We start from the raw sequence: 57,671 nt of genomic DNA on the forward strand, positions 1-57,671 counted from the left end.
ACGATGACATTTCCCCTGGCCACCGCCCTGGCCGGGACCAGCAGATAGGGCGCCAGGCCGCCATCGATCGAGTAGCCCACCAGCTCCAGGTTGCTGCACAGCTGCTCGCGATCGGTCAGGCAGGCCCGGCAGGACCCGCAGGACACCACGATCGAGACGGTCGCCTGGCGTCCCACCTGCAACCCGGCTCCGGCGGCGGAGTCGACAACCCCTTCGCCCAGCGCCGCGATCCTGCCGGCCACCTCATGGCCCAGGGTGGCCCCCAGCCGCACCCCGCTGGTCTTCTCCCCGGAGATGATCCGCAGATCGGTACCGCAGATGGTGGTCGCCTCCACGGCCAGCAGCACCTCGCCGGGGCCCGGCACCGGCACCGGCTTGTCGGTCAGGGCGACATCGCCGGGGCTCTTCAGGGTCAGGGCGGGCATGGTCGAGGTCATGGGCTCATCCTCTCTCTTCGGATGGATCCGCTCAGCTGGATCCGGGTGCGAGAACCGTCAGTGGCCCCACGCAGTCACGAGAAATTCTCACGAAACTATGTGAAAAGGGTAGCTTCCACTGTGGGCGGATGGCATCATCGAGACAGATCACCGCTGATCGCCCTGCCAGCTCAGGCCCTCTCACACAGAAGTGGAGACGCAGACATGACTCGTGTCCTCAACGATCCCGACGACTTCCCCGGCCAGGCGGTGGCCGGACTGGCCAGCGCCTTCCCCCAGCACCTCAAGCCGGTCTTCGGGGGAGTGGCTCGGGCCACCGTCACCCGTCCGGGAAAGGTCGCCCTGGTGGTGGGCGGGGGATCGGGTCACTATCCGGCCTTCGCCGGCTGGGTGGGCCAGGGGTTCGCCGATGGCGCGGTCTGCGGCAACATCTTCTCCTCGCCCTCGGGCGCCCAGGCCTACTCGGTCTGCAAGGCCGCCGACCGCGGAGCCGGCGTCCTCATCGGATTCGGGAACTACGCCGGCGACGTGCTGCAGTTCGGCCAGGCCGCCGAGCGGCTCAAGAGTGAGGGGATCGAGGCCCGCTGCCTGCTGGTCACCGACGACATCGCCTCGGCCGGGCCCGAGGAGCTGGCCAAACGGCGCGGGATCGCCGGGGACCTGCCGACCTTCAAGGTGACCGGAGCCGCCTGCGAGGCGGGGATGAGCATCGATGAGGTCGAGGCGGTCTTCAACCGGGTCAACCACCGCACCCGCTCCTTCGGGGTGGCCTTCAAGGGCTGCACCCTGCCCGGCGCCGACCATCCGCTGTTCGAGGTCACCGACGGCCGGATGGGCGTCGGAATGGGCATCCACGGCGAACCCGGCATCCACGACGCCGATCTGGGCACCGCCGACGACCTGGCCAGGATGCTGGTCGACGGGCTGCTCGCCGACCGTCCTGACGAGGCCGGCAGCCGCGTCGTCCCGATCGTCAACGGCCTGGGGGACACGAAGTACGAGGAACTCTTCGTCATCTGGAACGACATCCGCCGACGTCTGGTCGAGGCAGGCCTGGAGATCGTGGACCCGCAGGTCGGCGAGTTCGTCACCAGCCTCGACATGGCCGGTCTCTCGCTGACCCTGCTGTGGCTCGACGAGGTGATCGAGCCGCTGTGGCTGGCTCCCTGCGACACCCCGGCCTATCGCCGAGGGGCGGTCTCCGAGGTCGAACTGGACACCGCCGAGCTGTCCCAGCAGGCCGAGGAGGTCACGGTCGCGACTGCTGGCAGCCCGGCATCCCAGGAGGTCGCCAACACCGTTGTCGGGGCCCTGGACCTGATCCGCTCGATCCTGATGTCCCGCCAGGAGGAGCTGGGACGTCTGGACTCCATCGCCGGAGACGGGGACCACGGGATCGGGATGACCCGCGGGTCCACCGCGGCCGTGGCGGCCGCTCGCGAGGTGGCCGCCGAGGGGGCCGGAGCGCTCACCACCCTGGCCGCTGCCGGGGCCGCCTGGTCCGAGCAGGCCGGTGGCACCTCCGGCGCTCTGTGGGGGGCCGCGCTGACGGCCTTCGGAACCGTGCTGGGAGACGATCAGGGCTGTCATCCGGGAACTGTCGTCGAGGCGGCGGCGGCCTCCCTGGACGCCGTCAAGCGGCTGGGCGGAGCTCAGCTGGGCGACAAGACCATGATCGACGCCATGGAGCCCTTCGTGGAGACCCTCAGGGCCACCGGAACCGATCTGCCCACCGCCTGGGGAGCCGCTGTGCTGGCCGCCGACCAGGGTGCCCGCTCCACCGCCGGTATCGTCGCCAGGCTCGGGCGCTCCCGGCCACTGGGGGAGAAGTCGCTGGGCACCCCGGATCCCGGAGCAATCTCATTCGTCGACGTCGTGCGCGCCGTCGGCAGCGTGATCGGCTGAGGTCGAGATGTCAGGACCGAACGGGATCTCGGCGAGGCGGTGAGGATGCCCACCAGGACGACGCCCTCACTCGGCGGTGACTGCGCCGACGGCAGTCTCCGAGCGAGTCGCGGTCACCGGCGGCTTGGCGCTCCAGGGGAAGACGATCCATCTGTCGACGGCCTTCCACTGGTAGTCGGGGTGCTCAACGGTGGTCGGCTTGGTGTAGAGCACCGCCGAGCGCACCTCGGCACCGGTGTCGCGCAGCAGCTCGAGGACCAGTTTGAGGGTTCGCCCGGAGTCGGCGACGTCGTCGACGACCAGGATCCGACGTCCCTTGATCGACGCCGTGTCGAGCATCGGTGCCAGCAGCACCGGATCCGGCAGGGTCTCGTTGACGTCGGTGTAGAACTCGACATTGACGGCGTCGGTCAGCTTGACCCCCAGGGAATAGGTCAGCGCCCCGCCCAGCAGCATGCCTCCTCGGGCGATCGAGATGAGGACCTCGGGCTGGAACCCGGAGTCGGCGATCTGCTGGGCGAGTTCCTCCTGAGCCTGCCCGAAGGTGGACCAGGTGAGCACCTCTTTCTCGGTCAGATCGGAGGAGTCGGCATGATAAGCGGTCATGGACACACACTACCGAGAACGGCGCCGCCGCCCGGGGACGCTCTCATCGTCTCCGGCATGACCACAGGAAGAGGCTAGGAAGATGCCGACAGTTCCCACCGACCCGCCTTCCAGGCGCGGTCAGGACGGTCCCCGCAGCAGGCAACTGGCGATCGCCGAGACGGTGATCCGCAATGGCTCGGTCAGCGTCGAGGAACTCGTCACCCTCACCGGGGTCTCGGCGATGACCATCTATCGCGATCTCACGGTGCTCGAGGACAGCGGGGTGCTCACCCACCATCGCGGCCAGGTGGTCGCGGTGGCCAGCGGTCTGCACGAGGCCGACGCCGACTTCCGACTGGAGCAGAGCTCCGCCGAGAAGCAGCAGGTGGCCGCCGAGGCGTCCACCCTGGTCACCAGCGGCTGCTCGCTGATGCTCGACGACTCCACCTCCGGGGTCTGGCTGCTGCGCTCGCTGGCCGACATCAGCAATGTCACGGTGGTGACGAACTCCCTGCTGGTGGCCAACGAGGTCACCAGCTGCCGGGGGGCCAAGTTGATGGTCACCGGCGGGGAGTACCAGGCCTGGGCGCACTCCCTGATGGGCCCCGCCGCGGTGCGCGCCATCAGATCGATGCATGCCGACCTGTGCTTCGTCTCGGCCTCGGGGATCTTCGAGATGGGCTGCTACCACCCCTACCAGGAGGTCGTCGAGGTGAAACGGGCCATGCTGGACGCCGCCGAGACCAAGGTGCTGCTGCTGGATCACACCAAGTTCAACCGGCGCGCGCTGTTCAAATTCGCCGATCTCCAGGAGTTCGACCACGTGGTGGTCGACTCCAAGACCTCCCCGGAGGTGCTGCGCCATCTCGAGGAGACCGGCGTCCAGGTGCGGGTGGCACAGCCATGACACCGAGTTCGCTGCCGGGGTTCCCCCCGACCACGGGCTCTCGTGGCTGTGAGCTTCCCACCAATCTCACACGAGTTATGGTGTTTTTGTCATGAACTGTGTTACTTTTGACGCTGTCAGCGCGACCCGCTCAGGCGGACCGCAGGACTCACCAGATTCTGGGGGGCGAGGGCAGTGAACAGCGTGCAGCCCGGCAGAACCGTTCCGAACGCAAGGAGGCTCGAAGGAGCGATGGGATTTCGAATCGTGGTGGCCGGGGACCCGGCCGGAGTGGATTACAAGGAGGCCATCAAGGCCGACCTGGAGGCCGATCCCCGAGTCGATGAGGTCATCGACGTCGGCATCACCCCCGGGGAGAAGACCCTGTACCCGCACATCGGCGTCGCGGGCGCCCGGGCGATTGCCGAGGGCAGGGGCGACCGGGGGATCTTCATCTGCGGCACCGGGATGGGAATGGCGATCTCGGCCAACAAGGTGCCGGGCATTCGCGCCTGCACCGCTCATGACAGTTTCTCGGTGGAGCGCCTCATCATGTCCAATGACGCCCAGGTGCTGTGCCTGGGCGAGCGCGTCATCGGTCTGGAGCTGGCCCGTCGACTGGCTCGCGAGTTCCTCGACTACACCTTCGATCCCAGCTCCCATTCCAAGGCCAATGTCGACCTGATCAGCGATTACGAGGCCCAGGCCACCGGGCAGATCCCCGGAGCCCCGCAGGCCTGCTGATCCATCCTGCCGGGACGCCGTCAGACTGCCGATGACTCGTCGGCCGGACGGCGCCCCCACCCTGACCGGGGCCGCGCACGTCGGCCCCAGCCTCGCGAGTCGCACCCTCCCGGGTGCGGCGCAAGGCAAGCTCCCGTCGCTGTGCTGGAACCCCTGGTTCTCAGCACACCTCGGGGTTGCGCCTCGGTATCCGTCCGACGGCGTCCAGAAGCATGCGGGACCAACCCGCCTGACACCACTAGGAACACTGATGTTCACAGCTTCGTTGGGAGTCTTCCTCTTCGGACTCCTCGCCGCGATCGCTGGCGGCGCTGTCGGCGCCGCCATCGGCGGTAACTACGCATTCGTGATGACCGGCTTCATGGTGCTGGCCTCGTGGGGCATCTTCGCCGCCACCGGCAGCACCTTCGGCTTCGACTTCCTGGCCTTCGGGCCCTTCTTCGGCCCCTATGTGGCCTTCGCCGGGGGCGTGGCCGCCGCGATCTATGCCCGGTACAAGGGCTACATGACAGATGGCAAGGATGTGAACTCGCCGTTGGCCGGCCTCGGCAAGCCCGACATTCTCTTCGTCGGCTCGCTCTTCGGCGTCTTCGGATACCTCGTTCAGATCGGCATCTCGAAGCTCCCCTGGTTCGGCACCCACACCGACTCGGTGGCCCTCACCGTGCTCATCTCCGGCCTGGCGGCCCGCTGGGTCTTCGGCGCCAAGGACCGGAAGCTGTTCGCCGGCTCCCTGCACAACCCCGAGCTGTTCCACGAGGACGCGACATCCTTCCCGGCCAAGATCAAGCCCGGCCCCAACGGCCGCTGGCTGGAGTGGCAGGAGAAGCCCTCCCAGCTGCTCACCATCGGTTCACTGTTCGGCATCTTCGCCGGAACCGCATCGCTGTTCCTGGCCGCCAATGTCGGCGCCTACCTCACCTCCAAGGGGTTCGCCAATCACCTGGCCGCCGCGAACGCCAACAGCTTCGCCTTCGGCGTCTCGGCGATCATCATCCTGTTCCTCATCACCAACCGGAACATGCCGGTCCAGCACCACGTCACCAATATCGCCGGGTTGGCCGCCGTTCAGTTCTTCCCACTGCTGATGGGCAGCACCTTCGCCGCCTACAAGTGGACCTACACCTCCAGCTGGGACTCCCACACCTGGATGATGGCCCTGGTGGCCCTGCTGATCGCAGCCGTCTTCGGCATCGTCGCTGCAGTCCTGGCCGAGCTCGCCGCCCGGCTCTGGTACGACCGAGGCACCAGCCACATCGACCCGCCGGCCGCCTCGATCTGGATCTCCAACACCATCGTGGTCAGCCTGGCCGCGCTGCTGTCCTGACCAGTCAGGCCCTCCCTCCCCATTCCCCACCAGCTGTCTGACCGCGGGTTGCCCCCGCCGACCAGGAGATCTCAATGCATGACATCGTGAGTGCCCCGACCGGGTTCCAGCAGGCCTATGTCTTCGACATGGACGGCACCATCTATCTCGGTGACCACCTGCTGCCCGGGGCCAAGCGGATGATTGAGGAACTGCGTCGGCGGGGGATCCCGGTCCGATTCCTGTCCAACAATCCCACCAAGGATCCCCGCCAGTACGTCGACAAGCTCGCCAGGCTCGGCCTGCCGACCGATGTCACAGATATCTCGAACACGGTGGTCACGACGACCAACTGGCTGAAGACCAACCATCCCGATGCGAAGGTCTTCGCGATCGCCGAGGAGCCGCTCAAGGCAAGTCTGCGGGACGCCGGGATCCAGCTCTCGGAGGACCCTTCCGAGATCGACATCGTGGTGGCCTCCTATGACCGCGGATTCGACTACCGCAAACTCCAGATCGCCTTCGACGCCATCTGGTTCCACAAACGGGCCATCCTGGTCCAGACCAACCCCGACCGGTTCTGCCCCTTCCCAGGAGGCCACGGCGAACCCGACTGTGCCGCCATCACGGCCGCCATCGAGGCCTGTACCGGCACCACCTGCCAGGTGAACTTCGGCAAGCCCTCCCCGGTGATGCTCACCGCGGCGCTGGCCGGACTCGACGTCGCGGTGGAGCACTGCGTGATGGTCGGGGACCGTCTTCAGACCGACATCCAGATGGCCCTGGACACCGGCATGGGCTCTGCCTGTGTGCTCACCGGCGAGGCCACCGCGGACGACATCAGGGCGCTTGACGAGGCCCACCGACCGACCTGGGTTCTCGATCGGATCGACAAGCTCATCCCGGCCTCGGTCTGGGCCGAGCTCGGATGGACCGAGAACGACCAGTGAGCTCGGTCGCGTCCCCATCGATTTCTCAACGCAACAGTGCAGTTCCGAGGCGCCCACTGGAGGGCGCCCACTCGAAGGAGAGACTCAATGATTGACAACGGACCTTACGTCCTGGGTATCGACTACGGCACGGAGTCGTGTCGGGTCGCCATCTTCGACCTCGCCGGTCGGCCGCTGACCTTCGCCGCCACCCCCTACAAGACGAACTTCCCGCACCCCGGCTGGGCCGAGCAGGATCCCGACGAGTGGTGGAAGGCCCTGCAGGCCAGCGCCCACCGGGCCATCTCGAATGCCGGGATCTCCCCGTCGGCGATCGCCGGTATCTCCTACGACGCGACCACCTTCACGATGGTCACGCTGGACTCCAAGGGGGAGTCGATCCGCCCCGCGATCATGTGGATGGACAACCGCGCCACCACCCAGGCCGCCCGCGCCGAGCAGTCCGACTCGGTGGCCCGCCTGATGAACAACGGCGGCAAGGGGGCCGCCCCGGCCGAGAACTTCCCGTTCAAGGCCGCCTGGCTCAAGGAGCACGAGCCCGAGAACTACGCCAGGGCGGCGCACATCGTCGATGCCGCCGACTGGGTGACCTACAAGCTCACCGGCGAGTGGACCGCCAACATCAACACCCACTCGATCCGCTCCTACTACAACCGCGCCCAGGGCGGCTGGCCGGTGGACTTCTACGAGGCCGTCGGGTGCGGCGACCTGTTCGAGAAGGTCCCCGACCGGGTGGTCAACCTCGGCGAGCAGATCGGCACGCTGGGAACCATCCCCGCGCAGCTGCTGGGCCTGCGCCCGGGAATCCCGGTGGCCCAGGGGCCCGGCGACGCCTGGGCCGGCCAGATCGGTCTGGGCGTGCTCAGCCCGGGCGACTTCGCCCTCATCACCGGTTCCTCCCACGTGCTCAGTGGCCAGAGCGACCATGAGATCCACGGTGAGGGATTCTGGGGCTCCTACACCGACGCGGTGGTGCCGGGGCAGTTCACCGTCGAGGGTTCGGGAGTGTCCACCGGATCGGTGCTGAAGTGGTTCAAGGACAACTTCGCCTCCGACGTGGTCTCGGCCGCTGAGAAGGTCGGCCTCAACCCCTACGACGTGCTCAACGCGCAGTCCCGCGACATCCCGATCGGCTCCGACGGGCTGATCATCAACGAGTACTTCCAGGGCAACCGCACCCCCTACACCGACTCCAAGGCGCGCGGCATCATGTGGGGGCTCTCACTGGCCCACACCCCGGCGCACGTCTACCACGCCATCCAGGAGGCGGTCTGCTACGGCATCGGCCACTCCGTCAAGGCCTTCAAGGCCGCCGGGGTGAGCGTCGACAAGATGGTGGCCTGCGGCGGCTCCACCAAGAGCCGCGACTGGATGCAGATGCACTCCGACGTCACCGGCGTGCCGATCGCGCTCACCGAGGTCGGCGATGCCGTCGTGCTGGGAACCTGCATGATCGCCGCCGTCGGGGCCGGGCTGTACAAGGACCTGCCGGAGGCCGGGGCCAATATGGTCCACGAGATCGACGTCATCGAGCCGGACCCGCAGCGTCACGAGGAGTACCAGTTCTACCTGGACAAGTACATGCGGTCCTTCCCGTTGATGCAGTCGTTGATCCATGAGCTGGTCGACCACGAGGCCGACAAGCACTGATCCAGGCCGCACCCCGGGGTCCGTCGCGCAGACGGGCCCCGGGGGATGGCAGCACTCACACATTTCCACGAGAGGAAAGTCATGTCCGAACTCATTGAGAGGGCCCTCGCCGACTCCGACGACACCGATGTGGTGGTCATGGGGCACGGAGTCCTCGACCAGACGGGGCCGGTCTTCAGGAAGCTCTTCGGTGATGCCAAGGGCATCGTGATCGCCGACGGGAACACCTGGGCGGTGGCCGGCGAGGCCGTCACCGCCTCCCTTCGCCAGGCCGGCGTCGAACTGGTGGAACCCCTGGTCTTCCCGGCGCGACCCACCGTCTACGCCTCCTACGAGAACGTCGAGAAGGTCCGCGACCACCTCGCCGCGCTCGACGGCGTGATCGCCTGCTCGATCGGCTCGGGCACCCTCAATGACCTCACGAAGCGGGCCTCCGACGAGATCGGTCGACGCTACATGAACGTCTGCACCGCCGCGTCGATGGACGGTTACGCAGCCTTCGGCGCCTCGATCACCGAGAACGGCTTCAAGCACACCATGAGCTGCCGGGCCCCCCAGGCCCTCATCGCCGATCTTCCGACGATGGCCGGCGCGCCGCAGCGCTGCACCGCCACCGGTCTGGGCGATCTCATCGAGAAGGTGCCGGCCGGTGCCGACTGGATCATCGCCGACGAACTGGGCATTGAGCCGATCGACAAGGAGGTCTGGGAGCTGGTCCAGGGGCCGCTGCCCCAGGCCATCTCCGATCCGAAGGGGCTGGCCGATGGCAAGCCCGAGGCCCTCGAGGGTCTGGTCGAGGGTCTGGTGATGTCGGGGCTGTCGATGCAGAAGTACCGCATCAGCTCGCGCCCGGCCTCCGGGGCCGGCCATCAGTTCTCCCACGTCTGGGAGATGGAGAAGCTGGGGATGGACCAGGAACCTCCGCTGACCCACGGCATGAAGGTGGGTCTGGGCACCATCTCGGTGCTCGCCCTGTGGGCCGAGATCCTCAAGCTCGACTTCGGCTCCTTCGACATCGATGCGGCGGTCGCCACGTGGCCGAACGCCGAGGAGATGGAGGCCAAGGTCCGGCGCAACTTCACCGGCGAGATGGTCGAGCCCGCCGTCAAGCAGACGATGGACAAGTACCTCACCCCCGAGCAGCTGCGTCAGCGGCTGGAACTGGTCGAGCAGAAGTGGTCGTCGATCCAGCAGCGCTGCGCCGAGCAGGTGATGCCCGCCGAGCAGGTGGAGGAGATCCTCAAGGAGGTCGGTGGCGTCTACCACCCCAGCCAGATCGGCCTCACCGAGAAGCGCTTCCACGAGACCTACACCCGCTGCCAGATGATCCGCTCCCGCTACACCCTGCTGGACTTCCTGCTGGAGACCGGCGTCCTGCAGGATGAGGTGGACAAGCTCTTCGTGGGCGAGGGCTTCTGGGCCAAGCGGCCCTGGAAGAACTGACCAGCTGCACCCGGCGCCGGCCGGCCCCAGCGGTCGGCCGGCAGTGACCGGTTCGTGCGGCGCCCCACATCCCACTGTCCTGAACCCACACCCCACATCCCCTACACAGAGGTAGGAAGCCATGTCAGACAAGTACATCATCGGACTCGACTACGGCACCCTGTCCGGCCGCGCACTGGTGGTGAGGGTCAGCGACGGTGCCGAGATGGGCACCGACGTCCACGAGTACCCGCACGCCGTGATGGATCGCACCCTGGACGCCGCCGATGGGCAGAAGCTGCCCCCCGATTTCGCCCTGCAGGACCCGGGCGACTACCTCGAGACCCTCGAGCACATCATCCCCGGCGCGCTGCGCGACTCCGAGGTGGACCCGAACGATGTCATCGGCATCGGGCTGGACTTCACCTCGGCCACCGTGCTGGCCTGCAGATCGGACGGCACCCCGGTCTGCGAGCTCGAGGAGTTCGCCAACGAGCCGCACGCCTGGGTGAAGCTGTGGAAGCACCACGGCGCCCAGGACCAGGCCGATCGGATCGTCAAGCTGGCCCAGGTGCGCCGCGAACCCTGGCTGGCCCGCTACGGCGGGATCCTGTCGGCGGAGATGCTGATGCCCAAGGTGCTGGAGACCCTGGAATGGGCACCGAAGGTCTACGCCGCCACCGACGTCTTCGTCGACGCACTGGACTGGATGACCTGGAAGCTCACCGGCACCCTCAGCTTCGCCGCCGGGGACTCCGGCTACAAGCGGATGTTCCAGGATGGCAAGTACCCGTCCAAGGAGTTCCTGCGCAACCTCAACCCGGACTTCGAGGACGTCTTCGAGTCCAAGATGGACGCCCCGGTGCTGCCGCTGGGAGCCAGGGTCGGCGGCCTGACCGCCGACTGGGCCGCCCGGCTCGGACTGCCCGAGGGGATCGCGGTGGCCTCGGGCAATATCGACGCCCACGTGACCGCAGCCGCGGTCAATGCCGTCGAGGACGGCCAGATGACCGCCATCATGGGTACCTCGGCCTGTTATGTGGTGCCCGGGCCCGAGCTCAAGGAGGTCCCCGGCATGTTCGGGGTGGTCGATGGCGGGATCGTCGACGGCTCCTGGGGATTCGAGGCCGGCCAGACCGCGGTCGGCGACATCTTCGCCTGGTTCATCGACAACTGCGTGCCCTACTCCTACTTCGAGCAGGCCGCCCGGCGCGGCATCAGCGTGCACGACCTGCTCACCGAGCGCTGTCGCGACCAGGAGGTCGGTGCCCACGGCCTGATCGGACTGGACTGGCACAACGGCAACCGCTCGGTGCTCGCCGATGCCAATCTGTCGGGAGTGCTGATCGGCCAGACGCTGACCACCACCCCCGAGGACCAGTACCGGGCGCTGCTGGAGTCCACCGCCTTCGGCGCCCGGGAGATCATCGAGTCCTTCCGCAACGCAGGGGTGGCCATCAATGAGCTGGTGGTCGCCGGCGGGCTCACCAAGAACGGCTTCCTCATGCAGCTGCTGTGCGACATCTGCCGGGTGCCCCTGTCGCTGGGTCTGACCACCCAGCCGGGAGCCCGCGGATCGGCGGTCTTCGCAGCAGTGGCGGCCGGCGTCTACCCCGATGTCAAGGCCGCCTCGGCGGCCATGGGGGCCAAGGAGGAGGGGGTCTACCAGGTCGATGAGGACCGTGCCGGCCAGTACGACCAGCTCTACGCCGAGTACGAGATGCTGCACGACTACTTCGGGCGCGGCGCCAACCCGGTGATGCACCGCCTCAAGGAGATCCGTCGCAAGGCACACATCCGTGCCGAGAAGAAGCGCGGCCCGCTGCTGCGCCGGGAGGGGGATCACTCCGAGGATGCCTACATCAATGGCTGAGTCGACGGTGCGCGGGTCCTCGACCATCCAGCTGGACCGACTGCCGCAGACCCTGCGGGCGCAGATCCAGCAGGTGCGCCAGGAGGTGGCCCGGCTGCACGGTGAGCTGACCCGCTGGAATCTGGTGGTGTGGACCGCCGGCAATGTCTCCCAGCGGATCCGCTGCGCCGAGGAGATCGGTACCGACCTGCTGGTGATCAAGCCCTCCGGGGTGCTCTACGAGTTGCTCAGGCCCGAGAACATGGTGGTCTGTGATCTGTCGGGTCGCAAGATCGACGACGGGACCGACGTCTCGCTCGGTCCCTCCTCCGACGTCTTCGCCCACGCCTACGTCTATCAGCAGATGCCTGAGGTGGGCGGGGTGGTGCACACCCACTCGACCTATGCCACCGCCTGGGCGGCCCGGCGTCAGCCGATCCCCTGTGTGCTCACCATGATGGCCGACGAGTTCGGCGGCGAGATCCCGGTCGGGCCGCTGGCGGTGATCGGGGACGAGTCGATCGGCCGGGGAATCGTCGAGACCCTGCGGGGATCCCGGTCGCGCGCGGTGCTGATGGCCAACCACGGGCCCTTCACCATCGGGACCGACGCCACGGCGGCGGTCAAGACCGCAGCGATGTGCGAGGAGGTGGCCCAGACCGTCTACGTATCTGCACAGATGGGTGACCCTGTGGCCATTCCTCGGCAGACCGTTGATCATCTGTACGCTCGCTATCAGAACGATTACGGGCAACACGAATCGAGACCAGCCGGTAGCGCCGGCTGAACAACACCACGCGCCCCGGTCCGGTCGCAGACCGGGCCGGGGCCGACCACGAGAGGACTTCACAAGTGGCACAGCTTGAATGGACGCAGACGGACAAGAGGGCAGTGGACACGGCGCGGGTGCTGGCCGCCGACGCCGTGGAGAAGGTCGGCAACGGTCACCCCGGCACCGCGATCTCACTCGCACCGCTGGCCTACCTGCTCTACCACAAGGTGCTCAACATCGATCCGAGCGACGAGAAGTGGCTGGGACGCGACCGATTCGTGTTGTCGGCCGGGCACTCCTCGCTGACCCAGTACACCCAGCTCTACCTGGCCGGCCTGGGCCTGAATCTGGGCGACCTGGAGTCGCTGCGCACCTGGGGGTCCCTGACTCCCGGGCACCCCGAGTACGGTCACACCAAGTTCGTCGAGGTGACCACCGGACCGCTGGGTTCCGGCGTCTCCAATGCGGTCGGAATGGCGATGGCGGCCCGCCGCGAGCGCGGCCTGTTCGACCCCGACGCCCCGGCCGGGACCAGCCCCTTCGACCACTACGTCTATGCCATCGCAGGCGACGGCTGTCTGCAGGAGGGAGTCTCCTCGGAGGCCTCCTCACTGGCCGGCACCCAGGAGCTGGGCAACCTCATCCTGTTCTACGACGACAACCGGATCACCATCGAGGGTGACACCAATATCGCCTTCACCGAGGACGTCTGCGCCCGCTACCAGGCCTACGGCTGGCACGTCCAGACCGTCGACTTCACCCATGGCGGTACCCACTACTCCGAGGACGTCCAGGCCCTGGCCGATGCCATCGAGGCCGCCAAGGCGGTCACCGACAAGCCCTCCTTCATCAAGGTGACCACCGTGATCGGCTGGCCGCTGCCGAACCTGCAGGGTTCGGAGTCGGTGCACGGCTCCAAGCTGGGTGCCGCCGAGATCACCGCTCTGAAGAAGGAGCTCGGCTTCGAGGACACCCCCTTCGCCATCGACGAGAGCCTGGTGGGGGCCACCCGCAAGGCCTTCGCCGAGCGCAACGGCGCCACCCGGGCCGCCTGGGACGAGGCCTTCGCGGCCTGGCAGCAGGCCAACCCGGAGCGCGCCGAGCTGCTGGAGAGGGTGCGCGCCCGCAAGCTGCCCGCCGACCTGGAGGTGCCGACCTTCGAGGCCGGCAAGATGAGCACCCGGAAGGCCTCCGGTGCGGTGCTCACCGCACTGGGACCCCAGCTTCCCGAGCTGTGGGGCGGTTCGGCGGACCTGGCCGGGTCGAACAACACCACCATGAAGGGGGCCGACTCCTTCCTGCCCGATGACCGGGTGGTCGATGAGTACCCCGGCGGTCCCTACGGGCGCACCCTGCACTTCGGCATCCGCGAGCATGCGATGGGCGGGATCATCAACGGCATCACCCTGTCGGGTCTGACCCGAGCCTACGGTGGCACCTTCTTCGTGTTCTCCGACTACATGCGCCCGGCCGTGCGGCTGGCCGCCCTGATGGCCATTCCGAGCATCTTCGTGTGGACCCACGACTCGGTGGGTGTCGGCGAGGACGGCCCCACCCACCAGCCCATCGAGCACCTGGCCGCCTGCCGGGCGATCCCCGGACTGGACGTCGTGCGGCCCGCGGACGCCAACGAGACGGCGGTGGCCTGGAAGACCATCCTGGAGCACACCGACCGGCCCGCCGGGCTGGTCCTGTCGCGCCAGGACCTGCCGACCGTCGACCGCAGCGTCTACGCCTCGGCCGACGGGGCCGCCCGGGGGGCCTACGTGCTCTCGGAGGCCAGCGCCGACCCGCAGCTGATCCTCATCGCCACCGGCTCGGAGGTCGGTGTGGCCCTGGATGCCCAGAAGAAGCTGGAGGCTGACGGTACCCCCACCCGGGTGGTCTCGATGCCGTGTCAGGAGTGGTTCGACGCACAGGACCAGGAGTACCGCGAGTCGGTGCTGCCGTCCGCTGTGAGCGCCCGGGTCTCGGTGGAGGCCGGGATCTCGATGGGCTGGGCCAAGTACGTCGGCTGCGCAGGCGACTCGGTCTCCATCGAGCACTTCGGCGCCTCGGCGGCCGGTTCCAAGTGCTTCGAGGAGTTCGGCATCACCGGCGACCACGTCGTCGAGGTCGCTCAGGCCGTGCTGGCGAGGTGATCTGAGACCGGTCCGGTGGGACCGGCGCGAGGAGGGCCCGGTCGGATCACCCCGACCGGGCCCTCCTGCTGCCTGGAAGGTCTCCTGCGAGGTGGGCCATCGCGGAGCGGTCGGCGCCGGTCGTGGTCCGGCTGGGGTGTTCCGCCGCCGTCCCGCCGGATCCGGGGCTGGATCGCACGAGGATGCTGCACTAAGGTAATTACCAAGAGTAATTACTGGAGGTAGTCGATGGGTGTGCCGTCCGCGAGCCAGGGGTCCGAGCTGGTCGAACTGGCCAATGATCTTCGGCTGGCCTGCCAGATCATCTCGCGGCGGGTGCGATTCGAGTCGACCAGCGGCATCCCGCCGCACCAGATCAGTGTGCTCTTCGCGGTGCGTCGAGGCGCTCAGACGCCGACCACCCTGGCCGAGCGCGAACGGGTCTCCACGCCGGCCATGACGCGAACCCTCAATTCCCTGGAGGCCGAGGGGCTGGTGAGCCGCAGCCGCAACGCGGAGGACTCCCGGTCGGTCCTGATCACCCTGACCGGGCGTGGCCAGGCCGTCATCGACGGCGTCTACGCCAGTCGGGACACCTGGATGGTGAGGCACCTGGAAGGGCTGAGCGGCGAGGATCTGGAGGCTCTGAGACGGGCCACCGGCGTCCTGTCACGAATCGGTCAGGCATGAGTCGACAGCCCCGGAGTGAATCAGGCCCCAGCAGTCAGGTCGGGCGTACCTTCGCCTCCTTCGCGGTGGCCAACTACACCCGCTACTTCATCGGCTCGATGGTCTCCAACATGGGCCTGTGGATGGGCCGCACCGCCCAGGACTGGATGGTGCTCACCCAGCTCACCGACCACTCCTCGACGGCACTGGGATATGTCACCGCCCTGCAGTTCCTGCCGATCGCGCTGTTCGCCCCCGTGATGGGGGCGATCGCCGATCGCTGGCCCAAGTACAACCTGCTCTACATCAGCCAGAGCCTGCTGGCCGCCAACGCACTGGTGCTGTGGATCCTGGACGCCGCCGGCGTCATCCAGCTGTGGCACGTGATGGCGATCGCCTTCTTCCAGGGAGTGATCAGCGCGCTGGACAACCCGGTGCGGCAGGCCTTCGTTCCCGAGATGGTGCCGATGAGGCTGGTACCCAATGCCATCGGCCTGAACTCCACCCAGTTCAATGCCGCCCGGCTGCTGGGCCCGGGCATCGGTGGCCTGCTGATCGCCGCGGTCGGGGTGCCGGCCTGCCTGCTCATCAATGCACTGAGCTTCGCCGCGGTGATCGGATCGCTGGTGATGATGGACCGTCGTCGGCTCACCCCCTCTCCACCGCGCCGCGGCAAGGGTGCGGTGCGCGAGGGAATCCGCTACGTCCGTGGCCGTCCCGACATCCTGGTTCCGATGGTGATCGTCTTCATGCTCGGCACCTTCGGGATGAACTTCCAGATCACCAACGCCCTGATGGCCACCAAGGTCTTCGGCAAGGGGGCGGGGGAGTACGGCCTGCTCGGGTCCATCATGGCGGTCGGGACGCTGGCCGCCGCCCTGCTGGCTGCCCGCCGATCCCACCCCCGGTTGCGTACCCTCATCATCCCGCTGCTCGGGTTCGCGATCCTCACCGCCGTGCTCGGCACCGCGCGAAGCTACCTGATCTATGCCATCACCCTGGTGCCGGTCGGGCTGTGCGCACTGACGGTGATGATCAGCGCGAACGCCACCGTCCAGATGGCCTCCGATCCCGAGGTCCGCGGCAGGGTGATGGCCCTCTACATGGCGATCTTCATGGGTGGCACGCCGATCGGGGCGCCGATCATCGGCTGGATCGGCGACGCCTGGGGGCCGCGCTGGACACTGCTGATCGGCTCGATCGCCACCGCGGCCACCGCGATCGGGGTGTTGGCCTTCATCAGGTTCCACGACGGGATGAGGGCTGTGCTGCAACGCGGCTGGCCACCGCGGGTGGCGCTCGTGCACCGGCAGGACTGATCGCCGGGACGGGCTCTCGGCCGGCGATCACCGAGGAACCGGTCGGGCCGGCGGTGCCGGGGAACCGGGCGCCCCGACCTCTGTGGTCGCATTTGCATGCCTGGACGGATGTGCAGGCAGATCCGACCCCGCAGAGATCCCTTGATGTCGAGAGACTTAGGATCATGGACATGAGGATTGGAATTCCGCGGGAGTCTCTCGCGGGTGAGAACAGGGTCGCAGCCACCCCGCTGACAGTTCCGAAACTGATCAAGCTGGGCTACGACGTCATGGTCGAAAGCGGTGCCGGGCAACGCGCATCCCTTCCCGACGCCGGCTATCAGGAGGCCGGAGCCACACTGGGCTCCGCGGAGCAGGTGTGGGCCTGCGACCTGGTGCTGGCGGTCAACCCGCCGACCGCCCAGGAGATCGCCCTGATGCACTCCGGTGCGGTGCTGGTGACCTTCCTGGCGCCGCGTCAGGACTCCGCGTTGACCGAGAGGCTGGCAGCCGCCGGGATCACCGGGATGTCGATGGACATGGTGCCGCGTATCTCGCGAGCCCAGTCGATGGATGCGCTGTCCTCGATGGCCAACATCTCCGGCTACCGGGCGGTCGTCGAGGCGGCCTTCGCCTACGGCCGGACCTTCGGCGGCCAGGTCACCGCAGCAGGCAAGGTGCCACCGGCGAAGGTCTTCGTGATCGGCACCGGCGTCGCCGGACTGGCCGCGCTGGGAGCCGCCAACTCGATGGGCGCCGAGGTCTTCGCCACCGATGTCCGCCCCGAGACGGCCGAGCAGGTCGAGTCGATGGGTGCCCGATTCCTGCACGTCCGCACTGCAACGGCAGACCAGGGCGTCTCCTCCGACGGATACGCCAAGGAGACCTCCGACGACTACAACGCCCGGGCCGCCGAGCTGTACATGGAGCAGGCCAAGGTCTGCGATGTCATCATCACCACTGCGGCGATCCCTGGACGCCCGTCTCCCAAGCTCATCACCGCCGAGATGGTGGCCGCGATGCGGCCGGGCAGCATCATCGTCGACCTGGCGGCCCTGGGCGGCGGCAACTGCGTGCTCACCCATCCCGGTGAGAAGTACGTCACCGACAACGGGGTGACGATCATCGGGTACACCGACCTGGCCTCGCGGCTGGCCGGACAGTCCTCCCAGCTCTACGGCACCAACCTCGTCAACCTGGTCACGCTGGCCACTCCCGGCAAGGACGGCCAGTTCGTCATCGACTTCGACGACGAAGTGATCCGGACCATGACCGTCAGCAAGGACGGTCAGGTGACCTTCCCGCCGCCCCCGGTCCAGGTCGCAGCGGCGCCGGTGCCGGTCGCCAAGGCGGCGGCCGAGCCGGTCAAGGTGGAGAAGGCTCCGCGGCCATGGCAACAGACCTATGCCATGGTGGGCGGCCTGGCGATCGTCCTGATCGCCCTGCTGACCTTCGCGCCCAGCCAGTTCCTGGCCCTGTTCGGCACCTTCGCGGTCGCCGTGGTGGTCGGTTACTACGTCGTCTGGAACGTCTCCCACGCCCTCCACACCCCGCTGATGAGCGTCACCAACGCCATCTCCGGAATCATCATGGTCGGTGCCATCACCCAGCTCGCGTCGGAGTCCTGGACGATCCGGATCATCGCCGCGTTCACGGTCCTGATCGCAAGTATCAACGTCTTCGGCGGGTTCACCGTGACCGCCCGAATGCTCAAGATGTTCAGGAAGGCCTGACCGATGATTGCAGTGATGTTGGTTTCCGGGCGGCTGACGAATTTCGTCGAGGCCTGTTACATCGTCGCGGGGTTGCTGTTCATCCTCGCGCTGGCCGGACTGGCGAAGTTCGAGTCCTCCAAGCGGGGCAACGCCTTCGGCATCCTCGGCATGATCATCGCGGTCATCGCCTCCGTCATCTGGCTGGTCAGCCAGCCCACCTTCGATCCGATCGTGCTGGCGCTGCTCTTCGTGCCGATGCTCATCGGCGCGTCGATCGGCGTCTGGAAGGCCGTCAAGGTCGAGATGACCGGAATGCCTGAGCTGATCGCCCAGCTGCACTCCTTCGTCGGCCTGGCCGCCGTACTGATCGGATTCAACGCCTTCATGGAGGACGGGCCGCTGGCCTCGACCTTCCAGCGCTCCGAGATCTGGATCGGCGTGTTCATCGGCGCCCTGACCTTCACCGGGTCGATCGTGGCCTGGGGCAAGCTGTCGGGCAAGATCGCCTCCAAGCCGCTGGCGATCCCGGGACGCAACTGGATCAATCTGGTGATCGTGATCGCCATCATCGCCTGCGGGATCTGGTTCTCCAATGTCGAGGGGCCGCTCGCCTGGCTGCCGCTGGCGATCCTCACCGGGCTGTCACTGTTCCTCGGCTTCCACCTGGTGGCGGCGATCGGCGGCGCAGACATGCCGGTGGTCATCTCGATGCTCAACAGCTACTCGGGTTGGGCTGCTGCCTTCTCCGGATTCAGCCTGCACATCGCGGTGCTGACGATCACCGGTGCCCTGGTCGGCTTCTCCGGTGCGATCCTGTCCTACATCATGTGCAGGGCCATGAACCGGTCCTTCGTCTCGGTCATCCTCGGTGGCTTCGGGGACGCCCCGATGATCACCTCCGACGGACCCCAGGGAGAGATCCACGAGACCACCGCGGCGGACCTGGCCGGCCAGTTGGCCGACGCCTCCTCGGTGATCATCGCTCCCGGGTACGGGATGGCAGTGGCCCAGGCGCAGTACCCGGTGGCCGAACTCGCCAAGCGGTTGCGCGAGCAGGGTGTCGAGGTGCGGTTCGCGATCCATCCGGTCGCCGGGCGCCTTCCCGGCCACATGAATGTGCTGCTCGCCGAGGCCCACGTGCCCTATGACATCGTGATGGAGATGGACGAGATCAACGATGACTTCGCTGATACCGACATCGTCCTGGTGATCGGTGCCAATGACACCGTCAACCCGGCCGCGATGGACCCGGGCACCCCCATCTCGGGGATGCCGGTCCTGCACGTCTGGGAGGGCCATCAGGTGGTGGTGTTCAAGCGGTCCATGAAGCCCGGTTACGCTGGCGTGGAGAATCCGCTGTTCTTCAAGGACAACACCCAGATGCTCTTCGGTGACGCCAAGGCCACCGTCGACGCCATCAATGCGGCCCTGCCGGTTCCGGCGGCGGCCAACTGACCGACAGGATGGTCACCGACTGGTCGGGTCTTGACCACTATCTCGACGACCAAGCTGCCGGGGAGCTCTCCTCGGTGAGCCTGGTCGTCGTCTCGTCCGGTGGTGTTGTCCATCAGCACTCGTGCGGGGACGCGCTGAGGTACTCGACGCCGCCAGCCCACCTCTCCGCCGACTGCGGCGCTCCGCGTCCCGGCGGTGACGCCGTCCCCCCGGTGGCTGCTCTGCTCCGGGCCGACCAGCGGGTACCTGCGACCGCCTCGACCCTGTTCGACCTGGCCTCCAACACCAAGATGTGGGCCACCAACCTGGCCCTGATGATGCTGGTCGGCCAGGGCCTGCTCGATCTGGAACGGCCGGTCTGCGACTTTCCGGGCTGGGCCGAGTTCGGTCGCCACGGAGTCGGGGGGACCGGACGCCAGGACGTCACGGTCGCCGACCTGTTGCGCCACGAGGCCGGCCTGATCGCCGACCCCCGGTACTTCGACCCCCATGACATCCATCGGCACGGGGCCGGGGAGCTCTACTGCTCCGGTACTCCCGCCGCCCCGGTCTCCCGTGACCGGATCATCGAGGTGATCTGCCGAACGCCCTCGGCCGGACCTGCCCACCAGGGCTACTGCTACTCCGATCTCGACTACATGATCCTCGGCCTGTTGGTCGAGCAGACCGTCGGCCTGCGCCTGGACCGCTACCTGGAGGAGGGGCTCTACCGGCGGCTGGGCCTGCGCCGGACCCTGTTCAATCCCCTGGAGAAGGGGATCGACGCCGATCAGATAGCCGCCACCGAACCTCAGGGCAACACCCGTGGCGGCACGGTCGACTACGGCCCGGCTCCCGACGGCAGGCCGGCCCCGCTGCGGCGTCACACTCTTCGTGGCCAGGTCCATGACGAGAAGGCCTGGTACTGCATGGCCGGGGTCTCCGGGCATGCCGGGCTGTTCACCGACGCTGCCGATCTTGCGGTTCTGCTGCGGCTCGGTCTGGGAGAGGGGTGCCTGGACGGGGTCCGTCACATCGACCAGGCGGTGTGGCGCCACTTCGCCAGCCCGCAGGGGGCCACGCCGCAGCAGCGGGCCAGCTCCAGCCACGGCCTGGGCTGGCGGGTGGCACCGGCGTCCGGCCCTCCCTACTCACCGTTCGGCGGCTGCCCCAGCCCCGGCAGCATCGGCCACACGGGATGGACCGGCACCCTCACCCTCGTGGACCGGCAGCGCGATCTGGCGCTCGGCCTGATGACCGGGGCCCGTCACCGACTGGGCGCCGACGTCGGGCGCGCCAACCCGGTCGAGTACTCCCGGATCGTCGGGATGGTCTACCGGGCGCAGGCCGAAAGGGCAGTCCGCTGAGCCTGACGGGCTGAGATTCCCCAGCAGTGAACCTCACCGATCCCGGCATTCGTGGTTGACCGTGGCCATCTGCCTACAATGCCCACACCCCAGTGGCGCCGGACCGAGGGGCAGGCCAACACCAGCAGAGGGCGGATCAGGGTGGGAGACGGCACCGACGAGACCATCAGAAGGCCCCGCGGATCCCGCACCAGAGCGGCTCCCAAGGTGTTGGGTATCGGGCTCGGGGCAGTGGTCGTCATCGGCGCCGGGGGATATCTGATGGGTCACTTCATGACCGCCGACACGATGCCCGCCAGGACCGAGATCGCTGGCATCGCAGTGGGCGGTCAGTCGGTCAGTCAGGCCCGCGAGACGGTCCGGAGGGCTCTCACGCCGCAACTCTCACGACCGGTGACCTTCGCCGATGGCGCCACCACCGCCGCCCTCGTCCCGGCATCAGCCGGACTGTCGGCCGACTGGGAGGCCACCATGGCCCAGGTCGACCCGGGCAACTCCTGGAACCCGCGGGTGATCTGGAACACCCTGCACGGCGGGGCCCGGGTGCCGCTGGTCACCGCGGTCGACCAGGACACGCTGGAGTCGGCGGTCAGCCGGCAGGCCGACAGATTCACCGTCACCGCCAGGAATGCCGGCCTGTCGTTGTCGGGAACCAGGATCGTCACCACCAGGGCTGTGGCGGGTCGGTCCCTCGACGTGGCCGCCACCGCCGAGACCATCGCGCGCGGCTGGCCGACCGCCTCCACCGCCCCGCTGCAGGCCGGCGTCTCCCGCCATGCCCCGCAGATCACCGACGCTCAGGTGTCCCAGGTCGTCACCGGCACGCTGCGCCCCACCCTGTCGGGGCCGGTGACCGTGCGGACCGACAAGGGTGATGTGGTGCTCACCACTGACCAGATCGCGGCGGCCACAGCGGTGGCCACCACAGCCGGGAAGGTATCCGCCGCCACCGACATGGCCGGCCTCTACCGGGCCAGCGCGGCGTCCCGCGACAGGCTCGGGCTGAGCGCCGGCAAGGATGCCAGAATCGTCATCTCCGGGGACCGGCCCACCATCGAACCCTCCACCGATGGGCAGGGGGTCAGCCTCGAGAACTTCACCAGGGCGGTCGCTCCTGCGCTGCGGAAGTCAGGCGCCGAACGCACTGGCACGGTCCCGATCACCCCGGTGCCCGCCAAATTCTCCACCGCCGATGCCCGCCGGGCGGGCGTCAACCAGGTGATCGGCGAGTTCACCACGAACTTCCCCTATGCCGCCTACCGCAACACGAACCTCACGCTGGCCGCCAGTACCATCAACAACACCTACCTGGCCCCCGGTGGCACCTTCAGCATGGACCAGGTGCTGGGACCGAGGACCTCCGACAAGGGCTATGTCGACGGCTGGGTGATCTCCGAGTCCCAGCTGCGCAAGGAGTCAGCCGGCGGGATCTCCCAATCGGCCACCACCACATTCAACGCCGCCTTCTTCGCCGGTATGACCGACGTCGAGCATCATCCCCACTCGCTGTACTTCGACCGTTACCCCGCCGGGCGCGAGGCCACCTTGTACTACGGCAAGCTCGACCTGAAGTTCCGCAATGACACCCGCTACGGGGTGCTGGTGCAGGCCTTCACGACCAGGGCCCCGGTCGGCGGCAGTGGTTCGATCACCGTGAGGATGTGGTCGACCCCGACCTGGCAGAGGATCACCTCCACCGATCCTGTGAGGTCGAACTGGGCCGACGGTAGAACGATCATCTCCAGCGATCCGCAGTGTCATCCGCAATCCGCCTCCCCGGGGTTCGATGTGCGCTACTCCCGGCTGTTCTGGCGCGACGGCAAGGTCGCCAAGAAGGAGGACTACTTCTGGCGCTACGACCCGACCGATCGGGTGATCTGCCAGTGACCGGCGTCCCGCCCCCGACCATCGGCATCCAGGCCCCGTCTCGCGATCACGACACTGTGTAGTGGAGCAGGCTAGAGTGGAGATGATCGTGACCGAGGGCCCCGGCCCTCAGACACCCAAGTCAATGCCAACCCGAGGAGAGCGTCGTGACCTACGTCATCGGTCTGCCCTGCGTGGATGTCAAGGATCGTGCCTGCGTCGAGGAGTGCCCGGTCGACTGCATCTACGAGGGGGAGCGCAGCCTGTACATCCACCCGGAGGAGTGCGTCGACTGCGGCGCCTGCGAGCCGGTCTGCCCGGTGGAGGCGATCTACTACGAGGACGACCTGCCTGATGATCAGCAGGCATTCCTCAAGATCAACACCGACTTCTTCGAGGAGCTCGGCTCCCCGGGTGGTGCCGCCCGCCTGGGACCGACTCACAAGGATCCGCCCGAGGTCGCCGCGCTGCCCCCTCAGGGCGAATGACCGAGGCACTCAGCAGGAGTCGCCGCCGGAAGGTCTCGGCCGGCCTGCCGACCTTCCCCTGGGACACTATCGCCGGGGCCAAGGCCCGTGCGGCCCAGCACCCCGACGGGCTGGTCGACCTGTCGGTGGGGACGCCGGTCGACCAGACCCCGCAGCTGGCACGCCAGGCTCTGGCGGCGTCCTCGGACGCCCACGGCTACCCGCAGGTGTGGGGGACGCCGGCGCTGCGAACCGCGATCCTGGACTACATGACCGGACGCTGGGGAGCCCCGGAGCTCTCCGAGACCTGCGTGCTGCCGGTGATCGGCACCAAGGAGCTGGTCGCCTCACTACCTGCTCAGCTGGGTCTGGGAGCCGACTCCACCGTGGTCATCCCGACCTGTGCCTACCCGACCTATCGGGTCGGCGGGCTGCTGTGCGGAGCCCGGGTACAGCTCGCCGACTCCCCCGATGAGGTGTCCGGGCAGCCCGACCTGATCTGGATCAACTCCCCGGCCAACCCCTCCGGCCGGATGCTGTCGATGGACCAGGTGCGAGCCTGGGTGGATTTCGCCCGGGCCACCGGAGCGGTGCTGGCCTCCGACGAGTGCTACGGGGAGTTCGCCTGGGACGCCGAGGCGGTCTCGGTGCTCGACAGCCGGATCTGCGAGGGGGACGTCACCGGCCTGCTGAGCTGCATGTCGCTGTCCAAGAGGTCGAACATGGCCGGTTACCGCGCCGGTTTCGTGGTCGGTGATCCCGAGCTGACCAGCGAGTTGCTGGCGATCCGCAAGCATGCCGGGATGATTCTGCCAGCGCCGATCGCCGAGGCGATGAGGGTGGCGCTGCGCGACAACTCCCATGTCATCGAGCAGCGTGAGCGATACCAGCGGCGCCGCGCCGTGCTGCGGCCGGCCCTGGAGCAGGCCGGGTTCCGGATCGACGACTCGCAGGGTTCGATCTACCTGTGGGCCACCCGGGGCCAGGACTGCCGCCAGACCCTCGACTGGCTCGCCCAGCGGGGAATCCTGTGTTCCCCCGGCGACTTCTATGTCGAGGGTCCCTCCGACCACGTCCGGATCAGTCTGACCGCAACCGACCAGCAGATCGTCGACGCCGCGCGTCGGCTGACCGGCGAGACGCCGCGACTCTCCTGACCGGCGTCCGCTGCCTCTCTCGACGGCCACGAACGTCGGTCGGGCCAGCTGCGGGCCAGCTAGGACAGCACCCTGACGGTGCCGGTGGTGGCGCTCGTGGAGCCAGCCGAGGGGCTCGACGAGGGGCCCGTGGAGCTCGTCCAGGCGGAGTAGACCTTGGCATCTGCCGACCAGCCGGCGGTTCCCACACTTGCCGAGGTGATCGGGGCCTTGTCATTGCTGGCCATCGTCAGCGCCACTCCGGCCCACACCAGGTCGGAGTCGGCCGACCGGATGGTCACCGCGGTGGCGGTGCGCGTCACGGTGGCGCGAGTACCCAGCCCCTTGACGGCGGTGGCGGCCAGCGAGGCGGTGGTGCCGGCCTCCGACGACCGGTTGACGCAGCTCAGCGCCCGCGGGGACTGGCCGGTCAGCGTGCTGGCCCAGGCCTTGGCGGCGTCGACGTGCTTGCGGTAACCATCGGGAACCCCGGACTTCTGGACCTCCTGGGCGACGTCGTTGATGTCGCCGGTCCGCCAGTCGGAGACCTTGACCAGTTCGTCATAGAACTTCCCGCTGGAATACCACGGGTCCATGATCTGGGCCTTGGTTCCCCAGCCCTGGGAGGGGCGCTGCTGGAACAGCCCGATGGAGTCGCGGTCGCCGTAGCTGAGGTTGCGCAGCCTGGACTCCTGCATGGCGGTGGCCAGTGCGATGGAGGCGGCCCGGGCCGGAAGACCGCGTCTGAGCGCCTCGGCGGTGATGATCGCGGCGTTGCCCGACTGCTCCAGGTCCAAGGTGTAGCTGTTGGCACCGACAGTGACCTGGCAGCCCTCGTTGACCGGGGTCTCGAAGAGCGCACTGGCGCGCTGCCAGACCCGCCATCCGCCGTAGGCCAGCCCTGCGATCAGGGCGAGGACCACCACCACGGCGGCCACTGAGCGGACCCACCGGGGCTGGTTCCTGGCGGCCCTGCGGGGGGCTGATCGGCGTGCCATCGAAGGTCAGTTCGTGTGCAGGGCGGAGTTGAGCTCCACCTTGGCACCCTTGCGCCCCAGTGCGCGGACAGCGCCGGTGACCGAGTCGCGGATGAACAGGATGTTGGGGGAGCCGGACAGCTCACGCGCCTTGACCACAGAGCCGTCGGGCAGTGTCACCTTGGTTCCGGCGGTGACATAGAGCCCGGCCTCCACGACGCAGTTGTCGCCCATCGAGATCCCGATGCCGGCCTCGGCGCCCAGCAGGCAGCCCTTGCCGATGGTGACCTGCTCGCGTCCACCGCCCGACAGAGTACCCATGATGGAGGCTCCTCCGCCGATGTCGGAGCCGTCCTCGACGATGACCCCCTGGGAGACGCGTCCCTCCACCATCGAGGTGCCCAGGGTTCCGGCGTTGAAGTTGACGAATCCCTCGTGCATCACGGTGGTTCCCTCGGCCAGGTGGGCACCGAGTCGGATCCGGTCGGCATTGCCGATCCGCACCCCGGAGGGGACCACGAAGTCGGTCATCCTGGGGAACTTGTCGATCAGCAGCACGGTGAACGGCGCCCCGGCGATGCGCGCCGCGACGGCCGCCTCGGGGTAGTCCTCGACCCGCAGCGGCCCGGCAGTGGTCCACACATTGTTGGGCAGCACTGCGAAGATGCCGTCCAGATTGATGGTCCTGGGGGCCACCAGCCGGTACGACAACAGGTGGAGACGCAGGTAGGCATCCGGGACGTCGGCGGGCGCGGCGTCCAGGTCGATGACGGCGAGCACCACCTCATGGTGGACCCGGCGAATCGGGTCCAGACCGCCGGCAGCGGCTTTGACAAGATCCTGCGGCGGGTTGGACTGCTCGGCGGTTCCCAGCGCTGGATGGGGGAACCAGGTGTCCAGGATCGATCCGTCGTCGTGGACGGTGGCCAGCCCCCAGCCCCATGCGGTGCGGGTGGTGGTCGTCGAGGTGCTCGTCATGGTTGCCACTTTAGATGACCGGGACGACAGCCCTGCCACGCCGAGCGGCCCGCCAGGATCGGAGGGCACTGGGTTGACGTCGTTAGGATTGTGGCCATGTCACTCGACCTGCGCGCAGACCTGCACACGCTGTTCCGCCGGATCGTCGACTGCGAATCGGTCAGCCTGCACGAGGAGGTCCTGGCCGACGCCGTCCAGACCGCGCTGGTCGCCCTGCCGCACCTCGAGGTGACCCGGGTCGGCAACTCCGTGGTCGCCCGGACCGTGCTGGGCCGGTCCCGGCGGGTGGTGGTGGCCGGGCATCTGGACACCGTTCCGGTGACCGGGAACCTGCCCTCGTGGATCGAGCACCGCACCGACGGGGACCACCTGGTCGGGCGTGGGACCTGCGACATGAAGGGTGGCGTGGCGGTCGCCCTTCAGCTGGCAGCGCTCCTGAGGGATCCGGCCAAGGACGTCACCTGGGTGTTCTACGAGGCCGAGGAGATCGCCGCCGAGTTCAACGGGCTGGCGCACATCGCCGCGCAGCGCCCCGACCTGCTGGACGCCGATCTCGCCATTCTGATGGAACCCACTGACGGCGTGGTGGAGGGGGGCTGCCAGGGCACCATGAGGTTCAACCTGGTGGTGCCGGGGGTCGCCGCCCATTCGGCCCGGTCCTGGACCGGTCACAATGCGATCCACGACCTGGCGCCGATTCTGTCGATCCTGGACTCCTGGCAGCAGGGTGATCCACTGGTCGAGGTGGACGGGCTCACCTACCACGAGGGACTCAACGCCACGATGGTCTCCGGCGGGGTGGCCGGCAATGTCATCCCGCCGCAGGTCACCATTCAGATCAACTACCGGTTCGCTCCCGACAAGTCGGCCGCCCAGGCCGAGGCGGCGATGCGGCGTCTCTTCGACGGCTGGGAGATGGCGATCCTCGACCTGTCGGAATCGGCCCGCCCGGGCCTCGACCGTCCGCTGGCGCAGTCCTTCGTCGCGGCCGTCGGATCCGCCCCGCTGCCCAAGTACGGCTGGACCGACGTGGCGCGGTTCTCGGCTCTGGGGATCCCGGCGCTGAATTACGGGCCCGGCGACGCCCTGTGTGCCCACAAGGAGGACGAGCACTGCAGGCTCGCCAGCCTGGATGAGTGCGCAGCTGCCCTGGGCGGTTGGCTCGCGACCGACCGGTCGGCCCAGGGAAATGGGCCGACCGGTGGAGCTGGACGGTCCGCCGGGGCTGCGCAGCGCAACGACGTGGCGGAGAGGGCACTGTGATGGTGTGGGTGTTGTGCGCTGTGGTGATTGTCATCATCGGCGCTGCGGTGATGGCGGCCTCGGGGCGGTTCGGGGCGGTGCCCCAGGTTGTCGAGGACCGTCCAGCCCCCGATCTTCCCAGCCACCTGATGGGGCCCGATGACCTGCGCGCCGTGCACTTCGACGTGGTGGCTCGCGGCTACTCGATGGCACAGGTCGATGCCTTGCTGGCTCGACTCGCGGTGGAGATGCAGATGCCCCAGCAGGTCCCTGCCCGGCAGACTCCCGGCGGGGTCGGGGAGGGGCCCGCAGAAGATCCTCAGGAGGGCCCTGAAGCCCAGGGATGAGGGGCCCTCGCAGGCTGCTGACCAGCGAAACCGTGGCGGATACGGAATAATAGGGGTGTTACCACTGACCAGTGAGCGAGGATGAGTGACATGGCAGCTATGAAGCCCCGTACCGGAGACGGTCCGATGGAGGTCGCGAAGGAGGGGCGTGGCATTGTCATGCGGGTGCCCGTCGACGGTGGCGGCCGCCTGGTGGTTGAACTCAACTCCGATGAGGCCCATGAGTTGTTCGACTGCCTCAAGGGCGTCGTCGGCTGATCGGCCCAGCACCTGCTGAGACGAGAGTCCCGGCAGTCGGAGGCTCAAGGTCCTTTCCGGACCTCGAGCCCCGGCTGCCGGGACTCTGTTTCTGGTGCCCAGCGCGGGGACGCTATGCGTTGTGTCTGGCGATCGCAGCCTTGTAGACCTCGACGGTCTGCTCGGCGATCTTGGCCCAGGCGAAGTTGTCGATGCAGCGCTGGCGTCCGGCCTCCCCGAATGCGCGGGCCCGATCCGGGTCGGCGATCACCTCGTTGAGTCTCTGGGCGAAGGCGTGCTCGAAGGCTGCCACCTCCTCGGGAGTCGACTCGTCGGTGGGCACCCCGGGCACCAGGAAGCCGGTCTCACCGTCGACGACGACCTCGGGGATGCCGCCTACCTGCGAAGCCACCACCGGGACGCCGCAGGCCATCGCCTCGAGGTTGACGATTCCCAGTGGCTCGTAGACCGAGGGGCAGGCGAACACCGTGGCTGCCGACAGCACCTGTCGGACGCTGGCCCTCGGCAGCATCTCCTGGACCCAGATCACCGGGGCGGTGCGTGATTTCTGTACCTTGGCGAAGGCCTGATGGAACTCGGCTGCGATCTCCGGGGTGTCGGGGGCGCCTGCCAGCAGCACCAGCTGGACGTCGGGGTCCAGATCGGCGGCGGCGCGCACCAGGTGGATCAGGCCTTTCTGACGGGTGATCCGGCCCACGAAGACCACCGACGGCCTGTTCGGATCCATCCCGATCTGCTCGGGCACATCGGTCTCGGTGACCCGGTGGAACTCCGTCGTGTCCACCCCGTTGCGGACGACATGGACCTTGTCAGGGTCGAGTTCCGGGTAGGCGGCCAGCACATCGCGGCGCATTCCCGAGCTGACGGCGATGATGGCATCCGCGGCGTCATAGGCGGTCCTCTCGGCCCAGGAGGAGAGCCGGTAGCCGCCGCCGAGCTGCTCGGCCTTCCAGGGCCGGTCGGGCTCCAGGGAGTGGGCGCTGATGACGTGCGGGATGTCGTGGTAGACGCTGCTCAGCAGACCGGCCAGGTTGGCGTACCAGGTGTGGGAGTGCACCAGGTCGACATTCTCGGGGACGGCGGCCGTCATCGACAGGTCGGCGCCGAACACCCGCAGGGCCGGATTCGCGCCCTCGGGAAAGCTCTCAGGATGGGCGGTGGCCCCCTCGCGCGGCTCTCCCATGCACTGGACGTCGACATCGACGAAGGCACGCAACTGGGGGACCAGCTGAGCGACGTGGACGCCTGCTCCGCCGTAGATCGTCGGTGGGTACTCACGGGTCAGGATGGACACATACATGACCAGATCGTCCCACATGAGCCCGTCGTGCGTGGGGACTCCGGGCACTTTGTGAACGGTTGCCAACATTTCGCCGTACCCGGTTGTCAACGGCGGCTTCTGGGAATAAGTTCCTCCTATGGCAATGTCGCGACCGAAGGTGCTCTCTATTGTCCTGGCGGGGGGTGAGGGCAAGCGCCTCATGCCCCTCACCATGGACCGCGCCAAGCCGGCTGTCCCGTTCGGAGGCACTTATCGGCTGATCGACTTCGTGCTGAGTAACCTCGCGAACTCCGACCTCACCAGGACCGCGGTGCTGACGCAGTACAAGTCGCACTCCCTGGACCGGCACATCTCCATCGCATGGCGGATGAGCACCATGCTCGGCAACTACGTGACCCCGGTGCCCGCCCAGCAGCGATTGGGGCCACGCTGGTTCCAGGGCAGCGCCGATGCCATTTTCCAGTCGATGAACCTCATCAATGACGAGGACCCGGACTACGTCGTGGTCTTCGGCGCCGACAATATCTACCGGATGGACGTCGGTCAGATGCTGGATGCCCACATCGACTCCGGACTGGGCTGCACGGTCGCAGGAATTCGGGTGCCACGCAAGGACGCTTCTGCATTCGGAATCATTGACGCCGGCGAGGACCACAAGATCAAGGAATTCCTCGAGAAGCCGGCTGATCCGCCCGGTCTGCCGGACGCCCCCGACGAGTCCTTCGCGTCAATGGGCAACTACATCTTCACCCGGGACTCCCTGGTGCAGGCCATCTACGACGACTCCAATGACCCCGATTCCCGTCACGACATGGGCGGCGACATCATCCCGAGGTTCGTCAATGCCGGCGATGCGCGGGTCTACGACTTCAAGGACAGTCATGTCCCCGGTGCCACCGAGAAGGACGCCGACTACTGGCGTGACGTCGGCACCATCGATGCCTACCACGAGGCGCACATGGATCTGGTCTCGGTGGATCCGGAGTTCAATCTGTACAACACAGAATGGCCGATCTGGACCAGCCAGGTGCAGGCCCCCGGTGCGAAGTTCGTGATGCGCGGATCCTGTGATGACAGCCTGGTCTCGGCCGGCTGCATCATCTCGGGCACCGACATCTACCGGACAGTGCTGGGCCCGCGCACCCGCATCGAGAGGTGGGCCCGGGTCGACGAGTCGATCCTGATGAACAACGTCAGCATCGGATCGAATGCCACCGTCCACCGCGCGATCCTCGACAAGAACGTGGTGGTTCCCGATGGTGCTCAGGTCGGCGTCGACCACGAGCACGACAGGGCCCGCGGGTTCACCGTATCACCGGCCGGCATCACCGTGGTCGGCAAGGGCGTGACCGTTCCGTACTGATACATCAGGCGGGGGAGACGACTCCCCCTGTACCCCCTCGTGGCGGCGGCTCCCAGCGTGGTGGGGGGGCCGCCTCGCGGGCCTCAGAGCAGGCTGGGGATCAGCTCGATGGCGACCATCGCCAGGATGATGAGGATCAGCAGTCCGGTGACCCACCAGTCGGTGTTGTAGTCGACGAACTCGCGCACGCCCTTGCTGGTCCTGATCACCCCGTCATGGATGTTGATCCGGGTCAGACCGGCCCACACCAGGGTGGTGGTGATGGTGATCGTCAGGCACCAGGGGCACAGCGCCTTGATGAAGAAGAAGGACTGGAGGAACAGCCACCAGGCGAACAGCAGGGCGATGCAGTAGACCCCCTCGACGCACAGCATGTACCAGCGGGGGAACCTCACCCCTGCCAGGGTCGCCACCGAGATCGCCAGCACCACCGACTCGAACATGATGCCGAGGAAGGCGTTGGGGAAGCCCAGCACCCGGGCCTGCCAGGTCAGCGCGACCGTCGAGCAGGACAGCACCGAGTTGACGTCGCAGGTGAAGATCTGGTTGGGGTTCTTCGCCAGCCGCCAGGCCTCGACAGAGAGCACGAAGGAGGCGAACAGTCCTATCATCCCCGAGACGATCATCTCGATCGATGTTCCGCGGCGCCACTTCTCAGGAGCATCGACTCCGTTGCTGGACATCTGTCTGGCTACTCCTTCAGCTGGCTGAGCCCGCGGGTTCACACGCGCCGCGGTTCACAGTACCCGGTGACAGGGGGATTCTCCCTGCTAGGTCTGTGCTCAGCCAGTGGTCAGCCCGGCACCCTCAGGACTTGACCGCCAGCATCAGTCCCCGCCCGACCGGCAGGAGGACCGGCAGCAGCTCCTCGGACTCCGAGACGAAGTCCAAGGCCTCACGGATGATGAGGGTGGCGTCCTCCTCATTGTCCGGATCGGCCACCGCCCGGCCGGCCAGCGCGTCGTTGACGACGACCACCCCGCCGTGCCGCAGCAGCCGCAGCGCCTGGGAGACGTACTCGACATACTCGAGACGGTCCCCGTTGACCAGGACCAGGTCGTAGGCCCCATCGCGCAGTTTCGGCAGCACGGCCAGCGGAGTCCCGGCGATCAACCTGAACCGGTTGGTGCGGATCCCGGCGCGCTGGAAGACCCGTCGGGCGGCGTCCTGTCTGTCGGCCTCCACGTCGATGCTGGTGAGCACGCCGTTGCCGGCCATCCCCTCCAGCAGGGACAGTCCGGTGACACCGGCGTCGGTGCCGATCTCCACGACTGCACGGGCGTCGATCGCCCTGGTCAGGAAGGTGAGGAAGGTCGAGGTGCCGTTGCCGACCGGCGCCAGACCTGAGTCCAGTGCCGCGTGATGTGCCTCGGTGACCGACTCCGAGGCGGCCACGAAGCCCTCGGCGTACTGCCACGATCTGGCGTCCGGTCCTGCTGCGGTCCTGCGTGCTTGGCTCACGCGCCCCAGCGTAGTCGTAAGCGGCCCCGTTACGATGGGCGCCGGGACGATGGGGCTCAATACGAGGACCCCATCCCGCACAGACCCCAGTACGTTAAGACCCAAGTTCGATCGGACCTCGGTCCGATCAGACCCAGGGCAGTCAATCGGCGGACCGATCCAGACGATCCGCCGGCACCGAGGAGGCAGGTCATGTCCGATCCCGTCTTTGGCCGTCTTCTGACGGCCATGGTCACACCGATGACAGCAGACGGGGAGGTGGATCTCGACCGGGCCGGCCAGCTGGCGGCGCGTCTGGTGGATGACCAGGGCAATGACTCGCTGTTGGTCAACGGCACCACCGGAGAATCACCGACCACCTCCGACCAGGAGAAGTCGGCGCTGGTGCGTACCGTCAAGCACGCAGTCGGGGATCGTGCGCAGGTGGTCGCAGGGGTCGGCACCAATGACACCCGGCACACCGTGGAGCTGGCCCGTCAGGCCGAGCAGGCCGGCGCCGACGGGTTGCTGGTCGTGACCCCGTACTACTCCAAGCCCTCACAGGCCGGGTTGATCGGCCACTTCACCACGGTCGCCGACGCCACCGGGCTTCCGGTGATGCTCTACGACATCCCGGGTCGCACCGGGACCGCCATCTCCCCCGAGACCTTCATGACGCTGTCGGAACATCCCAGGATCGTCGCTGTCAAGGACGCCAAGGGCAAGGTGGTCGAGTCCGCCCAGGTGATCGCGGCCACAGATCTGGCCTATTACTCAGGCGATGACGCCATCACCCCGGCACTGCTGGCCGTCGGCGGCGTCGGGGTGATCGGGACCTCCACTCATTTCACCGGACGGCGAATGCGCCAGCTCCTCGACCACTATCTGGCCGGGGAGCTCGAGGAGGGGATGGCCGTCTACCGACAGATCCTGCCGGTGCTGACCGGGGTCTTCGCAGCCCAGGGGGTCGTGATGGTCAAGGCCGGGCTCGCCCACCAGGGCTTCCCGGTCGGATCGGTCCGCCCGCCACAGGCCCCGGCGACCCCTGAACAGGCGGAGGCCTTCGGTCGGCTGCTGGACACCGTCGAGCTCTGACATCCGGCGGGCCCCCGAGTATCCACGATGGGCCGGGATGAGGGGGAGTCTGGGCGGACGGGCTAATCTGTGGGGTATGTCCATGCCCAGTCCGACAGAGATCGCTGTTCTGATCCTCATCGGTGTCGTCATGTTCGGACCGGACAAGATCCCCCAGATAGCGCGCAAGGCCGCCCGCGTCCTGCACTTCCTCAAGGACATCGCCAACACCACTCGCGACCAGTTGCGGGAGGACCTGGGCCCCAAGTACGCCGACCTGCAGATCACCGATCTCAACCCGCGGACGTTCGTGTCGAAGTACGTCATCAACGAGTTCCAGGATGACATCGACGGCATCAAATCCGACATCGAGGGGGTCCGCAATGATCTGGACGCCGGGCTCAATGATCTGAAGTCGGCCACCGGCGGACAGTCGGACGGATCCGCCTCGGCCCCCGACCAGGCAGCTGAGCCTGCGACGGCGGCCTTCGGGTCGATCCCGGTGCCCTTCGACTCCGAGGCCACCTGAGACCGGGTCTGCTGCGGGGCGCCCATCCGGTTCGCTTCGGCACAGCCTGATCCGACCCCGTCACCCACGATGGTGGCGGGGTCGGATCGTGATCCCCATGGCGTGCGGGCCGACAGGCCCTCAGACCCACTGGAGCAGCAGGATCAGTTGGCGACCGGTGTCACTCCCAGATGCATTCCGGCCAGCCCGCGAGGACGCGAGTCGAGTCCCTCGGCCAGTCCCACCAGGGCCTGCGCGGCAACCGACTCCGGATGGGAGACGACGATCGGGTCGCCGTCGTCGCCGCCGATCCGCAGTTGCTCGTCGATCGGCACCTGGGCCAGCAGAGGCACCTCGGTGCCCAGCCGCTTCGACAGCTCGTTGGCGACCATCCGACCGCCGCCCTCACCGAACAGGTTCACCCGGTGGGAGGTGCCGCAGTGCGGGCACTCGGTCTCCAGCCAGGACATGTTCTCGACCACGCCGATCACCTGCTGCTGCATGATGCCGGCCATCGTGCCGGCCCGCTCGGCCACCTCGGAGGCAGCCGGCTGGGGTGTGGTGACGACCAGGATGTCGGCATTGGGGAGCTTCTGCCCCAGGCTCATCGCGATGTCACCGGTGCCCGGCGGCAGGTCGATCAGCAGGTAGTCCAGATCTCCCCAGTGGACGTCGGCCAACAGCTGGGTGAGAGCCCGGTCCAGGATGGGCCCGCGCCAGGCGATGACGTCGGAGCGGTTCGGTTTGAGCATGCCCACGCTGATGGTCTTGATGCCCAGGGTCGGCACCGGCAGCAGCAGATCGTCGATCGGGGTGGGCCGGGCGTCGCCGACGCCGAGCATGTCGGGGACCGAGTGACCGTAGATGTCGGCGTCCAGCAGTCCCACGGTGCGTCCGCGGGCCGCCAGTGCCAGGGCCAGGTTCACGGTGACCGAGGACTTGCCGACCCCGCCCTTGCCGGAGGCCACCGCGATGACCTTGGTCATGCAGCCTGGCTCGGCGAACGGGATGACCCGCTCGGGGACGCCGTTGCGCAGGGTGACCTTGAGGGCGTCGCGCTGCTCGTCGGTCATGGTTCCCAGCTCGACGTGGACGCCGGAGACGCCTTCGACGCTCTGGGCGGCGTTGGTGACGTTCTCACGCAGCTCGGTCTTCAGGGGGCAGCCCGCCACGGTGAGGAGGATCCTGATGAAGACCCGGTTCGACTCGTCCACGGTGATCTCATCGACCATCTTGAGGTCGGTGATGGGGCGCCTGATCTCCGGGTCAACCACGCCGGCCAAGGCCTCGCGGATGAGCGGAATCAGGGGATTCTCGGTACTCATATCTTCTGTTTACATGGCGGTCAAAGTGCTGGGCAAGTCACTGCCACAGGTGTGCAACCGCGCGACCCTGGCAGTGAGCAGGACAACAGTGCCGACTCGGTTGCCAGGTCCGTGCCGCACACCTGCTCGCAGCGCGGTCAGGACTGTCCGGCACCCTCCGCGGTGATCTCCTCGCCGGCCTGTGCCGATTCCTCCTGGCCGTCGAGATCGGACAGCGCGGCCTTCAGCTCCTCGCGCAACTGGTCACGCAACTCATCGCGCATCTCCGAGCGGATGTAGTCGCGGGTGGCGAGTTCGCCCATCTGCATCCGGATGGCAGCCACCTCACGGGCCAGGAAGTCCATGTCCGAGCGGCTCTGGGCGGCCACCCTGCGGTCCTCGGCCAGTGACATCCGGTCGCGGTCCTCCTGCCGGTTCTGGGCCAGCAGGATCAGCGGGGCAGAGTAGGAGGCCTGGGTGGAGAAGAACAGGTTGAGCAGGATGAACGGGTAGGGGTCCCAGCGCAGTGTGAAGATCGCCATCAGGTTCCAGATCACCCACACCACGACGATGACCGTCATGTAGACGAGGAATTTCGCGGTGCCCATGAACCGGGCCACTCCCTCGGCGAACCTGCCGAAGGTCTCCGAGTCCACCTGGACCCGGGGCATCCGGCGTCCGGTGCGTCGCCCGGGAAGGTCCAGACGCAGATCGTCGCGGGAGTGCCCGCGGTCTCGATCCCGGGTCTCCCTGTCGCGCTCGTGATCAGCCACGGTTCACCGCCCCCGGTGCGCCATCCATCTGGTCACCGCGCCAGTCGGCCGGCAGTAGATGATCCAGCAGGTCATCGACGGTCACCGCCCCGACCAGCTGGTTCTCGGAGTTGATCACCGGGGCCACCACCAGGTTGTAGGTGGCGAAGTAGCGGCTGATCGCCCCGACCAAAGTGTCGGTGGCGATCGGCTCCAGGTCGGTGTCCAGCAGTGCCGAGACCATCGTCGAGGGGGGTTCGCGCAGCAGCCGCTGGAGGTGCACGACACCCAGATACCGGCCCGAAGGGGTGTCCAGAGGAGGCCGACAGACGAACACCATCGAGGCCAGCGCCGGGGTGATGTCCTCCCCGCGGATCTTGGCGAGGGCGTCGGCGACCGTGGCGTCGGGAGCCAGGATGACCGGCTCGGGGGTCATCATGGCGCCGGCAGTGAAGTCGTCGTAGACCAGCAGGCTGCGGACATCCTCGGCGTCCTCGGGGCGCATCCGGGCCAGTAGTCGTTCCGCCAACGGCTCGGGCAGGTCCTGGACCAGGTCGGCGGCGTCGTCGGGATCCATCTCCTCGAGGATGTCGGCGGCCCGTTCGGGATCCAGGATCGAGATGAGGGAGACCTGCTCGTCCTCGGGCAGCTCCTCGATGGCGTCGGCCAGCAGGTCGTCGTCGAGGGCCTTGGCGATCTCCGCGCGCCGGGTCGGGGTCATGTCGTGGAGCTCCCGGGCGACATCGGCCGGCTTCATGTCCTGCATCTCGGCGATCGCCCGCTCGGTGGACTGGCTGCTGGTCATCACCAGGGCCGGTACCTCATTCCAGTCGACGATGGTCGTCGACAGGGCCTTCTTGCGCAGTGAGGTGAACCGATTGCCCCGGGCGGGCACGACAGCCACCTCGGAGATCTCCCAGTCATGGCTGCGCACCGGTCTCATCGCGACGTCGAAGATGCTGACCTGGGACCCCTCGCGGCTGAAGGTGCGGTCGAAGAGGTCGTCGACGACCAGGGTCTCGGCCTGGCGCCGGGAGAACACCCTGGTGTCGACGGTGCCGGAGATCATCACCTGGAGGCCGTCGATGGCGTGAACCCTGGGCATCGGCACGAAGATCTTGCGTCTGGCGAACAGTTCGACGACCAGACCGTGGACCCGGGGGGCGCGACCCTCGGTGCGCATCTGGATGACGACGTCACGGACCTTGCCGACCTGATCGCCTGCGGCGTCGAGGACGGGAAGGCCCCGCAACCGGGAGATGAAGACTGACGACGACCTGCTCACCCGCTCAACCTACTCGCCCGGGCCGGTTGACTGGGCGGGACGGTTCTCCGTGGACGTTGCCGATCGATCCCGTGGACGCCACCGGTCGAGGTCGGATCCGGCGTTGAGCAGACCCCGGCGATCTCACGCCTCGGCGCGGATGCAAGGATGCCAGGGACCTGACCGTCGGCGAGGAAGAGACATGGCACCAGCGCAGACATCGGCTTTCCATGATGATTCGAGGATGGCGGCTCCGCCGTCCGGGGCCGGGCAGGGTGCACCGGTGCCGCCCGGGGTCCAGGTGTTGTTCGCCATCACCGCGGTGCTCATCACAGTCACCCTGGCCCTGGGGTCGACGGTGTGCGCCACCGATGCCAGTGCATCGTGTCCGAACTGGCCGGGTTGCTACCTGGGGCGGCTGACCCCCAGCGCCCACACCCAGCCGGTGGTCGAGTTCGTGCACCGGGTGATCTCCAGCGCCGTCGGGCTGTTCGCGCTGGCCTCGGTGATCGTCGGGGTGATCTTCGCCGCCAGGGATCGCAAGCTTGTCGTGCTGCCGGTGGTCGCGCTGGCCGGAGCGCTGGCCTCCGGGGTGTTCGGGATGATGACCATCAAGTGGGGGATCAACAGTTTCGAGGCGGCCGTCGACCTGCTGGCGGCGCTGATCTCGATGGGCGCGATGTGGTGGGCCTTCTTCGTGGCCCGGCGTCCCGGCGTGGCCTGGCAGTGGCGCCCGGTGGTGCGGTTGGGGTCGGCAGCGACCGCCATGGCGGTGGTGGGCCACTTCCTCGCGGTGCTGGTGGCCGGCAGCGGGTCGCTGACACGGTGCATGGGCTGGGCCCTGCTGGTGCGGGGTAACGGTGACGGACCGCTGGCGGCCTGGATCGCACAGCAGGCCGTGATGGTGATCGGGGAGCTGCTGACGATCGCCGTGGTGATCGCCCGGCTGCGGCGTCGACGCAACGGCTGGGACCTGATCCTGGCCGGCCTCATCGTGGTCGTGCTGGCCGTCGGAGTGGTGATCGCGGCGGCCGGTGCCACTGACTGGCTGGGGGTCGTTCACGCCGTGGGTACCGTGCTGATCCTCAACCTCGTGATGACCGGCACCATCCGCGACGCCGGTTGAGCGGGCCCGCTCAGGCCTGGCGGCGGGACCTGACGATCACCATCGTGACGCCGATCGCCAGCCAGGCTGCCCCCACGACCAGCGCCAGGTGCGCTGCCTGGCTGAGCACGATGGCGATGATCAGCCCGCCGATCAGCGGGATGGCGATGTGGCGCCCACGGTGCTCGGTGCGGTGCCCGACCACGAAGTAGCCGATCACCGCGGCATGCAGGAACAGGAAGCCCACCATCGCCCCCACGGTGATCATCGAGGAGAGCAGTTCCAGCCCGTCGGGGCGGATGGCGGCCGCCACCGCGATGATCACGGTCAGCACCGCCGACACGATGACTGCGTTGCGGGGAGTGCCGGTGCGTGCGCTGACCTGCGCCAGCGCCCTGGGCAGGGTGCGGCCGCGGGCCATGCCGAACATCAGGCGGCTCACCGCGGCCTGGGCCACCATCGCCGAGAAGACCGGTCCGATCGTCTTGACCGCTGTCACCGCGGTGCCCATCCAGGTGCCGATCTGGGAGTCGAGCATCTGGTAGAAGGCGGTGCCCTGCTGCTCGGGATGTGCGGCGAGCACGTCCGGGCTGGTGGGGGAGAGCAGGGCGGCCAGGTAGGTCTGGATGACGAACAGCGCGCAGGCCAGGCTGAGGCAGACCATCAGGGCCCGACCGACCTGGCGGCTGGATCCGGTGATCTCCTCGGCGAAGCCGGCAATGGCGTCGAAGCCCAGGAAGGACAGCACACCGATGGAGGCTGCGCCGAGCACCCCGGCGAGCTGGAACCCGTTCGATCCGGTCAACGGCGACAACCATCCGCGCTGTGGCCCGTGCTCGGCCAGCACCACCACGGCGGCGACCACGAAGACCGCCAGCAGGATGATCTCGGCCGCCAGCATGATGAAGCTCACGGTGGCTGTGGTCTTGACCCCGGCGAGGTTGAGAAGGGTCATCACGACGATCCCTGCGGCTGTGAAGACCCACACCGGGACCCCTCCGATCAGCCGGTTGGCGGCGATCCCCAGGATCAGTGAGATCAGCGCCGGCATGAACAGGTAGTCCAGGGCGAGCATCCATCCGGCGATGAAACCCGGTCGGCGTCCCAACCCGGCGGTGGCATAGGCGAAGACCGATCCGGCCCGGGGGATCGACTGGGACATCCGTGCGTAGGACCATGCGGTGAACGCCACCGCCACCGTCGCGAGCAGGTAGACCAGCGCCACCGCGCCATGGCTCCGGGCGTCCAGTACCCCGAAGGTACCCATCGTGGAGGTGGGCCCGATGAACAACAGCCCGTAGACCACCAGATTGCCCAGCGTCAGGCCGCGGTGCAGCTGACCGGTGCCCGGCCCGTGATCGGCCCGGCTGGTGCGGACATGCTGGCTGGCGATGGGACTGGGCACCGGTTTCCTCGGAGAATCAGACATCTGTGCTGCGCAGGCTGGCGAGCGAGTCTCGGGGCCCGGCGGACGTGTGGAGCAATCGTAGGCTCCGCGACGGCCGACGCAGCGGGCGCCTCCCCCAATTACCTGGCGGCTCTGCCCCAGATCTCGGCCATCCAGTCCTCGACCTCATCGATCTGACGGGGGCAGTCCTTCGACAGCCACTCGCAGGGCCCGTCGGTGATGTGGATGTCGTCCTCGATCCGTATCCCGATGCCGCGGAACTCCTCGGGCACGAGAAGGTCAGTGGACTTGAAGTAGATGCCGGGCTCATCGGAGACGGTCATCCCCGCGCGCAGCGGCCCCGAGTAGTCCTGGCGGGCCGCCTCGGAGCAGTCGTGGACGTCAAGGCCCAGGTGGTGGCTGGTGCCGTGCACCATCCAGCGGCGGAACTGGCCGCCCTCCGGGGACAGCGCATCCTCGACCGGCACCGGCAGGATGCCCCACTCGTTCAGGTACTCGCAGATCACCCGGATCGCCGCCTGGTGGATCTCGCGGTGGTCGTGGCCGACGGTTGCGACCGCGGCGGCGGCGTCCTGGGCATCCAGCACAGCCTGGTAGACCCGACGCTGGGCGGGGCTGAACCTGCCCGAGACCGGAAGGGTGCGGGTGATGTCAGCGGTGTACAGCGAGTCGACCTCGATACCGGCGTCGATGAGCACCAACTCGCCAGGGCGGACCTCGCCGTCGTTGCGCATCCAGTGCAGTGTGTTGGCGTGGTCGCCTGCCGCGCAGATCGAGCCGTAGCCGACATTGTTCCCCAGGTGGCGGGCGTGCAGCCCGAAGGTTCCCTCCAGCCAGCGCTCCCCGCGGCCCTTCGCCACGGCGTCCGGCAGTTCGGCGATCATCGCCTCGAAGCCGGTCCTGGACTTGCGGCAGGCGTCGCGCAGCTGCTCCAGCTCCCACTCGTCCTTGCAGAACCGGGCATCCGAACTCGCCGCGTAGAGCTCCTGGTCGGCCTGCTCGGTGCCGACCGAGCGCAGCGAATCGACGGTCTCGGTGACGCCGGGATCGGCATCACGGATGACCCGGACCTGCGGCCCGGCCTCCGAGATGGCCTCCTGGAGGCGCGATATGTCGCGGCACACCAGTCCGGTCATCGCCGTCATCTCCTCGAGCGACTCGCGCTTGCCGACCCACATCTCGCCATAACTCGGGTCGGCGTAGAACTCCCGATCGGTGCGGGGAGCTCGCGGCTTGAAGTAGAGGACGTCGCGCAGCTGGGCGGAGTCGTCGATGACCAGCACGGCATTGGGCTCCCGGTCGGTGCCCAGCCCCGAGTAGTAGGCGAAGGCGCTGTTGGGCCGGAAGGGATAGTCGCAGTCGTTGTTGCGGGGCACCAGGGTGCCGGCCGGGATCACCAGTCGCTCGCCGGGGAACCGGGCCGCCAGGGCGGCACGATGAGCGGTGGCCGAGGGCACCGAGTCCAGCTGCTGCGGGAGGGTGGAGTCGTAGGGGGCCCAGCCGGTCGGGATGAACTCCACGAAGGCCCGGGAGAACGGCGTCTGGCGCTTGGGGAGCTTCTGCTCCTCGGCCGCCGTCAGCTCGGCCTGAGATTCGCGGCTGGTGGTTCCTGGCGTGCTCGTCGTCGACTGGACCTCTGTCATGTGTGCCCGCCTCAGGGTAGGAATGTTGGGGACAACCGGTTGGCCACCCCCTCCGATTCTAGGCGCGGTCCCGCAATGAACCACTCGCAGAATGTGAGAAGTATCACATTTCGAGGTGGTGTTTCATAGGCTGACGTCCTTCCGCAGGAGAGTGCGAGTCGTGCGATTATTCGAAGAGGAGTGTCGAGTCCGACACCCATCGTTCGATGGCAGAGGAAGTTCTTTTCATGGCCGATCCGATCTATCACCTCGCCCAGGAACGTCGGCTCGTCACCGCGCTCCCCGGCCCCCGGTCCAAGGAGCTCGCGGCCCGCCGCGATGCCGTGGTCGCCAGAGGTGTCGCGTCATCGTCCCCGTTCTACGTCGCGCAGGCCGATGGCGGCGTCCTCGTCGACGCCGACGGTAACTCGGTCATCGATCTGGGCGCGGGCATCGCCGTGACCAGCGTCGGGGCCGCGGCCCCGCACGTGGTGCACAACGTCCAGGAGGCTGTGGCCCGGTTCACCCACTCGAGCTTCGCCACCACTCCCTACGAGGGGTATGTGTCGGTCTGTGAACAGCTGGCCGAGCTCACTCCCGGCAGCTTCGCCAAGAAGACAGTCCTGGTGAACTCGGGTGCCGAGGCGGTCGAGAATGCCATCAAGATCGCTCGTCACGCGACCGGCCGGGCCGCTGTGGCGGTCGCTGAGAACGCCTTCCATGGACGTACGAACCTCACCATGGCGCTCACCACCAAGGCCATGCCGTACAAGGTCGGATTCGGGCCCTTCGCCCCCGAGATCTACCACTTCCCGAGCAGCAATCCGTTCCGCGAACCCGAGCCCATCACCGGGGAGCAGGCCGCCCGTCGCGCCATCGACTACCTGGAGACGACGGTCGGCGCCGATCATCTCGCATGTCTGCTGCACGAGCCGATCCAGGGCGAGGGAGGGTTCATCGTCCCGGCGGACGGTTACCTCCCCACTCTGCAGGCCTGGTGCCGTGAGCACGGAATCGTCTTCATCCTGGACGAGATCCAGTGCGGTTTCTGCCGCTCCGGCAAGTGGTTCGCCTCCGAGTACGAGGGCCTGGAGCCCGACCTCATCACCACTGCCAAAGCGCTCGGCGGAGGTCTTCCGCTGGCGGCCGTGACAGGCCGGGCTGAGATCATGGACACCGCTCAGGCCGGTGGCCTGGGCGGGACCTACGGCGGCAATCCGGTGTCATGTGCGGCCAGCCTCGGTGCCATCGAGACGATGAAGGAGTGGGATCTGCCCGCTCGCGCGCGCGCCATCGAGTCCGCGATTCGCCGCAAGATCGGCCCGCTGGTGGGATCGGGGCCGATCGGCGAACTGCGTGGACGCGGAGCCATGATGGCCGTCGAGTTCGTCAGGCCCGGCAGCAAGGAGCCCGACGCGGCCTTCGCCGGCCGGGTGGCCTCGCGGCTGCTTCACCAGGGCGTCATCGTGCTCACCTGCGGGATCTATGGGAACTGCGTGAGGTTCCTGCCCTCTCTCACGATTCCGGCCGACCTGCTCGACGAGGCCCTCGACCTGTTCGTGGCCGCCGCCTCCGACTGACCGGCAGCACGGCACCGGCCCGGCGTCCAGGAATCAGTTTCTGTTCCAGGACGCCGGGTCGATCGCTCCCCGGTAGGCAGGTAGTTCCACCGGGACGTCGCCGGGACGGAAGAAGTCCCACGGTCGGGTCACCCCGGCGGTGCCGACGCGTCGAGTCCGGTGCACCCGGTCCGAGGACAGCACGGCCTCGAAGCAGCCGGGGCGCTCGTCGTCGATCCCACTGACCCACTCGCCCTCGGGGCCGAACAGGGCCGAGACACCAACGCCGACCGGACCAGCGGCATTGACGGTGAGGAAGTTGACCTGCTGGGTGATCGAGTTGGCCCGAGCGATCACCATCTCCTGGGGGCGGTCCGGGGTCGTCGTCTTCACCGGATTGATGATCGTCTCGGCGCCCATCCAGGCCAGGTTCCGTGAGATCTCGGGGAACCAGGAGTCGAAGCAGATGCACAGACCGAAGCGGCCGACTCCCTCGATGTCGAAGACGCACAGCTGGCTTCCCGGCGTGTACGGCTCGGTGGGCCGCCAGGGGAAGATCTTGCGGTAGCTGGCGGTGAGGTCCCCGTCGGGCGAGAGGACCACAGCGGTGTTGAACAGTGCCCCCTCGGGGCCGCTCTCGCAGACGCTGCCCGGGATCAGCCAGACACCGAGGCGTCTGGAGATCGCGGCCAGAGCGGTGACAAGAGGCCCGTCCAGAGGTTGGGCCGCAGCGCGCAGCTGAGCTTCCCGAGCCTGATCCGGGACCCCGTCAGCGAACAGGTGGAGCTCGGGCCACACCAGCATCCCGGTTCCCGGATGCCGGTCCAGGAGATCGCGGCAGGCGTTCTCGAAAACGGCCAGAGGGGTCCCGAGCGGAACGGGGGTCCCCTGGACCCCGAGAGCCATCAGCTCGTGGCGCTGACTCACGCAGCGTCGCCCATCTCGGGCGGGGGACGGTGGAACCCACGAGTGAGCCAGGTGAGCACACCGATTCCGATCACGAGCCATGAGCCTCCCACCACCAGGGCAGGGGTGTCGAGCTGAGTGAGCAGGTAGAAGACCACGAGCACTCCGAGGCCGGGCAGCAGATAGCCCACCAGGCGTCCGGGTCCCTTGCCCTGGGCAGCATGTCTGCGAGACAGCGCGATGGCCGAGACGTTGACCATCCCGAAGGCGATGAAGGCTCCGAAGTTGATGAACGACGTGGAGGTGCTCACGTCGAGCAGGCAACCGATGAGACCGACCGCTGCGACCACGAGGATGGCATTGCGGGGAGTCCCGGTATGCCTGGACACCACGCCGAAGAACCGCTTCGGCAGGACGCCGTCGCGACCCATCGCGAACATCAGGCGGGAGGCGGAGGCCTGGGCGGCGATCCCGGAGGCGAACTGGCCGACGATGAGACCGGTCAGGAAGACCGCCGACAGCAGCGCTCCGCCGATGCTCTTGGCGATCTCGAAGGCCGCCGAGTCGATGTCGACGACCTGCACCAGGGGATGCACGAGTTCGGTGAAGTACGTCGACACGACGAAGATGCCGCCGCCTACCAGAGCCGTCAACATGATGGCCTTGGGGATGGTACGTCGGGCATCGACCGTCTCCTCGGTCAGAGTGGTGACGGCGTCGAACCCCAGGAATGAGTAGGCGGCCGTCGCAGCGCCCGCAGACAGAGCCAGAATGCTGAATGGCGCCCCGGTGAACGGTGTCAGGCTGATCAGGCTGCGCCCGTGGTGAAGGACTGCGTAGATCGCGAACACGGTGAACAGGGCGATGACCAGGATCTCGACTGCCAGCAGCAGCAGGTTGGCCTTGTCGGCGACCTTGATGCCGAGGATGTTCAGCGCGGTGGTGGAGACGATGAAGATGAGAATCCACGCCCAGCCGGGCACCGCCGGGAAGGCGGCGTTGAGATAGGAGGCGCCGATCAACCAGATGACCATCGGGATGAAGACATAGTCGAGCAGGGAACCCCAACCCACCAGGAAACCGACATGGTTGCTGACCATCCGTCGGACGTAGGTATAGGCCGACCCGGCCATCGGGATCTCCCGGGCCAGCCGGCCGTAGCTCGCTGCGGTGAGGAGCATGGCGACCAGGGCGATGAGATAGGAGCCGGCTGTTCCGCCGTGCGACTTGTCGGAGATGACGCCGAAGGTGCCGAGCACGATGATCGGCGCCAGGTAGGCCAGTCCGAAGGCCAACACCGAGTGGAGTTGGAGCTGCGGTCGAAGGTTGTGCGAGGCGCTCGCGGGATCCCCGGGTCCGGTGCTTCCGACGACCGGCGGGGTGGTGGGTGTCGCTGACACAGGGATGTCCTTCCCTCGGCTCCGTCCCGGAGGGCTCCGTGACGGTGGCGGGGTCGAATTCTGATGCCGGCCCGTTGGCAGGAGAGTAATTGTTCTGGTGCGTGACTGACGGCACTGTCCGTGGCTGTGATTTGGTTGTAACAATGCGGTGAGTGCGACCCCCGAGATTCCCGAGCGACGCCGTGACTACCGGGCAATACATCGTCGAGAGACTGCCCGGCGATATTTCCCGACACGAGTGCGCGGTGCCATTGCCGGTGCCGAACCAGCTGGCAGGCGACTCGGGTGGAACGCCATCACCATCGTGACAGCGGGCCGAGCGACTAGGCTGAGCCGGACAGGTTCAAGGGTGGCGACGCCGTCACCACCCGTTTCCGAGGAGGCCCGAGTCCTGTGAAAGCTGCACCGCAGGAGCAATGGCGACTGCTCGACGTCGCCGAGACCGATCGCCAACTGGCCCGGGCCGCGCACCGTCGAAAGACACTGCCCGAGCTCGCCGAGCTGGCGGAGCTGGCCGGAAAGCGCCGCGAGATGGCCGAGGAGGTCGTCAGGCTGGCCACCGAGGTGTCCGATGCCCAGGAGGAGGAGGCCCAGGTCGAGCACGACCTCGAGCCGGCCAGGGCCCGCCTGGAGCGCAACCAGAGGACGGTCGACGACGGGCTGCTGTCCGACCACAAGGCACTGGTGAGTCTCACCGAGGAGATCGAGCACCTCAAGCACCGGATCTCCGAGCTGGAGGACACCGAGCTGGAGGCGATGCAGCGCCTCGAGGATGCTCAGAAGGCCCATCAGGACGCCGACCACCTGCGGCTGGCCCTCGACGACCACATCCGTGGCGTCCTGAGGTCCCGGGATGACCAGTTCGCCCAGATCGACCATGAGCTCGCCCAGCTCGGCGAGCAGCGCCGGGCCCAGGCTGCCGGGGTCCCGGCCGATCTGCTCAAGCTCTACGAGACGCTGCGGACCAGGACTGGCCAGGGGGCCGGCCGGTTGCACCGCGGGGTGTGCGAGTCCTGCGGGATCACCATCAACGCCGCCGACCTGCGCCGCTTTGCATCGGCCCCCGAGGACGAGGTGCTTCGCTGCGAGGAGTGCGACCGGATCCTGGTGAGGACCGCCGACTCCGGGCTGTGAGTCGCGGCAGGGTTCCTGGGAGGGCGACGGAGGGGACCGGGTAGCGGTAGGCTGTCGGGTTGGACGAGCCACCTGGGTGATCGCGGCAGCTTCGAGCTGCCGAGGAAAGTCCGGGCTCCACAGGGCAGGGTGGTGGGTAACGCCCACCCGGGGTGACCCGCGGGACAGTGCCACAGAGAACAGACCGCCGGTCCTCGGACCGGTAAGGGTGAAACGGCGGTGTAAGAGACCACCGCGTCATCGGTGACGGTGACGGCACGGCAAACCCCACCCGGAGCAAGGCCAAGAAGACCGAGAGGTCGCGGATGCGTTCGAGGGCTGCCCGCCCGAGCGTCCGGGTAGGCTGCGCAGCCATTCGGCTGGAGGGCGTCGGCAACGGCGCTCACAGATGGATGATCACCGCTCCCTCGGGAGTACAGAACCCGGCTCATAGGGTGGCTCGTCCCCACAACCCCATCTGACCAGGCGTGATGGTGACTCGGCCCGCCCTCGTGTCCCTCCCTTGACGCTCTGGTGACACTGCGGCCGACTGCCGTGACTGTCAGGCCATAGCATCCGGCACAGACCGAGGGCGGGCGCTAATCTGGGCCCCCAGCAAGGCTGCGCAGCCCGGGGAAGGGGTTCCTGATGCTCTATGCCGTGTTTCTGGTGCTGTGCATCGCCGCCGGCATCTGGTTCGAGGGGGGCCTCATCAAGCGCGGCTCCCAGGTGAACTGGACTCAGGCGCCAGGTGTCATCAGACGCCGGCAGGGTCTGATCGTGCCGATCTCGGGGATGTCATGGGCGCCGATGCCCTCCGAGCTGGCTGAGACCCGCAGGTTCGTCCTGACCAGATCCAGCAACCCGTATTTCAGACACACGTCGGTGGTGGTGCTGGCCAAGGGACAACGGATCGGAGTCCTCCAGGATGCCGTGGCCCGCAAGATCGACGCCGAGCTCAGGAAGCGCAAGCTCTCGCAGTTGCTGGTGGAGGGCGAGCTCACCGGGCGCTTCGAGGGGCACGTGCTGGTGCCCTACGACTTCTCGGAGGCCACCCCAGAGCTGCCGGCCGGCCCGGCGCGGGCCTTCCCGGTGCCGGTCCCGGTCGAGGCCTGGGGGTCAGCGACCGAGAAGGTGGACGCCGTCCGATGCGACTTCTTCCTGTCTGAACTGATCGCCCTGTATCCCGATGGTCGACTGCCCCCGGGTACCTCGGGGCGGACCCTCAGTGGCCTTGAGGCCGAGATCTTCCCGACCGGGCAGGGCCGCATCGGCGTCTTCGCCGACGATCAGCAGATCGGCTGGCTGGCCACCGCCCAGGAGACCAGCCACCAGCCCGTGCTGGAGGAACTGGCCGCCGGCGGGCACTCTCTGAAGGTGAGGATCTCGGTGCGGGTGGGGATGGCTGACCCGCCCACTGCGCGGGTGCGCATCTGGCTGCCCGAGAAAGACCAGATCCTGCCTCCCGGAGAGCCCATCGAGACCCCGCATGTGGTGTTGCCTCCCGGCGCGACGATTCAGGTGACCGGCGAGGAGGAGCACCTCACCGATCTGGTTCAGAAGCTGGGTGAGGAGCACCAGGTCGTCACGATCGCCGAGCTCTACCTGTTCAGGCGCAGCTCGACCCGCAGCGAGCGGGAGGTGGTCGGCGTGCGCATCGACGAGAGCCCCGTCGGGGAGCTGACCGCCAGGAGCGGAGCCCACTTCGAGGCGGTGCTACGAGCCTGCCAGGAGCGGGGCATGAAGGCCCTGTGCCGGGCCACCATCACCGGTAACCAGCTCAAGGCCGATGTCACCCTCAATGTCGCCAGGAGCGGCTCCCTCACCTCCCAGTGGATCGACCGCCACATCCTTTCCGGGCCACCTCCGGGCTGATGGCCAGTGATTCCTGGACGGCGTCGAGGTGCCCTACATCCAGTTCTTGCGCTTGAAGACCAACCACAGGATGACCCCGGATGCCACCATCAGCAGGAGCGCGAGGGGATAGCCGAGCTTCCAGTGCAGCTCGGGCATGACGTCGAAATTCATCCCGTAGATGGCGCCGATCACTGTCGGCGCCAGTCCGATGGCGGCCCACCCGGAGATCTTCTTCATGTCCTCGTTCTGGCGCTGGGTGACCAGGATCGAGTTGACGTCGAGGATCTGGCTCATCCCCGATCGCAGATCCTCCACCCGGGTGTTGGCCCTCGAGAGGTGGTCGGAGACATCCTGCAGATAGGCCCGAAGGGCGTCCAGGGTGCGGTACTTGGCGAACCCGGCGCGCAGGTCCTCCAGGACCTCGGCCAGCGGGATGGATGACTGCTGGAGGTCGATGATCTCGCGACTGAGCCGGTAGATCCGCTCGGTGACCCGGGGGTCTCCTGCGAAGACCTGCCGCTCGATCTGATCACGGTCGACGCCGAGCTCGCGCAGCACCTGCAGATAGCCGTCCACCACCAGGTCCAGGAAGGAGTAGAGCACGGCGTCCGCTCCCAGTTTCAGCAGGTCGCTGTTCTGGGCCAGGCGCGCCGCGTTGTCGACGGCCGGGCTGTCGCCGTCCTGGCGAATGATCGCCACCACGTTCTGGTGGGCCAACAGGTGGTACTCGGTGACCTGGACGTCCTCGATCTCATCGACGTAGGCAGCCATCCGCGCCACGATGAAGACGACGTCGTCGTAACGCTCCATCTTGGGTCGCTGGCCGGCCAGCAGCAGGTCCTCCACGAGCACCGGGTGCAGACTCCAGGCCGACTCCAGATGCCGGATCTGCTCGGGGAAGGGGGAGCCGTAGCTGAGGATCACCCCCCGTGACGGGTCCTCGGCGGCGTAGCTGAGGGCGCCGTTGACCGCCTGCCTGGACACCTCCGGGCCCACGGTCTCGGTACCGCACATCTGCCCGTCCTGCAGTCTCATCACGGTCAGCGATGAGGGGCGGCGCTGCGGTGCGGCGGTGGGGGTGTCATGCCGACCGATGAGGTCGATGAGACGGTGGGTGCGGTCGCGGGACTGGGTTCGGCCGCTGGCCGCGGCGCTGCGGGAGCCGAGCTCGCGAGTCGACGGTGTGCCCTGTGCCGGGTTCTCCCGTGCCGGGTCCCACTGTGCTGGATTCCTCATCGACCACCCCTCCTCACCTGACCTGGGCCCACCGGTCGCGCCATGATCCGGCATCCCACTCTACGTCCTGGCCGCGCCTCAGGGGCGGCCTGAGTCCCTGTGCGACCTTCGTCACATAGCATCGGGCAGGTGATGGGTTCCCTGGTCGCCGTCGCCTTCTGGGTCCTGGCCGTGGCGGTGATGCTGGTGGCAACGGCTGCGGCCGGCGACACGACGCCATGGCGACGTCCCAGAGCCTCCACCGCGGCCCTGTGGCTGATCGTCCTGGTCCCATCCCTGGTCCAGTTGCTCGTCCCGGCGATGCTGTCGGGGTTGCGGCGCGACTGGCCACTCATCCTCAATGGGCAGCTCTGGCGACTGGTCACCTCCGTCGTGGTCCAGGACGGCGGGGTGGCCGGGCTGCTGTTCAACGCCTTCTGCCTGACGCTGGTCCTGCTGGGGGCCCAGCTGTACTGGTCGGGGATCCGGATCTGGACCACCTTCTGGGCAGGTGCGATCGTCTCGAACCTGGTCGTGGGGCCAGATCTGCAACCGACCGGGGCCGGCAGCTCGATGGCGGCCTTCGTGCTCGGCTCGGCGATCGCGGCCAATGCGCTGTGTGCCAGGCAGCGGCTCCGCGCGGCCGGATGGGCCTCGGTGGTGGTCTGCTGCGTCGCTGTGATGGTGGTGGGGCGCGACTACCACGCGGTGGCCTGCGCAGTGGGCCTGCTCGCGGGCCTGCTCCCGCCGTACGGCCCGCGACCGGCCCGGCGGTAGCTTCCGAGGGATCCGGCACAGCCTCGATGCGTCTTGTGGTTTGAGCCGGCATCTCAGCTGCTGGTAGTGTCGCGGCCAACACCTGGCGCAACCGGCGGGTGATACCAGGAGGAAGACGATGTTCGTGCGGATGTGTTGTTGCTGTCGCTGATTCAGCGACCCGCCACCATATCGCCCTGCTCTTCCTCTGAGGTCTCCCTGTGACCATTCCCCGGTCCGATGCACTGTCCACCCCGTCGATGGGCGCGGGTTCCGCTGAGGAGAACTCCGGCCCCGGTCCCGATCCGGTCCCCGACAGCCGTCCGGTCGCCTCCCACCACGTGTGGGCCCGGCTTCGTCGTGATCGTTGGGCCGTTGCCGGCGGAGTGGTGGTCATCCTCACCACGGTGGTGGCGGTGTTCGCCAGACTGATCACCCGACTCAGCGGACGTGACCCTTACAGCTACAACCTGGACGCCCTCGACGGATCCGGACTGCCGCTCGGTCGATTCGGAGGGATCAGCGCCGCACACCCGTTCGGGGTCGAGCCGCAGACCGGTCGCGATCTCCTGGCGATAGTCGTGGAGGGCACCCGGACCTCATTCTTCATCGGCCTGGGAGCCACCATTCTGTCGATGATCATCGCCATCATCATCGGGGTCACGGCGGGTTACTTCGGCGGCTGGTGGGATGCCGTGGCCTCCAGGGCCACCGATGTCATCCTGGGATTCCCACAGCTGGTGTTCATGATCGCGATCTCCGCCATCGTTCCCGCCAGCGCGCCGAGGATCCCGATGATGATCCTCATCATCGGGATCCTCGGCTGGCCGTCCACCGCCCGTGTCCTGCGCAGCCGCGCCATGTCGCTGAGAGGACGCGTCTTCGTGCAGGCCTCCCGAGCGATGGGTGCCGGCGAGATCCATGTACTGGTCACCCAGCTGCTGCCCAACCTGGTCGCCACCATCATCGTCTTCACCACCATCTCCATCCCGGGAAAGATCGGCGCCGAGGCCGCGCTGTCGTTCCTCGGAGTGGGAGTGATACCCCCGACCCCGTCGTGGGGCCGGACCATCGGGTCAGCAGTGTCCTGGGTGAGCACCGATCCCTGGTATCTGCTCTTCCCGGGGGCCGCACTGTTCCTCGTCACCCTCGCCTTCAATCTGTTCGGTGACGGATTGCGCGACGCCATCGACCCCAGGACCGGTGAGACCCGATGAACCGCGTCCGATTCCTGACTTCCCGGTTGCTCCAGACTCTGCTGGTTCTGGTGCTCATCACCTTCATCACCTTCGCGATCTTCCAGCTGTTTCCCTCCGATCCGGCGCAGCTGGCCTGCGGCAAGCCCTGCACTCCCGAGAGTCTGGCCCGAGCTCGGGCCTACATGGGCTTCGACAAGAGCTGGTACCTGTAGTTCTGGGACTACCTGTCCGGGATCTTCACGGGCACCACCTATGGTTCCGGAGCCGACATCGTCAGGTGCTCCGCACCGTGCCTGGGCTACTCCTTCCGGCTGTCCACGCCGGTCACCGAACTGATCGCGGCCAGGTTCCCGATCACCCTGTCCATCGCGATCGGTGCCGCCGTGCTGTGGATGGTGATCGGGGTGGCGGCCGGAATCGTCTCCGCCCTGCGTCGCGGCACCACCCTGGACCGGGCGATCATGACCGGGACCGTGCTCGGCGTCTCCGCGCCGTCCTACCTGGTCGGGCTGCTGGGGATCCTACTGTTCGGGTTCACCGCCGACATCGTCCCGGTCTCGGGCTATGTGCCGTTCTCCCAGAGTCCCGTGGACTGGGCCTGGCACCTGGCCCTTCCATGGACCGTACTGGCCCTCATCTCGGCGGCGGTGTACGCACGGATGGTGCGCGGCGAGATGCTGGAGAATCTCGGCGAGGACTATGTCCGAACCGCCCGGGCAGCGGGTCTGCCGGAACGCCGGGTGATCGGTAACCACGTGCTGCGCAACATCTCGGTCCCTGTCCTCACCTACTTCGCACTGGATTTCGGTGGCCTGCTCGGCGGTGCGGTCATCACCGAGAAGGTGTTCTCGATCCAGGGCCTGGGCGCCCTCTTCCTGGACGCTGTCGGTGCCACCGACATTCAACTGGTGATGGGCATCACCCTGGTCGCTGCGGCCGCCGTCATCCTGATGAATCTGGTCGCCGATGTGCTCGCAGCGGCCATCGATCCACGGGTCTGACACCCTCTTGTTCCCCTCATCCTGCTCACCCAACCGATTCTGAAGGACGGTCCGATGTTCGACTCCACCCACCCCTCGAATGCCCTCTCCCGGCGGGGCTTCCTCGCCGGTACCGGGGCCACCGCTCTTACCCTGGCCCTGGCAGCCTGCGGAGCCAACGAACGCTCCTCCTCGAGCGCCGGCTCGGCGACTCCCACCAAGGGCGGGACGCTGACCATCCTCCAGTCGGCCACCGACATCAACTGGGATCCTGCGAAGAGCCAGTCGATGGCTGTCACATCGCTCGCCTTGGTGCACCGTCGACTCACGACCTGGAGAATCGTCAATGGTCAGGAGGCGGCCGTGGTGCCAGACCTGGCCACCGACACCGGAAAGGTGTCGGCCGACGGCCTGACCTGGACCTACGTCCTCAAGGACGGTCTGGTCGCCGAGGACGGGTCTGCGATCACGTCCACCCAGATCAAGCACGGCATTGAACGGACCTTCGCCGACTCGCTGTCAGGTGGCCTCGGCTACCACAAGGCACTGCTGGCCGGGACCAAGGGGTACACCGGGCCCTATCAGGGCAAGCACCTGGCATCGGTAGAGACCCCCGATGCCAAGACCATCGTGTTTCACCTGACGAAGCCCTATGGCGACTGGCCCTGGATCGCCTCCACCCCGGCCTTCGCCCCGGTTCCCGCCGGTGACAATCCCGCCAGCTACACCCGCAAGCCAGTGGCCTCGGGGCCCTACCGGGTCGCCGAGTACAAGCAGGGGGTCGAGGTGACCCTCAAGCGCAACCCGAGGTGGAGCTCCTCCGTCGATGAGGTGCGCACGGCCCTGCCCGAGACCGTCGTGTTCTCCCTGGGGCAGGACGAGTCGGTCGCATCCCAGCGGCTCATCGCCGACTCGGGAGCCGATCGGAATGCCTTCGGGGCCGATCGGGTCGCCGCCGCCCAGCTGGCCCAGGTGACCGGCAACCCGTCGGCGAAGGCCAGGCTGGCGACCGCCAGCGCTGGGCCTCTGAACTACCTGGCCATCAATGTCGAGCGGGTCACCGACCTCGATGTGCGGCGGGCCATCGCCTACGCCGTCGACAAGAAGGCCGTCCAGACGGCGTTGGGTGGAACCCTCGGTGCTGCCGTGGCGACCACTTACATCACGCCGGGTATTCCGGGGCGTCAGGTGTACGACCTCTTCCCGACCTCCACCAGCCGGGCGGAACAGCTGCTCAAGGGCAAGAAGGTCGGAAAGCTCGTGCTGCTCACACCGAATGACGAGGCCTCGCTGGCGATCTCCCAGGCGGTGCAGCAGTCTCTGCAGAAGGTGGGTGTCACGGTGACCATCAGTCCGGTGGAGAGCGACACCTGGACGGAGCGTGCCACTCAGGGCAATGGCTCGGGATACGACCTGACGATCGGATCGTGGAACCCGGACTACCCCTCTGCCAACGCCAACCTGCAGCCGCTGTTCGCCTCCAGTGAGATCGGCTCCGGCGGTTACAACGTGTCCCGCTATCGCAATTCGGAGGTGGACACGTTGCTCTCCGAGGCCGCCGCTCTGTCGGTGGAGCAGGCGAAGTCGAAGTGGCCCGCCATCGACAAGCGGATCGCCCAGGATGTCCCGGCAGTCCCATTGGTCTACCGTCGCAACTCCTTCCTGCACGGTTCCGGGGTGACGAATTTCTTCGTCAACCCCTTCCCCTCCTACCCGAACTACCTCACTGTGGGAGTGACCGCCTGATGATCGGAGGGCAGCAGGCCGGCACTTCGGAGTCGGCCCGCTCCGATGAGCCGGTGCTGAGGCTGCGCGACCTGTCGGTGCACTTCAGTGGCTCCCCGGTGGCGGCCTCGGAGGAGGTCGATCTGGAGCTGGTTCCCGGCCGGGTGCTCGCCCTGGTCGGGGAGTCGGGTTCCGGGAAATCGGTCACCGCGCTCGGCAGCCTCGGTCTGCTGCCCCCGACCGCCCGAGTGAGCGGCTCGGCGCTGCTCAACCGATCCGATGACACAGGGGGTGCCACCTCGCAGGTGGAACTCGTGGGAGCTGCCCGCCCCGTGCTCGACGACGCTCGTGGCCGTCTGGTGGGCACCATCTTTCAGGAGCCGGCCAGTGCTCTGGACCCGTTGCTCACCATCAGGTCGCAGATCAGCGAGGCCATCAGAGCCCATGGCGATCGTCGAGGGATCTCGCGCTCCCGGCTGAGGGAGCGGGTCGCGGAGCTTCTGACCCGGGTCGGGCTGGCGGAGGTCGAGCGGATCGCCTCCTCCTACCCCCACCAACTGTCCGGTGGGCAGCAGCAGCGCGCCTGCATCGCCCTGGCACTGGCCTGCGACCCGCTTGTGATCGTCGCCGACGAACCCACCACTGCACTGGATGTCACAGTCCAGGCGGGGATCCTCGACCTGCTCCGAACACTGACCGGTGAGGGGATGGCCGTGCTGCTCATCACCCACGACATGGGCGTGGTGGCTGACATCGCCGATGAGGTGGCCGTGATGAGGCACGGTCGCATCGTCGAGCGAGGCGGGGTCGACGAGATCTTCAGTCGACCGAGCCATCCCTACACCCGGGAACTGCTGGGGGCCGTGCCCCGACTCGACGCGCTGCGCGAGGCCCCGGACGTGGTGGAGCCGGAACCGGCCGGCCCCCGGCCAACCCCGGTGGTGGAGGTCGCCAACCTCGATGTGGTCTACAAGGCCCGCGGGCGACGGCCCGTGCATGCGGTGCGCGGGGTCTCGCTGTCCATCGCCGCCGGGGAGGTGCTCGGCCTGGTGGGGGAGTCCGGATCGGGGAAGTCCACTATCGCCGGCACGCTGACCGGGATGGTGCCGGTGACCTCGGGTTCGGTGAGGGTCGACGGTGTCGAGGTGGCGGGAGCCTCCCGCCGGGAGCTGCTGCCGGTGCGGCGTCAGACCGGCGTGGTCTACCAGAACCCGGCCTCGGCGCTGAACCCCCGACGCACCGTGGGGGCCTCCATCGCCGAACCCCTGATGCTCCATGCCGATATGGAGTCCGCCCAGCGGCGGGCCAGGGTCCGAGAACTGCTGGACCAGGTTCGGCTGCCGGTCTCGATGGCCGAGCGATACCCCCACGAGATGAGTGGCGGGCAGCGTCAGCGGGTCGCCATCGCCCGCGCCCTGGCCCTGCGGCCGCGCCTGGTGATCGCCGATGAGCCGACCAGCGCACTGGATGTCTCGGTACAGGCCGTGGTGCTCGACCTGCTCGCCTCCCTGCAGGCCGAGTTGGAGTTCGCCTGCCTGTTCGTGTCCCACGATCTGGCGGTGGTGGAGCAGGTCGCCGCCCGGACCCTGGTTCTCAGTGCGGGAAGGGTGGTCGAGGAGGGGCCCACCGACCAGGTGCTGGCCCATCCCCGCGAGGACTACACCAGACGGCTCGTGGCCGCTGTCCCGGTGCCCGATCCCCGGGTGCAGAGATCCAGGCGGGCGGCGGTCTGAGCCGGGTGGTCCCCGCGAGTACTCAGTCCAGGGTGGTGAGGATCTCGGCGCCGTCGGCGCGGATCACCATGGTCTGCTCGAACTGGGCGCACCGGGAGCCGTCATTGGTGATGACCGTCCAACCGTCGTCCCACTGGTGGGAGTGGTAGTCGCCCAGGGTGAGCATCGGCTCGATCGTCAGCGTCATGCCCTCCTCCAGGGTGACGTCGTAGCGGGGCTCGTCGTAGTGGAAGACGATCAGACCGGAGTGGAAGGCGGTGTGGACGCCGTGGCCGGTGTAGTCGTGGACCACGCCGTAGCCGAACCGCTTGGCGTAGTTCTCGATGATCCGCCCGATGATGGAGATCGAGCGGCCGGGCCGGACCGCCTTGATGGCCCGGTTCATCGACTCCTGGGTGTGCGTCACCAGGTCGCGGGAGGCCTGGTCGACATCACCGCACAGGAAGGTGTAGCAGTTGTCGCCGTGGACGCCGTTCTTGTAGGCGGTGACGTCGATCTTGACGATGTCACCGTCCTCCAGCGGGCGGGCATCGGGGATGCCGTGGCAGATCACCTCGTTGACCGAGGTGCAGATCGACTTGGGGTAGTTGCGGTAGTCCAGGCTCGACGGGTAGGCGCCGTGGTCACACATGTACTCGTGGGCGATCCTGTCCAGGGCGTCGGTGGTGACGCCGGGGGCCACTGCCTTGCCCGCCTCGTGCATCGCACCGCAGGCGATCCGGCCGGCCTCCTTCATGGCCTCGATCACCTCGGGGGTCTGCACATGGGAGCCCTGGTAGTCCTCATCGACATCGCCCAGGCCGACATAGGGGGGCCGAGGGATGGATGCGGGGACGTCGAGACGGGGACTCACGGGGTAGGGCTTGATGGCAGTCACGTCTGCCTAGTGTACGAGGCCGTCGATCGGGGCGTGTACTACTCTGCAACCGTCTCTTGGAAGGCGACCGACATGCGTTCGTGGAGAACCTACACTGCAGGTATTGTTCTTTTCTTGACTGTCACTTTCTTGGCCCCTCCCAGTCAAGGGCCTGAAAACTCCTTCTGCAACCTATTTCCTAGCTTTCCCTCTTGTCGTCTGAGCTCCAATCTCTCAGTGTTGCAAGGCGAATCATTCCGAGCTCGGCTGCCTTGACAACTACTTCCAGGCGAGATTGTGTCTCGAATTTCTTGAACAGAGCCGACATGTGCTTCTTTATCGCGGAGCTGCTGAGGAATAGGTTCTCCTCAATCTCCCTGTTGGAGAGGCCGTGACCGAGAAGGGTGAGGACCTGGTGTTCGCGTTCGGTGAGTTCTGGCACGGGGAATAGTCTGTCTTCGGTCCCGGGTGGTGGCTCGCTCGAGTTGGTGATCCGTCGACCCAAGTTCTGAATAGTTGAGACTATTGCAGAGGGATTTGCTGTCTTCCGCAAATAGGCGGATGCCCCGAGAGCACTGACGGCGATCTCGGCACTGGCACTGGAACTGTTTGTCAGAATCACGATCGATGATGATGGTGAGATGGAATGAAGTTGAGCGGTGGTGTCATATCCATTGGTCTCACCTATGGCGAGGTCCACAAGATAAACATCTGCGGAATGCTCGGAGGCATATCGAATCGCATGATCTCCGTTTCCGAATGCGGCGACTGGATGAATTCCTGAGGTTGCGTTCAGTAGTGACATCAATGAGTCGCGGACGATGAAGTCGTCATCGACGATGACTACGGTGATCGGACGAGTCA

General features: G+C 67.4%; 50 protein-coding genes, 1 other RNA gene and 2 pseudogenes (3 of these 53 only partly in view). 35 read left to right on the top strand and 18 right to left on the bottom strand.

Annotated elements, in window-relative coordinates; all coding sequences use genetic code 11:
• On the bottom strand, positions 1 to 437 hold the 5' portion of the coding sequence (locus G554_RS0112090) for an alcohol dehydrogenase catalytic domain-containing protein (RefSeq protein WP_027588105.1). It extends 631 nt beyond the left edge of the window; the window shows 437 of its 1,068 coding nt (coding positions 1–437); the start codon lies at positions 435 to 437; its stop codon lies beyond the left edge, outside the window.
• Between the two features lie 204 nt (positions 438 to 641).
• On the opposite strand from G554_RS0112090, the gene G554_RS0112095 reads away from it, so the two are divergent.
• The gene (locus G554_RS0112095; protein WP_027588106.1) at positions 642 to 2,342 is read left to right on the top strand and encodes a dihydroxyacetone kinase family protein; all 1,701 of its coding nucleotides are present in this window, start codon (positions 642 to 644) and stop codon (positions 2,340 to 2,342) included.
• Positions 2,343 to 2,408: 66 nt separating this feature from the next.
• Here the strand turns inward: G554_RS0112095 and G554_RS16155 are convergent, their stop codons facing one another.
• A complete protein-coding gene (locus tag G554_RS16155) occupies positions 2,409 to 2,948 on the bottom strand; it encodes a phosphoribosyltransferase (protein ID WP_051233049.1) in 540 nt (179 codons plus the stop codon).
• 82 nt (positions 2,949 to 3,030) lie between these two features.
• Between G554_RS16155 and G554_RS0112105 the strand changes: the two genes are divergently transcribed.
• From G554_RS0112105 to dapC, 17 genes are all read left to right on the top strand, one after another.
• Positions 3,031 to 3,837, top strand: coding sequence for a DeoR/GlpR family DNA-binding transcription regulator (locus G554_RS0112105; protein WP_027588107.1), 807 nt, complete (start codon positions 3,031 to 3,033; stop codon positions 3,835 to 3,837).
• Positions 3,838 to 4,068: 231 nt separating this feature from the next.
• The gene (locus G554_RS0112110; protein ID WP_027588108.1) at positions 4,069 to 4,560 is read left to right on the top strand and encodes a ribose-5-phosphate isomerase; all 492 of its coding nucleotides are present in this window, start codon (positions 4,069 to 4,071) and stop codon (positions 4,558 to 4,560) included.
• 250 nt (positions 4,561 to 4,810) lie between these two features.
• Entirely contained in the window at positions 4,811 to 5,887 is a 1,077-nt protein-coding gene (locus G554_RS0112115) for a DUF7973 family transport facilitator (RefSeq protein ID WP_027588109.1), read from the top strand.
• A 74-nt stretch (positions 5,888 to 5,961) separates the two neighbouring features.
• Positions 5,962 to 6,816 carry an HAD-IIA family hydrolase gene (locus G554_RS0112120; RefSeq protein ID WP_027588110.1) on the top strand — a complete coding sequence of 285 codons (855 nt, stop codon included), beginning with the start codon at positions 5,962 to 5,964 and terminating at the stop codon, positions 6,814 to 6,816.
• An 87-nt stretch (positions 6,817 to 6,903) separates the two neighbouring features.
• Complete coding sequence (locus G554_RS0112125) at positions 6,904 to 8,466, top strand: FGGY-family carbohydrate kinase (RefSeq protein WP_027588111.1); 1,563 nt, start codon at positions 6,904 to 6,906, stop codon at positions 8,464 to 8,466.
• A gap of 81 nt (positions 8,467 to 8,547) precedes the next feature.
• Positions 8,548 to 9,909 carry a sn-glycerol-1-phosphate dehydrogenase gene (locus G554_RS0112130; RefSeq protein WP_027588112.1) on the top strand — a complete coding sequence of 454 codons (1,362 nt, stop codon included), beginning with the start codon at positions 8,548 to 8,550 and terminating at the stop codon, positions 9,907 to 9,909.
• Between the two features lie 121 nt (positions 9,910 to 10,030).
• Positions 10,031 to 11,761 (top strand): ribulokinase, encoded by a 1,731-nt coding sequence (locus G554_RS16160; protein WP_036925725.1) that lies wholly within the window; start codon positions 10,031 to 10,033, stop codon positions 11,759 to 11,761.
• The gene (locus G554_RS0112140; RefSeq protein WP_084648525.1) at positions 11,754 to 12,527 is read left to right on the top strand and encodes an L-ribulose-5-phosphate 4-epimerase; all 774 of its coding nucleotides are present in this window, start codon (positions 11,754 to 11,756) and stop codon (positions 12,525 to 12,527) included. The genes G554_RS16160 and G554_RS0112140 overlap by 8 nt, the downstream gene beginning before the upstream one ends.
• Before the next feature lie 65 nt (positions 12,528 to 12,592).
• Complete coding sequence (gene tkt / locus G554_RS0112145) at positions 12,593 to 14,653, top strand: transketolase (RefSeq protein WP_027588114.1); 2,061 nt, start codon at positions 12,593 to 12,595, stop codon at positions 14,651 to 14,653.
• 228 nt (positions 14,654 to 14,881) lie between these two features.
• Entirely contained in the window at positions 14,882 to 15,322 is a 441-nt protein-coding gene (locus G554_RS0112150) for a MarR family winged helix-turn-helix transcriptional regulator (RefSeq protein ID WP_027588115.1), read from the top strand.
• On the top strand, positions 15,319 to 16,620 hold the full coding sequence (locus G554_RS0112155) for an MFS transporter (protein ID WP_027588116.1): 1,302 nt from the start codon (positions 15,319 to 15,321) through the stop codon (positions 16,618 to 16,620). Before G554_RS0112150 ends, G554_RS0112155 begins: the two co-directional genes overlap by 4 nt.
• 170 nt (positions 16,621 to 16,790) lie before the next feature.
• Positions 16,791 to 18,332, top strand: coding sequence for a Re/Si-specific NAD(P)(+) transhydrogenase subunit alpha (locus G554_RS0112160; protein WP_027588117.1), 1,542 nt, complete (start codon positions 16,791 to 16,793; stop codon positions 18,330 to 18,332).
• Positions 18,333 to 18,335: 3 nt separating this feature from the next.
• Positions 18,336 to 19,769 (top strand): NAD(P)(+) transhydrogenase (Re/Si-specific) subunit beta, encoded by a 1,434-nt coding sequence (locus G554_RS0112165; protein ID WP_027588118.1) that lies wholly within the window; start codon positions 18,336 to 18,338, stop codon positions 19,767 to 19,769.
• Positions 19,770 to 19,777: 8 nt separating this feature from the next.
• Positions 19,778 to 21,115 (top strand): serine hydrolase, encoded by a 1,338-nt coding sequence (locus G554_RS16165; RefSeq protein WP_051233050.1) that lies wholly within the window; start codon positions 19,778 to 19,780, stop codon positions 21,113 to 21,115.
• A gap of 78 nt (positions 21,116 to 21,193) precedes the next feature.
• Positions 21,194 to 23,002 (top strand): VanW family protein, encoded by a 1,809-nt coding sequence (locus G554_RS0112175; RefSeq protein WP_027588119.1) that lies wholly within the window; start codon positions 21,194 to 21,196, stop codon positions 23,000 to 23,002.
• Positions 23,003 to 23,148: 146 nt separating this feature from the next.
• A complete protein-coding gene (fdxA, locus tag G554_RS0112180; RefSeq protein WP_027588120.1) occupies positions 23,149 to 23,469 on the top strand; it encodes a ferredoxin in 321 nt (106 codons plus the stop codon).
• Positions 23,466 to 24,605 carry a succinyldiaminopimelate transaminase gene (gene dapC / locus G554_RS0112185; protein ID WP_027588121.1) on the top strand — a complete coding sequence of 380 codons (1,140 nt, stop codon included), beginning with the start codon at positions 23,466 to 23,468 and terminating at the stop codon, positions 24,603 to 24,605. The genes fdxA and dapC overlap by 4 nt, the downstream gene beginning before the upstream one ends.
• A gap of 59 nt (positions 24,606 to 24,664) precedes the next feature.
• On the opposite strand, the gene G554_RS0112190 is transcribed toward dapC, so the two are convergent.
• Together G554_RS0112190 and dapD are read right to left on the bottom strand one after the other, a co-directional pair.
• Positions 24,665 to 25,582, bottom strand: a complete 918-nt coding sequence (locus G554_RS0112190; RefSeq protein ID WP_425393359.1) for a hypothetical protein — start codon at positions 25,580 to 25,582, stop codon at positions 24,665 to 24,667.
• 6 nt (positions 25,583 to 25,588) lie between these two features.
• The gene (dapD, locus tag G554_RS0112195; protein ID WP_036925730.1) at positions 25,589 to 26,539 is read right to left on the bottom strand and encodes a 2,3,4,5-tetrahydropyridine-2,6-dicarboxylate N-succinyltransferase; all 951 of its coding nucleotides are present in this window, start codon (positions 26,537 to 26,539) and stop codon (positions 25,589 to 25,591) included.
• A gap of 96 nt (positions 26,540 to 26,635) precedes the next feature.
• Here dapD and dapE point away from each other — a divergent pair.
• From dapE to G554_RS17010, 3 genes and pseudogenes are all read left to right on the top strand, one after another.
• Positions 26,636 to 27,709: pseudogene (gene dapE, locus G554_RS16170) on the top strand (succinyl-diaminopimelate desuccinylase); the annotation flags it as partial.
• A gap of 92 nt (positions 27,710 to 27,801) precedes the next feature.
• Positions 27,802 to 28,128 carry a DivIVA domain-containing protein gene (locus tag G554_RS16175; protein WP_036925848.1) on the top strand — a complete coding sequence of 109 codons (327 nt, stop codon included), beginning with the start codon at positions 27,802 to 27,804 and terminating at the stop codon, positions 28,126 to 28,128.
• A 90-nt stretch (positions 28,129 to 28,218) separates the two neighbouring features.
• The gene (locus G554_RS17010; RefSeq protein WP_071162200.1) at positions 28,219 to 28,386 is read left to right on the top strand and encodes a DUF3117 domain-containing protein; all 168 of its coding nucleotides are present in this window, start codon (positions 28,219 to 28,221) and stop codon (positions 28,384 to 28,386) included.
• A gap of 112 nt (positions 28,387 to 28,498) precedes the next feature.
• On the opposite strand, the gene glgA is transcribed toward G554_RS17010, so the two are convergent.
• Positions 28,499 to 29,686: a glycogen synthase gene (gene glgA, locus G554_RS0112215; RefSeq protein ID WP_027588124.1), complete on the bottom strand. Its 1,188-nt coding sequence runs from the start codon at positions 29,684 to 29,686 to the stop codon at positions 28,499 to 28,501.
• 118 nt (positions 29,687 to 29,804) lie between these two features.
• Between glgA and glgC the strand changes: the two genes are divergently transcribed.
• Entirely contained in the window at positions 29,805 to 31,031 is a 1,227-nt protein-coding gene (gene glgC, locus G554_RS0112220) for a glucose-1-phosphate adenylyltransferase (RefSeq protein ID WP_027588125.1), read from the top strand.
• 83 nt (positions 31,032 to 31,114) lie between these two features.
• On the opposite strand, the gene G554_RS0112225 is transcribed toward glgC, so the two are convergent.
• Both G554_RS0112225 and G554_RS0112230 read right to left on the bottom strand, forming a co-directional pair.
• Positions 31,115 to 31,714: a vitamin K epoxide reductase family protein gene (locus tag G554_RS0112225; RefSeq protein ID WP_027588126.1), complete on the bottom strand. Its 600-nt coding sequence runs from the start codon at positions 31,712 to 31,714 to the stop codon at positions 31,115 to 31,117.
• 124 nt (positions 31,715 to 31,838) lie between these two features.
• Positions 31,839 to 32,492, bottom strand: a complete 654-nt coding sequence (locus G554_RS0112230; RefSeq protein ID WP_027588127.1) for an O-methyltransferase — start codon at positions 32,490 to 32,492, stop codon at positions 31,839 to 31,841.
• Between the two features lie 192 nt (positions 32,493 to 32,684).
• On the opposite strand from G554_RS0112230, the gene dapA reads away from it, so the two are divergent.
• Entirely contained in the window at positions 32,685 to 33,566 is an 882-nt protein-coding gene (gene dapA, locus G554_RS0112235; protein ID WP_027588128.1) for a 4-hydroxy-tetrahydrodipicolinate synthase, read from the top strand.
• A 76-nt stretch (positions 33,567 to 33,642) separates the two neighbouring features.
• Positions 33,643 to 34,074, top strand: a complete 432-nt coding sequence (locus G554_RS0112240; protein ID WP_027588129.1) for a Sec-independent protein translocase subunit TatB — start codon at positions 33,643 to 33,645, stop codon at positions 34,072 to 34,074.
• Between the two features lie 143 nt (positions 34,075 to 34,217).
• On the opposite strand, the gene G554_RS0112245 is transcribed toward G554_RS0112240, so the two are convergent.
• The 3 genes from G554_RS0112245 to G554_RS0112255 all read right to left on the bottom strand — a co-directional run bounded on the left by G554_RS0112245 (position 34,218) and on the right by G554_RS0112255 (position 37,394).
• A complete protein-coding gene (locus G554_RS0112245; RefSeq protein WP_027588130.1) occupies positions 34,218 to 35,378 on the bottom strand; it encodes an Mrp/NBP35 family ATP-binding protein in 1,161 nt (386 codons plus the stop codon).
• A gap of 137 nt (positions 35,379 to 35,515) precedes the next feature.
• Entirely contained in the window at positions 35,516 to 36,028 is a 513-nt protein-coding gene (locus tag G554_RS16180) for a DUF1003 domain-containing protein (RefSeq protein WP_154654295.1), read from the bottom strand.
• A 94-nt stretch (positions 36,029 to 36,122) separates the two neighbouring features.
• Positions 36,123 to 37,394: a magnesium transporter MgtE N-terminal domain-containing protein gene (locus tag G554_RS0112255; RefSeq protein WP_084648527.1), complete on the bottom strand. Its 1,272-nt coding sequence runs from the start codon at positions 37,392 to 37,394 to the stop codon at positions 36,123 to 36,125.
• A gap of 223 nt (positions 37,395 to 37,617) precedes the next feature.
• Between G554_RS0112255 and G554_RS17420 the strand changes: the two genes are divergently transcribed.
• A complete protein-coding gene (locus G554_RS17420; protein ID WP_084648528.1) occupies positions 37,618 to 38,499 on the top strand; it encodes a COX15/CtaA family protein in 882 nt (293 codons plus the stop codon).
• A gap of 10 nt (positions 38,500 to 38,509) precedes the next feature.
• On the opposite strand, the gene G554_RS16190 is transcribed toward G554_RS17420, so the two are convergent.
• Positions 38,510 to 39,883, bottom strand: coding sequence for an APC family permease (locus G554_RS16190; protein ID WP_245570054.1), 1,374 nt, complete (start codon positions 39,881 to 39,883; stop codon positions 38,510 to 38,512).
• Between the two features lie 122 nt (positions 39,884 to 40,005).
• Complete coding sequence (locus tag G554_RS0112270; protein ID WP_027588133.1) at positions 40,006 to 41,529, bottom strand: aminopeptidase P family protein; 1,524 nt, start codon at positions 41,527 to 41,529, stop codon at positions 40,006 to 40,008.
• Between the two features lie 227 nt (positions 41,530 to 41,756).
• On the opposite strand from G554_RS0112270, the gene gabT reads away from it, so the two are divergent.
• The gene (gene gabT, locus G554_RS0112275; protein ID WP_027588134.1) at positions 41,757 to 43,088 is read left to right on the top strand and encodes a 4-aminobutyrate--2-oxoglutarate transaminase; all 1,332 of its coding nucleotides are present in this window, start codon (positions 41,757 to 41,759) and stop codon (positions 43,086 to 43,088) included.
• A gap of 33 nt (positions 43,089 to 43,121) precedes the next feature.
• On the opposite strand, the gene G554_RS0112280 is transcribed toward gabT, so the two are convergent.
• Both G554_RS0112280 and G554_RS16195 read right to left on the bottom strand, forming a co-directional pair.
• Entirely contained in the window at positions 43,122 to 43,994 is an 873-nt protein-coding gene (locus G554_RS0112280) for a carbon-nitrogen hydrolase family protein (RefSeq protein ID WP_027588135.1), read from the bottom strand.
• Positions 43,991 to 45,373: an APC family permease gene (locus G554_RS16195; protein ID WP_154654277.1), complete on the bottom strand. Its 1,383-nt coding sequence runs from the start codon at positions 45,371 to 45,373 to the stop codon at positions 43,991 to 43,993. The genes G554_RS0112280 and G554_RS16195 overlap by 4 nt, the downstream gene beginning before the upstream one ends.
• Before the next feature lie 393 nt (positions 45,374 to 45,766).
• Between G554_RS16195 and G554_RS0112290 the strand changes: the two genes are divergently transcribed.
• From G554_RS0112290 to G554_RS0112295, 3 genes are all read left to right on the top strand, one after another.
• Positions 45,767 to 46,507, top strand: a complete 741-nt coding sequence (locus G554_RS0112290) for a zinc ribbon domain-containing protein (protein ID WP_027588136.1) — start codon at positions 45,767 to 45,769, stop codon at positions 46,505 to 46,507.
• A gap of 64 nt (positions 46,508 to 46,571) precedes the next feature.
• Positions 46,572 to 46,953, top strand: an RNA gene (rnpB, locus tag G554_RS16910) — RNase P RNA component class A.
• Between the two features lie 181 nt (positions 46,954 to 47,134).
• Positions 47,135 to 48,361 (top strand): hypothetical protein, encoded by a 1,227-nt coding sequence (locus G554_RS0112295; protein WP_027588137.1) that lies wholly within the window; start codon positions 47,135 to 47,137, stop codon positions 48,359 to 48,361.
• Between the two features lie 33 nt (positions 48,362 to 48,394).
• On the opposite strand, the gene G554_RS16200 is transcribed toward G554_RS0112295, so the two are convergent.
• Positions 48,395 to 49,579: a magnesium and cobalt transport protein CorA gene (locus G554_RS16200; protein ID WP_084648530.1), complete on the bottom strand. Its 1,185-nt coding sequence runs from the start codon at positions 49,577 to 49,579 to the stop codon at positions 48,395 to 48,397.
• 129 nt (positions 49,580 to 49,708) lie between these two features.
• Between G554_RS16200 and G554_RS16865 the strand changes: the two genes are divergently transcribed.
• The 6 genes and pseudogenes from G554_RS16865 (at position 49,709) to G554_RS0112325 (ending at position 55,951) form a co-directional block, all read left to right on the top strand.
• Positions 49,709 to 50,335 carry a hypothetical protein gene (locus G554_RS16865; RefSeq protein ID WP_154654278.1) on the top strand — a complete coding sequence of 209 codons (627 nt, stop codon included), beginning with the start codon at positions 49,709 to 49,711 and terminating at the stop codon, positions 50,333 to 50,335.
• 200 nt (positions 50,336 to 50,535) lie between these two features.
• Entirely contained in the window at positions 50,536 to 51,531 is a 996-nt protein-coding gene (locus G554_RS0112310) for an ABC transporter permease (RefSeq protein WP_245570056.1), read from the top strand.
• Positions 51,528 to 51,872 (top strand): annotated as a pseudogene (locus G554_RS18450) (ABC transporter permease); the annotation flags it as partial. The gene G554_RS0112310 and the pseudogene G554_RS18450, both read left to right, overlap by 4 nt.
• Positions 51,873 to 51,905: 33 nt before the next feature.
• A complete protein-coding gene (locus G554_RS18455) occupies positions 51,906 to 52,514 on the top strand; it encodes an ABC transporter permease (protein ID WP_245570067.1) in 609 nt (202 codons plus the stop codon).
• Positions 52,515 to 52,568: 54 nt separating this feature from the next.
• The gene (locus tag G554_RS0112320) at positions 52,569 to 54,239 is read left to right on the top strand and encodes an ABC transporter substrate-binding protein (protein ID WP_027588139.1); all 1,671 of its coding nucleotides are present in this window, start codon (positions 52,569 to 52,571) and stop codon (positions 54,237 to 54,239) included.
• Positions 54,239 to 55,951, top strand: coding sequence for a dipeptide ABC transporter ATP-binding protein (locus G554_RS0112325; protein WP_036925732.1), 1,713 nt, complete (start codon positions 54,239 to 54,241; stop codon positions 55,949 to 55,951). Before G554_RS0112320 ends, G554_RS0112325 begins: the two co-directional genes overlap by 1 nt.
• A gap of 22 nt (positions 55,952 to 55,973) precedes the next feature.
• On the opposite strand, the gene map is transcribed toward G554_RS0112325, so the two are convergent.
• Positions 55,974 to 56,714 carry a type I methionyl aminopeptidase gene (gene map, locus G554_RS0112330; protein WP_269471513.1) on the bottom strand — a complete coding sequence of 247 codons (741 nt, stop codon included), beginning with the start codon at positions 56,712 to 56,714 and terminating at the stop codon, positions 55,974 to 55,976.
• Between the two features lie 292 nt (positions 56,715 to 57,006).
• Positions 57,007 to 57,671: the 3' portion of a response regulator transcription factor gene (locus tag G554_RS17425; RefSeq protein ID WP_084648531.1), read on the bottom strand. 1 nt of this gene lie beyond the right edge of the window; 665 of the gene's 666 nt are visible here — the last part of the coding sequence; the start codon is cut by the window's right edge — 2 of its three bases fall inside, at positions 57,670 to 57,671; the stop codon is at positions 57,007 to 57,009.
• Positions 57,638 to 57,671: the 3' end of a sensor histidine kinase gene (locus G554_RS0112340; RefSeq protein WP_036925738.1), read on the bottom strand. Its footprint extends 1,100 nt past the window's final position; 34 of the gene's 1,134 nt are visible here — the last part of the coding sequence; its start codon lies beyond the right edge, outside the window; it ends in the stop codon at positions 57,638 to 57,640. The genes G554_RS17425 and G554_RS0112340 overlap by 35 nt, the downstream gene beginning before the upstream one ends.

This window comes from Acidipropionibacterium thoenii DSM 20276 (assembly GCF_000423445.1).
Lineage (GTDB): Bacteria > Actinomycetota > Actinomycetes > Propionibacteriales > Propionibacteriaceae > Acidipropionibacterium > Acidipropionibacterium thoenii.

Excerpts from the sequence above, each read along its gene's own strand:
- G554_RS0112240 (WP_027588129.1), top strand. The coding sequence starts at position 33,643 with ATGTCCATGCCCAGTCCGACAGAGATCGCTGTTCTGATCCTCATCGGT.
- G554_RS0112165 (WP_027588118.1), top strand. The coding sequence starts at position 18,336 with ATGATTGCAGTGATGTTGGTTTCCGGGCGGCTGACGAATTTCGTCGAG.
- G554_RS0112225 (WP_027588126.1), bottom strand. The coding sequence starts at position 31,714 with ATGTCCAGCAACGGAGTCGATGCTCCTGAGAAGTGGCGCCGCGGAACA.
- G554_RS0112245 (WP_027588130.1), bottom strand. The coding sequence starts at position 35,378 with ATGAGTACCGAGAATCCCCTGATTCCGCTCATCCGCGAGGCCTTGGCC.
- gabT (WP_027588134.1), top strand. The coding sequence starts at position 41,757 with ATGGCCGATCCGATCTATCACCTCGCCCAGGAACGTCGGCTCGTCACC.
- G554_RS0112105 (WP_027588107.1), top strand. The coding sequence starts at position 3,031 with ATGCCGACAGTTCCCACCGACCCGCCTTCCAGGCGCGGTCAGGACGGT.
- G554_RS18455 (WP_245570067.1), top strand. The coding sequence starts at position 51,906 with ATGGTGATCGGGGTGGCGGCCGGAATCGTCTCCGCCCTGCGTCGCGGC.
- G554_RS0112320 (WP_027588139.1), top strand. The coding sequence starts at position 52,569 with ATGTTCGACTCCACCCACCCCTCGAATGCCCTCTCCCGGCGGGGCTTC.
- G554_RS0112095 (WP_027588106.1), top strand. The coding sequence starts at position 642 with ATGACTCGTGTCCTCAACGATCCCGACGACTTCCCCGGCCAGGCGGTG.
- G554_RS0112120 (WP_027588110.1), top strand. The coding sequence starts at position 5,962 with ATGCATGACATCGTGAGTGCCCCGACCGGGTTCCAGCAGGCCTATGTC.
- G554_RS0112150 (WP_027588115.1), top strand. The coding sequence starts at position 14,882 with ATGGGTGTGCCGTCCGCGAGCCAGGGGTCCGAGCTGGTCGAACTGGCC.
- glgA (WP_027588124.1), bottom strand. The coding sequence starts at position 29,686 with ATGTATGTGTCCATCCTGACCCGTGAGTACCCACCGACGATCTACGGC.
- G554_RS0112140 (WP_084648525.1), top strand. The coding sequence starts at position 11,754 with ATGGCTGAGTCGACGGTGCGCGGGTCCTCGACCATCCAGCTGGACCGA.
- dapC (WP_027588121.1), top strand. The coding sequence starts at position 23,466 with ATGACCGAGGCACTCAGCAGGAGTCGCCGCCGGAAGGTCTCGGCCGGC.
- G554_RS0112270 (WP_027588133.1), bottom strand. The coding sequence starts at position 41,529 with ATGACAGAGGTCCAGTCGACGACGAGCACGCCAGGAACCACCAGCCGC.
- G554_RS16155 (WP_051233049.1), bottom strand. The coding sequence starts at position 2,948 with ATGACCGCTTATCATGCCGACTCCTCCGATCTGACCGAGAAAGAGGTG.
- G554_RS0112125 (WP_027588111.1), top strand. The coding sequence starts at position 6,904 with ATGATTGACAACGGACCTTACGTCCTGGGTATCGACTACGGCACGGAG.
- G554_RS17420 (WP_084648528.1), top strand. The coding sequence starts at position 37,618 with ATGGCGGCTCCGCCGTCCGGGGCCGGGCAGGGTGCACCGGTGCCGCCC.
- dapD (WP_036925730.1), bottom strand. The coding sequence starts at position 26,539 with ATGACGAGCACCTCGACGACCACCACCCGCACCGCATGGGGCTGGGGG.
- G554_RS0112155 (WP_027588116.1), top strand. The coding sequence starts at position 15,319 with ATGAGTCGACAGCCCCGGAGTGAATCAGGCCCCAGCAGTCAGGTCGGG.
- G554_RS17010 (WP_071162200.1), top strand. The coding sequence starts at position 28,219 with ATGGCAGCTATGAAGCCCCGTACCGGAGACGGTCCGATGGAGGTCGCG.
- G554_RS16165 (WP_051233050.1), top strand. The coding sequence starts at position 19,778 with ATGGTCACCGACTGGTCGGGTCTTGACCACTATCTCGACGACCAAGCT.
- dapA (WP_027588128.1), top strand. The coding sequence starts at position 32,685 with ATGTCCGATCCCGTCTTTGGCCGTCTTCTGACGGCCATGGTCACACCG.
- G554_RS0112325 (WP_036925732.1), top strand. The coding sequence starts at position 54,239 with ATGATCGGAGGGCAGCAGGCCGGCACTTCGGAGTCGGCCCGCTCCGAT.
- G554_RS16160 (WP_036925725.1), top strand. The coding sequence starts at position 10,031 with ATGTCAGACAAGTACATCATCGGACTCGACTACGGCACCCTGTCCGGC.
- glgC (WP_027588125.1), top strand. The coding sequence starts at position 29,805 with ATGGCAATGTCGCGACCGAAGGTGCTCTCTATTGTCCTGGCGGGGGGT.
- G554_RS0112130 (WP_027588112.1), top strand. The coding sequence starts at position 8,548 with ATGTCCGAACTCATTGAGAGGGCCCTCGCCGACTCCGACGACACCGAT.
- G554_RS0112295 (WP_027588137.1), top strand. The coding sequence starts at position 47,135 with ATGCTCTATGCCGTGTTTCTGGTGCTGTGCATCGCCGCCGGCATCTGG.
- G554_RS16180 (WP_154654295.1), bottom strand. The coding sequence starts at position 36,028 with ATGCCCCGGGTCCAGGTGGACTCGGAGACCTTCGGCAGGTTCGCCGAG.
- G554_RS0112160 (WP_027588117.1), top strand. The coding sequence starts at position 16,791 with ATGAGGATTGGAATTCCGCGGGAGTCTCTCGCGGGTGAGAACAGGGTC.
- G554_RS0112175 (WP_027588119.1), top strand. The coding sequence starts at position 21,194 with ATGCCCACACCCCAGTGGCGCCGGACCGAGGGGCAGGCCAACACCAGC.
- G554_RS0112115 (WP_027588109.1), top strand. The coding sequence starts at position 4,811 with ATGTTCACAGCTTCGTTGGGAGTCTTCCTCTTCGGACTCCTCGCCGCG.
- G554_RS16175 (WP_036925848.1), top strand. The coding sequence starts at position 27,802 with ATGGTGTGGGTGTTGTGCGCTGTGGTGATTGTCATCATCGGCGCTGCG.
- G554_RS0112190 (WP_425393359.1), bottom strand. The coding sequence starts at position 25,582 with ATGGCACGCCGATCAGCCCCCCGCAGGGCCGCCAGGAACCAGCCCCGG.
- G554_RS16200 (WP_084648530.1), bottom strand. The coding sequence starts at position 49,579 with ATGAGGAATCCAGCACAGTGGGACCCGGCACGGGAGAACCCGGCACAG.
- G554_RS0112110 (WP_027588108.1), top strand. The coding sequence starts at position 4,069 with ATGGGATTTCGAATCGTGGTGGCCGGGGACCCGGCCGGAGTGGATTAC.